General features: G+C 64.7%; 48 protein-coding genes (2 of these 48 running past the window's edge). 27 read left to right on the forward strand and 21 right to left on the reverse strand.

Annotation, left to right across the window (positions count from 1 at the left end; all coding sequences use genetic code 11):
* The 6 genes from ACRECS_RS00475 to ACRECS_RS00500 form a co-directional block, all read right to left on the reverse strand.
* Positions 1–604: the 5' portion of a polysaccharide deacetylase family protein gene (locus ACRECS_RS00475; RefSeq protein ID WP_431580986.1), read on the reverse strand. The gene continues 287 nt to the left of window position 1, outside the view; only the first 604 of its 891 coding nucleotides appear in the window; it begins with the start codon at positions 602–604; its stop codon lies beyond the left edge, outside the window.
* The gene (locus tag ACRECS_RS00480; protein ID WP_431580987.1) at positions 604–1,287 is read right to left on the reverse strand and encodes an isochorismatase family protein; all 684 of its coding nucleotides are present in this window, start codon (positions 1,285–1,287) and stop codon (positions 604–606) included. The genes ACRECS_RS00475 and ACRECS_RS00480 overlap by 1 nt, the downstream gene beginning before the upstream one ends.
* A 43-nt stretch (positions 1,288–1,330) precedes the next feature.
* The gene (locus ACRECS_RS00485) at positions 1,331–1,660 is read right to left on the reverse strand and encodes a hypothetical protein (protein ID WP_431580988.1); all 330 of its coding nucleotides are present in this window, start codon (positions 1,658–1,660) and stop codon (positions 1,331–1,333) included.
* A 1-nt stretch (position 1,661) separates the two neighbouring features.
* Positions 1,662–2,786, reverse strand: a complete 1,125-nt coding sequence (locus ACRECS_RS00490) for a class I SAM-dependent methyltransferase (RefSeq protein WP_431580989.1) — start codon at positions 2,784–2,786, stop codon at positions 1,662–1,664.
* A gap of 91 nt (positions 2,787–2,877) precedes the next feature.
* A complete protein-coding gene (locus ACRECS_RS00495; protein ID WP_431580990.1) occupies positions 2,878–3,807 on the reverse strand; it encodes a hypothetical protein in 930 nt (309 codons plus the stop codon).
* The gene (locus tag ACRECS_RS00500) at positions 3,807–4,583 is read right to left on the reverse strand and encodes a GntR family transcriptional regulator (RefSeq protein ID WP_431580991.1); all 777 of its coding nucleotides are present in this window, start codon (positions 4,581–4,583) and stop codon (positions 3,807–3,809) included. Before ACRECS_RS00500 ends, ACRECS_RS00495 begins: the two co-directional genes overlap by 1 nt.
* Before the next feature lie 78 nt (positions 4,584–4,661).
* Between ACRECS_RS00500 and ACRECS_RS00505 the strand changes: the two genes are divergently transcribed.
* Positions 4,662–5,063, forward strand: coding sequence for a GlcG/HbpS family heme-binding protein (locus ACRECS_RS00505; protein WP_431580992.1), 402 nt, complete (start codon positions 4,662–4,664; stop codon positions 5,061–5,063).
* Positions 5,064–5,080: 17 nt separating this feature from the next.
* Here the strand turns inward: ACRECS_RS00505 and ACRECS_RS00510 are convergent, their stop codons facing one another.
* The 7 genes from ACRECS_RS00510 to ACRECS_RS00540 form a co-directional block, all read right to left on the reverse strand.
* Entirely contained in the window at positions 5,081–5,938 is an 858-nt protein-coding gene (locus tag ACRECS_RS00510) for an SDR family NAD(P)-dependent oxidoreductase (RefSeq protein ID WP_431580993.1), read from the reverse strand.
* Position 5,939: 1 nt separating this feature from the next.
* The gene (locus ACRECS_RS00515) at positions 5,940–7,916 is read right to left on the reverse strand and encodes an FAD-dependent oxidoreductase (protein ID WP_431580994.1); all 1,977 of its coding nucleotides are present in this window, start codon (positions 7,914–7,916) and stop codon (positions 5,940–5,942) included.
* A gap of 8 nt (positions 7,917–7,924) precedes the next feature.
* Positions 7,925–8,221 (reverse strand): hypothetical protein, encoded by a 297-nt coding sequence (locus ACRECS_RS00520; protein WP_431580995.1) that lies wholly within the window; start codon positions 8,219–8,221, stop codon positions 7,925–7,927.
* Between the two features lie 74 nt (positions 8,222–8,295).
* Positions 8,296–10,602 (reverse strand): TonB-dependent receptor, encoded by a 2,307-nt coding sequence (locus ACRECS_RS00525; protein ID WP_431580996.1) that lies wholly within the window; start codon positions 10,600–10,602, stop codon positions 8,296–8,298.
* Between the two features lie 216 nt (positions 10,603–10,818).
* Positions 10,819–11,667 carry an alpha/beta fold hydrolase gene (locus ACRECS_RS00530; protein WP_431580997.1) on the reverse strand — a complete coding sequence of 283 codons (849 nt, stop codon included), beginning with the start codon at positions 11,665–11,667 and terminating at the stop codon, positions 10,819–10,821.
* A 28-nt stretch (positions 11,668–11,695) separates the two neighbouring features.
* Positions 11,696–13,036 (reverse strand): MFS transporter, encoded by a 1,341-nt coding sequence (locus ACRECS_RS00535; protein WP_431580998.1) that lies wholly within the window; start codon positions 13,034–13,036, stop codon positions 11,696–11,698.
* Positions 13,037–13,066: 30 nt separating this feature from the next.
* Complete coding sequence (locus ACRECS_RS00540; RefSeq protein WP_431580999.1) at positions 13,067–14,272, reverse strand: methyltransferase domain-containing protein; 1,206 nt, start codon at positions 14,270–14,272, stop codon at positions 13,067–13,069.
* 140 nt (positions 14,273–14,412) lie between these two features.
* Between ACRECS_RS00540 and ACRECS_RS00545 the strand changes: the two genes are divergently transcribed.
* The 8 genes from ACRECS_RS00545 to ACRECS_RS00580 all read left to right on the forward strand — a co-directional run bounded on the left by ACRECS_RS00545 (position 14,413) and on the right by ACRECS_RS00580 (position 22,610).
* Positions 14,413–15,606, forward strand: coding sequence for an FAD-dependent oxidoreductase (locus ACRECS_RS00545; RefSeq protein ID WP_431581118.1), 1,194 nt, complete (start codon positions 14,413–14,415; stop codon positions 15,604–15,606).
* On the forward strand, positions 15,603–16,349 hold the full coding sequence (locus tag ACRECS_RS00550; RefSeq protein ID WP_431581000.1) for a hypothetical protein: 747 nt from the start codon (positions 15,603–15,605) through the stop codon (positions 16,347–16,349). Before ACRECS_RS00545 ends, ACRECS_RS00550 begins: the two co-directional genes overlap by 4 nt.
* Positions 16,346–17,839, forward strand: coding sequence for an aldehyde dehydrogenase (locus ACRECS_RS00555; protein WP_431581001.1), 1,494 nt, complete (start codon positions 16,346–16,348; stop codon positions 17,837–17,839). Before ACRECS_RS00550 ends, ACRECS_RS00555 begins: the two co-directional genes overlap by 4 nt.
* A 12-nt stretch (positions 17,840–17,851) precedes the next feature.
* Positions 17,852–18,337: a nuclear transport factor 2 family protein gene (locus ACRECS_RS00560; protein WP_431581002.1), complete on the forward strand. Its 486-nt coding sequence runs from the start codon at positions 17,852–17,854 to the stop codon at positions 18,335–18,337.
* A 91-nt stretch (positions 18,338–18,428) separates the two neighbouring features.
* Positions 18,429–19,889 (forward strand): 3-isopropylmalate dehydratase large subunit, encoded by a 1,461-nt coding sequence (locus ACRECS_RS00565; protein WP_431581003.1) that lies wholly within the window; start codon positions 18,429–18,431, stop codon positions 19,887–19,889.
* On the forward strand, positions 19,889–20,509 hold the full coding sequence (gene leuD / locus ACRECS_RS00570; protein WP_431581004.1) for a 3-isopropylmalate dehydratase small subunit: 621 nt from the start codon (positions 19,889–19,891) through the stop codon (positions 20,507–20,509). The genes ACRECS_RS00565 and leuD overlap by 1 nt, the downstream gene beginning before the upstream one ends.
* Positions 20,506–21,429 (forward strand): hydroxymethylglutaryl-CoA lyase, encoded by a 924-nt coding sequence (locus ACRECS_RS00575; RefSeq protein ID WP_431581005.1) that lies wholly within the window; start codon positions 20,506–20,508, stop codon positions 21,427–21,429. The genes leuD and ACRECS_RS00575 overlap by 4 nt, the downstream gene beginning before the upstream one ends.
* Positions 21,426–22,610, forward strand: a complete 1,185-nt coding sequence (locus ACRECS_RS00580) for a CaiB/BaiF CoA transferase family protein (RefSeq protein WP_431581006.1) — start codon at positions 21,426–21,428, stop codon at positions 22,608–22,610. Before ACRECS_RS00575 ends, ACRECS_RS00580 begins: the two co-directional genes overlap by 4 nt.
* 50 nt (positions 22,611–22,660) lie before the next feature.
* On the opposite strand, the gene ACRECS_RS00585 is transcribed toward ACRECS_RS00580, so the two are convergent.
* Positions 22,661–24,643 carry a serine hydrolase domain-containing protein gene (locus ACRECS_RS00585; RefSeq protein WP_431581007.1) on the reverse strand — a complete coding sequence of 661 codons (1,983 nt, stop codon included), beginning with the start codon at positions 24,641–24,643 and terminating at the stop codon, positions 22,661–22,663.
* A 105-nt stretch (positions 24,644–24,748) separates the two neighbouring features.
* Positions 24,749–25,438 carry a helix-turn-helix domain-containing protein gene (locus tag ACRECS_RS00590; protein WP_431581008.1) on the reverse strand — a complete coding sequence of 230 codons (690 nt, stop codon included), beginning with the start codon at positions 25,436–25,438 and terminating at the stop codon, positions 24,749–24,751.
* Positions 25,439–25,951: 513 nt separating this feature from the next.
* Here ACRECS_RS00590 and ACRECS_RS00595 point away from each other — a divergent pair.
* From ACRECS_RS00595 to ACRECS_RS00615, 5 genes are all read left to right on the forward strand, one after another.
* Positions 25,952–26,959 carry a DUF3089 domain-containing protein gene (locus ACRECS_RS00595; protein WP_431581009.1) on the forward strand — a complete coding sequence of 336 codons (1,008 nt, stop codon included), beginning with the start codon at positions 25,952–25,954 and terminating at the stop codon, positions 26,957–26,959.
* A 114-nt stretch (positions 26,960–27,073) separates the two neighbouring features.
* The gene (locus ACRECS_RS00600; protein WP_431581010.1) at positions 27,074–27,508 is read left to right on the forward strand and encodes a hypothetical protein; all 435 of its coding nucleotides are present in this window, start codon (positions 27,074–27,076) and stop codon (positions 27,506–27,508) included.
* A gap of 113 nt (positions 27,509–27,621) precedes the next feature.
* On the forward strand, positions 27,622–29,922 hold the full coding sequence (locus ACRECS_RS00605) for a TonB-dependent receptor (RefSeq protein WP_431581011.1): 2,301 nt from the start codon (positions 27,622–27,624) through the stop codon (positions 29,920–29,922).
* Between the two features lie 14 nt (positions 29,923–29,936).
* Complete coding sequence (locus ACRECS_RS00610) at positions 29,937–32,462, forward strand: hypothetical protein (protein ID WP_431581012.1); 2,526 nt, start codon at positions 29,937–29,939, stop codon at positions 32,460–32,462.
* 14 nt (positions 32,463–32,476) lie between these two features.
* Complete coding sequence (locus ACRECS_RS00615; protein ID WP_431581013.1) at positions 32,477–33,940, forward strand: MFS transporter; 1,464 nt, start codon at positions 32,477–32,479, stop codon at positions 33,938–33,940.
* Between the two features lie 382 nt (positions 33,941–34,322).
* On the opposite strand, the gene ACRECS_RS00620 is transcribed toward ACRECS_RS00615, so the two are convergent.
* From ACRECS_RS00620 to ACRECS_RS00645, 6 genes are all read right to left on the reverse strand, one after another.
* Positions 34,323–34,862, reverse strand: a complete 540-nt coding sequence (locus tag ACRECS_RS00620; protein ID WP_431581014.1) for a hemerythrin domain-containing protein — start codon at positions 34,860–34,862, stop codon at positions 34,323–34,325.
* Between the two features lie 423 nt (positions 34,863–35,285).
* Positions 35,286–35,870 carry a nitroreductase family protein gene (locus ACRECS_RS00625; RefSeq protein WP_431581015.1) on the reverse strand — a complete coding sequence of 195 codons (585 nt, stop codon included), beginning with the start codon at positions 35,868–35,870 and terminating at the stop codon, positions 35,286–35,288.
* A gap of 504 nt (positions 35,871–36,374) precedes the next feature.
* A complete protein-coding gene (locus ACRECS_RS00630; protein ID WP_431581016.1) occupies positions 36,375–37,019 on the reverse strand; it encodes a TetR/AcrR family transcriptional regulator in 645 nt (214 codons plus the stop codon).
* Between the two features lie 127 nt (positions 37,020–37,146).
* Complete coding sequence (locus ACRECS_RS00635) at positions 37,147–38,190, reverse strand: SIS domain-containing protein (protein ID WP_431581017.1); 1,044 nt, start codon at positions 38,188–38,190, stop codon at positions 37,147–37,149.
* Between the two features lie 9 nt (positions 38,191–38,199).
* Entirely contained in the window at positions 38,200–39,477 is a 1,278-nt protein-coding gene (locus ACRECS_RS00640) for an MFS transporter (RefSeq protein ID WP_431581018.1), read from the reverse strand.
* Positions 39,474–40,433 (reverse strand): carbohydrate kinase family protein, encoded by a 960-nt coding sequence (locus ACRECS_RS00645; RefSeq protein ID WP_431581019.1) that lies wholly within the window; start codon positions 40,431–40,433, stop codon positions 39,474–39,476. The genes ACRECS_RS00640 and ACRECS_RS00645 overlap by 4 nt, the downstream gene beginning before the upstream one ends.
* A 92-nt stretch (positions 40,434–40,525) precedes the next feature.
* Between ACRECS_RS00645 and ACRECS_RS00650 the strand changes: the two genes are divergently transcribed.
* The 13 genes from ACRECS_RS00650 to ACRECS_RS00710 form a co-directional block, all read left to right on the forward strand.
* Positions 40,526–41,764, forward strand: coding sequence for an ROK family transcriptional regulator (locus ACRECS_RS00650; protein WP_431581020.1), 1,239 nt, complete (start codon positions 40,526–40,528; stop codon positions 41,762–41,764).
* Between the two features lie 106 nt (positions 41,765–41,870).
* On the forward strand, positions 41,871–44,519 hold the full coding sequence (locus ACRECS_RS00655) for a TonB-dependent receptor (RefSeq protein WP_431581021.1): 2,649 nt from the start codon (positions 41,871–41,873) through the stop codon (positions 44,517–44,519).
* On the forward strand, positions 44,519–46,333 hold the full coding sequence (locus ACRECS_RS00660; protein ID WP_431581022.1) for a glycoside hydrolase family 9 protein: 1,815 nt from the start codon (positions 44,519–44,521) through the stop codon (positions 46,331–46,333). Before ACRECS_RS00655 ends, ACRECS_RS00660 begins: the two co-directional genes overlap by 1 nt.
* 115 nt (positions 46,334–46,448) lie before the next feature.
* On the forward strand, positions 46,449–47,465 hold the full coding sequence (locus ACRECS_RS00665) for an LLM class flavin-dependent oxidoreductase (RefSeq protein ID WP_431581023.1): 1,017 nt from the start codon (positions 46,449–46,451) through the stop codon (positions 47,463–47,465).
* A 58-nt stretch (positions 47,466–47,523) separates the two neighbouring features.
* Complete coding sequence (locus ACRECS_RS00670) at positions 47,524–48,087, forward strand: helix-turn-helix domain-containing protein (RefSeq protein ID WP_431581024.1); 564 nt, start codon at positions 47,524–47,526, stop codon at positions 48,085–48,087.
* A 65-nt stretch (positions 48,088–48,152) separates the two neighbouring features.
* Positions 48,153–49,352 (forward strand): glycine C-acetyltransferase, encoded by a 1,200-nt coding sequence (locus tag ACRECS_RS00675; protein ID WP_431581025.1) that lies wholly within the window; start codon positions 48,153–48,155, stop codon positions 49,350–49,352.
* On the forward strand, positions 49,349–50,434 hold the full coding sequence (tdh, locus tag ACRECS_RS00680; RefSeq protein WP_431581026.1) for an L-threonine 3-dehydrogenase: 1,086 nt from the start codon (positions 49,349–49,351) through the stop codon (positions 50,432–50,434). Before ACRECS_RS00675 ends, tdh begins: the two co-directional genes overlap by 4 nt.
* 896 nt (positions 50,435–51,330) lie before the next feature.
* Positions 51,331–53,733, forward strand: a complete 2,403-nt coding sequence (locus ACRECS_RS00685; protein ID WP_431581027.1) for a phage tail sheath family protein — start codon at positions 51,331–51,333, stop codon at positions 53,731–53,733.
* Positions 53,734–53,745: 12 nt separating this feature from the next.
* Positions 53,746–54,246 (forward strand): phage tail protein, encoded by a 501-nt coding sequence (locus ACRECS_RS00690; RefSeq protein ID WP_431581028.1) that lies wholly within the window; start codon positions 53,746–53,748, stop codon positions 54,244–54,246.
* 8 nt (positions 54,247–54,254) lie between these two features.
* Entirely contained in the window at positions 54,255–55,001 is a 747-nt protein-coding gene (locus tag ACRECS_RS00695; RefSeq protein WP_431581029.1) for a hypothetical protein, read from the forward strand.
* Complete coding sequence (locus ACRECS_RS00700; RefSeq protein WP_431581030.1) at positions 54,998–55,975, forward strand: hypothetical protein; 978 nt, start codon at positions 54,998–55,000, stop codon at positions 55,973–55,975. Before ACRECS_RS00695 ends, ACRECS_RS00700 begins: the two co-directional genes overlap by 4 nt.
* A complete protein-coding gene (locus tag ACRECS_RS00705) occupies positions 55,976–57,376 on the forward strand; it encodes a DUF4255 domain-containing protein (RefSeq protein WP_431581031.1) in 1,401 nt (466 codons plus the stop codon).
* A protein-coding gene (locus ACRECS_RS00710; RefSeq protein WP_431581032.1) for an ATP-binding protein crosses the window boundary here: on the forward strand, positions 57,373–57,671 show its 5' portion. The gene runs 1,654 nt beyond the window's last position; only the first 299 of its 1,953 coding nucleotides appear in the window; it begins with the start codon at positions 57,373–57,375; its stop codon lies beyond the right edge, outside the window. The genes ACRECS_RS00705 and ACRECS_RS00710 overlap by 4 nt, the downstream gene beginning before the upstream one ends.

Here is a 57,671-nt window from a genome sequence, read left to right on the forward strand (position 1 = left end):
GGATCGAGGCGAGCCGCCCGCTCTTCACCTTGACCGGCTGCACCTGGTCGTCGTGATAAAGGTCGCAGGTATAATCCAGGCCATATTCGGCGATCAGGTCGAGCGTGCGCGGCGTATGCGTCAGCGCGGGTGCGAGCCAGCCGCGGATGCGCTGGCCGGTCGCGGCCTGCACGGTCGCGATCGAATCCTCGATGATCGCGCGCTCCTGCGCTTCGTCCATGCCGTAAGTATAGCGGGTGTTGTAGATGCCGTGACTGAAGAATTCCCAGCCGCGCTTCGCGCCGTCCTCGACCACCTCGGGATGATGCTGGCACAAAGCGACCGAGAGCGAGACTGAGCCGGGAAAGCCGTGCCGGCTCATCGCCTCTGCCATGCGCCAGTGCGATACGCGGTTGGAATGGTCACGGTGGCTATAGCCGACCACATCGGGATGCGGCCTGGTCCAGCTCTTGCGCAACGGATTGGCCGGCGGGTCGATCTCATAATATTCGAGATTGGGCGCGACCCAGACCGCGACGGTCTTGCCGCCCGGCCAGACGATCTTCGGCCGGTCGCGATAGCGCGAGAAATCATACAGGCCGGGATCGGCGGCACCCTCCTGCATCACCGCGCCTCCAGCCAGTCGATCACCGCCTGGACCGGTTCGACATCGGCATATTTGAGCTGCAGGTCAGTCAGATTGGCGAAGTGATAGCTGGCATGCTTGTCCGCGCAGGTCTCGATCGGCACGATCGTGCGATAGCCATGGCTGAGCGACTCCACTGCGGTCGCGCGGACGCAGCCCGAGGTCGATCCGCCGGTCACCACCACAGTGTCGACCTTGTGCCAGACCAGATAGCTGGCGAGCGGCGTTTCGAAAAAGGCCGACGGCATGCGCTTGGTGAACACCATATCGGCCGGATCGATTGCGCAGCGCGGGTCGAAGGCGTGGCGCTCGCTGTCATATTTGATGTTCTGCAGCGAATCCGGCGTGTTGGTGCGCGTGCCCCACACGCCGGCGTCCGCGGCATTGTCCATATAGGCGACATGGCTCCAGATCACCGGCATGCCCTTGGCGCGCGCCAGCGCCGAGATCCGGTTCACATAATCGATCTGCTGCGGGTCGGTTTCATAGGCAGTGGCGAACTTGTCGATCGCGGTATAGGCCTGCTGGAAATCGACATTCACGATCGCCAGTTTCTCGCCAAAGCCGAATTTGCGGCGCGCGGGATTGGCCATCACTTCCTCGAAGATGTCGCGCGCGGTCCGCCCGTCGTCGATCATCCGGGTTCCGATCACATCCGCCATTTGTCGTCCTTCGTCACGTCACGCCAGAAATACCCCGGGGGCCTCAGCCCCGCGCCGGCCGTCCATCGGTCGGCACGCGCGGATCGATCAGGATGCGCAGCACACGGGCGAGCAGCGCCTCCATCGCCTGCTGGCGCTCGTCCGCTTCCGCGCCGTCATAGCGAATGTCGCGCAGCGTCTCGGTGGTGATCCCGCCCTGCGCGGCGACGATCCGCTCCAGCCGGTCGATCCGGTCGTTCGACACCGACAGCTCGACCAGCAAGGCGAGCGCGATGTTGAGCACTTCCTCGACTTCACGGTCGTCAAGGCTTTGCGGCCGCGTGCCCCGCGCGGAATCAACCAGGGCGAGGATCGCATCAGCGGCCGTGACCATCTCAGCCCTGCTTCCGCGCAGTGATCGCATACCAGCGGATCGCCCCCTGCACCGCCGGCAGATTATGCTCGACGATCGAGTCGGGGTCGAACCCGGCGGCCTGCATATCGGCGATCAGATCGGCCGAGGCATAGGTTTGCCAATGCCGTTCATTGTTGAAATGCGTATCCCAGTCGCGCTCGACCTGATGCACGATCGTCGGCTCGAACCGGATCGAGACGTCCTGATGAATGACGATACCGCCCGGCCGCACCACGCGCGCGGCTTCGCGGATCATGCCCCCGCGCTTCTCCGCGCCGATCTCGTGCAGCAGATTGTGCGAGACGACGAGGTCGAAGCTGTCGTCCGCGAACGACAATGCCGACGCATCCATTTGATGAAAATTCACCGCGACGCCGAGCGATTCGGCCCGCGCATGGGCATAGCGCAGCATGCCCGCGCCGATATCGACTGCATGCACATCGGCATCGGGATAGGTCGCGGCATAGGCGGCCGACGCCGCGCCCGCCGAGCAGCCGAGATCGAGGATCCGCTGCGGCGTGAAACCCGGAAAATGCTCCCCGAGCAGGCGCACAGCAACGCCGGTTTTGCTGTCCGAGCGTCCCGCACCCTGACCGAACGAAAAGACATTGCCGCCGGTTTCGTACAGCGCGCCCGCGACCACATCGTCCGGGCCGCGGTCGAGCCCATAGCCGCCGGGCTGGAGATGAATGTCGATATCCGCCACTTCGGGTGAGGGATCATAGTCCGGATCGAGCGTGAGCGACCCTTTGCGCTCCGGCGCATCGATCAGCGCACGCGCCGCCGCGCTCATCCGATCGAGATCGCGATAGACCGGCTCGCCGACCGACACCCACAGCATCTCCTGCGCCGAGCGATTGGCCGCGCTCCACATCCGGTAACGCTGCGATTCGAACAGGGCGGCGCGAATTTCCTCGGGCGATTGCGGCTGGCGCCCCTGCCGCGCGGTAAAGGCCGGCGCGCCTTCGCTGTCGTAACGCGCGACATTGCCGGAGCGGACGCGGGCATTGAGCAGCTTGCGCAGCGACACGACCGCGCGCTGGCGGCTCAGTTCCTCGGGTGTCGCCTGTGGCAGCACCTCATGCTGGAGATCGCGGACCTTCACGACGCACTCCTTCGAAACAGTGACAGGGACCATGCTATGTCGTTAAGACCGGCAGAGCAATTGTTTTGTTCTAGCATTGATACAATTAACCTCAGCGTTCGATCAGCTCAATCAGCTCGCCGGCCGGGCCGATGACGGTACAGCTTCGCCCACCATCATAGCCCAGACCGTCACGAACCACTGGCGGCATGATCGCAATATCCTCGACCCGCGCGATGTCGTCGATCTCGAAACTCGCCATTGCATTGCCCATCGGCAGCATCCCCGGCGCAGTCGCGCGCGGTGTGGCCATGCGACCCGGCCCGGTGAGATAGCCGTCCAGCTCGATCAAGAAGCCATGTTCGGCCAAGCCGAGCGTGGTGAGCGGGAAGCTCTCTTCCGGCGCAAGCCCCTGGGCGCGCTGGATAATCCGCACCCGCGCATCGCGGATCGGGCGCTGACGCAGATCGAAGCGATCGACGTACCAGCGGTGCATCTCCGGAAAATCGGGACCGGCCACGACCAGGATGAAGGGCCGGTCAACCGCCGCACGCGGACTGGGCAGGATCGATGTGGTGCGGTCGCCCCCCTCCATCGTCAGATAGAGGCATTCGCCGGCCGGACCGATCAGCTGCATCGCCTCGATCGAGGGCATGAACTGGAGCGGGTTCGGCCCATCAATGATCTCGAACGGTGAGTCCCGTAGCCGCGCGGCGAGCGCATGGACATCGTCGACGATGATCTCGCACGCGTTCCAGCCGAAGCTGGTCAGCGGGCGATAATCCGCAATCGCATCGGTCTCGACGGCACGGATATGGACATCGTCCGCGCCGTCGCTGCTCAGGATCAGATAGCGCCGTCCCGCCATCCCCGCCGCCCCCCACCCAATGGCGAGATCAGGGGAGACCGCCCCACGCTCGCGCACCCGGTAGCCCAGCCATTCGACATAGCAATGCTCCAGCCGGTCGAGATCCGGAGCCCCCATCGTCGCCATGCGGAAGCGCGACAAGCGGGGCGTCGAGGTGGAGGTCCAGTCCGCCATCAGCCGAAATGCAGGTCCGTCTTGTTTTTGTGCAGGTCGAGGCGGATCTGATAGCGGTCGGGGCGATACTGGGCGAGGATGTGCTGCACCGGCCGCCCGTTGGTATCGATCACCGTACGGCTGATACGCAGGATCGGCGCGCCGATCTCGACCGACAGCGCGGCGGCCAGCGACGCATCGGCCAGCGTTGCCGAGATGGTCTGGGTCGCGCTGCCGATCTTGACCCCGGCCTGTTCGATCAGCGCCAGAATCGGCGTGGTGCGGAGAGCCGCTCGGGTGATGTGCTCACCCAGATCGGCCGGGACATAGCTGAGGAGATGGCCGAGCGGTTCGCCTTCGAGCCAGCGGACGCGCACGACCCGGATCAACGGTGTCCCCGCCGCCACTCCAAGAGCGTCGCTGATCGGTGCACGTGCCGGCGCCTCGTCGAGTTCGATCAGCTTGACCTGAGTCGATCGTCCAAAGGTCAGCAACGATTCGATCGCCTGGTCAATGCTGCCCTCGATCGGGCGCGCGGGCGGCTCGAAGATGACATGAGTGCCGACGCGGCGCTTGCGTGCGACGAGATTGGTGCTGGCGAGTTCGGCAAGCGCGCGCCGGGCAGTGATGCGCGAGACGCCGAAACTGGCCGCGAGTTCCTGTTCGGTCGGCATGCGCGACCCATTCGCGCGCTCGCCGCTGGTGATCTCCTCTCGCAGGCGTAGGAAAATCTGGTGATAGAGTGGCACTGCATGCAGGCGATCGATGCCACTGATTTCATCGTCGGTTTTTTTCAAAGGATTACGCTCCACGGTTTTACTCTGCCCTTGAAGCCGATAGTGCCCGATCGGCGCCACGACGGAAAGAAGCCTTTGATGAAAACCAAGCCAGTGCTCACCACCGCCGAATTGGACCCGATGCTCGCCGCCGCACTCGCCGAGGCCTCAAGGCGCGGTCTCACCATGTCAGTCGCGATCGTCGATGACGGCGGCTATCCGCTGCGTCTCGTACGGATGGACGGCGCCGGCGCGATGACGCCGTCGGTCGCACTGGCCAAGGCGCGCACCGCGGCGCTGATGCGTGGATCGACCCGCATCCTGGCCGAGCGGGTGGTGAACGAGCCGGCCTTGCTCCGGCTCACCGAATATCTGCCGATGGAAGGCGGACTGCCGATCGTCGCACAAGGTGTCTGCGTCGGCGGGGTCGGGATTTCGGGCGGTCGTCCGGACGACGACGAAGGCGTCGCACAAGCCGGACTCGACACGCTCAACGGCTGAGCCAGCGGACGCGATGCTCAATGCATCTCCTCGCCGCCCGACACGTTCATCGCTTCGCCGGTGATGTAGCGCGCCTGCCCCGAGCAGAGAAAGGCGCAGGCATTGGCGGTGTCGTCCACTTCGCCTACCCGGCCAAGCGGGATGCGCCCGCGCATCGCCGCCAGATACTCCTCGACGCTCTGCCCGCGCATCTTCGCCATATAGTCGTTCTGCCATTCACCCAGGCCAGTCGTGACATGGTTGGGGCAGACCGCGTTGACCGTGATCTGCTCGGGCCCAAGCTCCATCGCCGCCGATCGGGTAAGACCGACCAGCCCATGTTTCGAGGCAACATAGGAGGAGGTCAGCGCGGAACCGGATTTCGCCGCCCGGCTGGCGATCGACACGATCCGGCCCCGGCCCCAGCCCTGCTCGATGTCCTGCGATAGCATCTGCTTCGCGGCATGCTTCATCGCGAAGAAGGCGCCCCGCAGATTGACGTTGAGCACCGTATCCCAGCGATCCTGCGTCGCCTCGATCAACGGGCCGAACAGATAGCCGACCCCGGCATTGTTGACCAAAATGTCGAGCCGGCCAAAGCTGGCGACGGCGTGCGCGACCAGCCCCGCGACCTCATCCTCGACGCGCATATCGGCGGCAAAGGTCGAAACCTCCGCACCCATCGCCCGGATATCCTCGGCCACCGCCTGCATCTCGTCATCGCCGCCAATGCCGTGCGCGGGGGCCATGTCACCGGCGGTCCGGCCGAGATCATGAAGCACGATACGCGCGCCGTCGGAAGCGAGCTTGCGCGCGATCGCCTCGCCCAGACCTTTGCGGCGGCCCGCGCCGGTGATCACCGCCACCTTGCCCGCGATATCGGGATACATCGTCATGTCAGATCTCCATTCCAGCGCGGTAGCCTTCGGCCGTCGCGGTCAACACGGTGCGCGGCGCATAGGCGTCGCCGATGATCGTCACGGGCACGCCGGCGACACGCAGATCGGCGGCAAGCGCGTCATCGGGCCTCCGCGGCGTCGCATAGGTGAACAGCGCGACGTCGCGGATCAGCCCACGCTGCACATTATAGATATTGGCATAAGCGACCTCCCCTTCCTCGAACCGGGAGTCCGGCAGCGGCCGCGCCGAGGTGACGATCTCAACGCCCAGCCGGTAGAGCCGCTGATAGGCGCCCTGGCGCACGACCACCGCCGCATCGCTCGCGATCCGGTCGCGCGGGGTGAGCAGGACAACGCGATCGAATTTGGTGTGGAGCAATTCGGCGGCATCATAGGTGAAGGCAGTGTGGTCCTGATCGTAGATCACCGCCGTCCCGGGCTGGCGCGTGGCGAAGCCGGCCAGCATCGCGACTGCTTCGCGCAGATCGGGAAAGAGGCCCTCGCCGCGATAGATGTCGGGCAGGAACGCCGGCCAGGACGGGGTCGAGCCGGTCGCCAGAACGACATGGTCGGGCGCGATCGCCAGTATTTCCTGCGCATCGACATGGCGGCCAAGCCGAAAGCGCACGCCGCAGCGGTCAGCGCGCAGCCGCTGATAGTCGTAGATGCTGCTGAGATTCTCTCCACCCGGCAGCAAGGCATGCAGCCGTGTCTTGCCGCCCGCCTCGTCGCCTGCGCCGAACACCGTCACGTTATGTCCGCGCGCGGCCGCGACCCAGGCAGCTTCCATCCCTGCGATTCCCGCCCCGACGACAGCGACCCGCCGACGGACGGGAGCGAGGTCCGGCTGCCAGTCGGCCTCGTCCGGGGCACCGACGCGCGGATTATTGTCGCACAGCAATCCCCGGCCGCTGGTGATCATGTGCCAGCAGGTGTTGCACGAGACGCAGTAGCGGATCTCCGCCTCCCGTCCCGCGCGCGCCTTCGCGCCCCAGGCCGGATCGGTAACCAAAGGGCGGGCGAGCATGACGAGATCGGCAAGCCCGTCACGGACGATGCGCTCGCCCTCATTGGGATCGGTGATCAGCCCCAGCGCACCGATCGGCGTACCGGGGGCGGAGCGGCCAAGCGCCGCGATACGGTCGACATAGGGCGCGCGCGGCCCATGGAGATCGGGGAGATGCTCGCCCAGCGTGTCGCCATGCGCGCCCCAGCACCAGGTCAGATAATCCGGCACGCCAGTCGCCTGGACCAGCGCAGTGATCGCCGCCGCCTCGGCCAGATCCACGCCGCCGGGAACGCCATCCTCGCCGGGCAGCTTCACGCCGATCAGGAAGTCACGGCCGCATGCTGCGCGCAGACCCTCGACCAGTTCGGTCAGCAGCCGCACACGGTTGGCACGGTCGCCGCCATAGGCGTCCTCGCGGATGTTTGCCTGAGGCGACAGGAACTGGTGAAACAAATGACCGTGTCCGGCGGAAATCTCCACCCCGGCAAAGCCCGCACGGGCGAGGCGCAACGACGAAGCGATGAACTCGTCGATCATGCGCCGCACCTCATCGGTCGAAAGAGCATGAGGAATCGTCCAGCTCAGATCGTCCGGCAATGCCGACGCGCCGAAAGCATAGTCGTTGCGCCCACCACCGCGAAAGCCGCGGCCATTGTCCTGCACCTGGCCGAGCATGAGTCCGCCCGCCGCCTCCACCGCCGTCGCCCAGCGGGCGAAAGCCGCTTCATTCTCCGCGGTAAAGGCCATCGGCCGGGTCGGCAGCCTGTGCCAGTGCAGCATGGCCATGGGTTCGCTGACCAGCAGCGACGCGCCGCCCCGCGCGCGATTGACGTGATAATCGATCAATCGATCGGTCACCCCGCCGCGATCGGCGTAATGCGTTGACATCGACGCGTGAACGATGCGGTTGGGCAGCGTGCGCGTACCGATCCTGACCGGCGAGAACAGATGCGGATAGGCGGTCACGACGGGGCTCAGGCCGGCGCGTGCATCCTCAGCACGCGCTCGATAAAGCCCTTACGCCAGGCGGTGCGTTCAGCCTCGACCGCATCGTCGGTGCGATAGGCCTCGATATCGGCGCGGCTCACAGCGCCCTTCTCGTCGAGCAGTCGCTCAATCGTATCGACCCGGTCGCGCAACGCCGATGTCTCGGCCATCAGTTCGAGCAGGAACGTCATCATCTGATCGATCGACGGATCGTCGAAGAATTGCGGCCGCTTACCCTTGCTGACGCGTGGCAGGCTTACCTCGCCCGGGGGTGTCTTCGCCATACTGGCACCTTTTCGCGACTCAAAATCGAAGAGCGACAGGGATGCGCCCTGCCGCTCTTCCAGTACAACCCCGATCAGAAGTCCTTGCGCAGGCGCAACATCCAGCGCCCCGGTTCATTGAGATACGGGTAGATCAGGAACGAGGTCTTGATGGTCTTGTCCAGACAGTTGGTGCACTCCGCCGTCAGGGATGCGCCCAGTGCACTGCTGCGCAGCGAGAGGCCGAAATTGAACAGGCTGTGGGCATTCTGATAGCCGCGCGGATCGGCCGAGGTCGCGACCCAGGACCCGTCGGTATATTCCCACGCCGCGCTCGGCACGAGCGACACCGTGTCGTTGAGATGGAAGGTATAATTGGCACCGAGCGTCGACGAGAAGCGCGGCACACGAACCGGCTCGGCGATCTCACCGGTCGGCGTGACGATGCCGGCATTGCAGTTATTGGCGATGATGCCCGCCTTGCAGCGCGCGATCTGTGCATAGACCGCCGGGTTCAGATTCTCGTAGCGCGCTTTTTGGATGCCGAACGACCAATAGAGGTTCAGGCCCTTGACCGGCACCACATTGATTTCGCCTTCCAGACCGTAATTCTTGAGATCGGCGAAGTTGCGGGTGAGGTAGAGGATCGTGTTGGTGACCGGATCGAGATAGCCGGCAGGCAGCTGGAAATCACGATCGACATAGGAAAAGCCGGTCAGGTTCACGCGCAGGTGACGGTTGAAGAATTCCGAGCGGATCCCGGCTTCGTACGACCAGATGGTTTCGCGCGTGAACGGCACCGCCAGCGCGGCATAATTGGCGCGCGCATTCCAGCCACCGGACTTGAAGCCCTTGGTCGCGGAAACGAAGAGCATCACGTCCGGATCGATCTGATAGTTGATGGCAAATCGCGGGGTCCAGACACGGGCGCGCTGCGTGACCGGAATGCCCGCATTGGTGACGTCGATAGTCGAGAAAGGCTGATTGTTGGCACCCGAGCGCGGCAGGCTGTTCGGATTGGGTGCGAACTGGATGTCCTTGAATTCGTCGGTGTAGCGGATACCCGCGGTCAGCGTCAGCGGCTTGATCGGATGAAGGTCGAACTGGGCATAACCCGCATAGGCTTCAGTCCCGTTATTGACGGTACGGTCCTGAGTCACGGTCGGCGATCCGACCAGCGGCACATTGACGTTGGCGAAGATCGTCCGGTTCTTTTCGTTCAGATAATAAAAGCCGCCGACATAATCGAGCAGGCCATTGAACGCTTTGCCGGTGATCTTGATCTCCTGGGTGAATTGCTGGTGATAGCTGTCATTGGCCAGCACGGTCGTGGTGCCCGGGCTCGACGAGATATAGTCATAATCGTTGTAGATGACCGACGCGATGTTACGGCTGTCGGCGCTGTCGGTGACATATTCCTGATAGAGATGACGATAACCGGTGATGAAGTTGATCGTCGCCGCGCCCGCCTCGACCTGCAGGTTCGAGATGAACGAATAGGACCGGGCGGTATTGCCGAGCGTGTTGTCGGCAAGATCGGGCGAGACGATTCCGCCAAGCGGTTTATCGGTCCGAAGCTTGGTGAAGTCGATCCGCTTCTTGTCGCTGTCGCGATAGAAGTTCACCAGGTTCGAGCCATTGGCATAGGTATAGTCGGAGGACAGGTCCCAGGTCACGGAGTCGGACAGCAGGCCGCGGATCGCACCACGTACGCCCCAGCTGCGATCGCCGTTGAGCCGCTCACCAGTGGTCTGATTATAGACATAGCCGTCACCGTCGGTGAAATAGGCCGAGACCTTGGTGAGCAGCTTTTCCGCAATGATCGGGATGTCGACCGAGCCGCGCAGCTGGGTGCGATTATAACGGCCATAGCCGGCCTCGACGAAGCCCTTGAACTCCTCGCCCGGCTTCTTCATGACCACGTTGATCGCGCCGCCAGTGGTGTTGCGGCCGAACAATGTGCCCTGCGGGCCGCGCAGCACCTCGACGCGCTCGACATCGAAGAACGAGAAATTGTTCGCGCCCTGACGCGACAGATACACGTCATCGACATAGGTGCCGACCGGCACGTCGAAGGTCGCGATCGATTCCGTATTGCCCAGGCCGCGCAGCGTATAGGCATTGGCTGTGCCAAGCGCGGTATTGTTGTGCCCGATCAGATTGGGAACATAGGCGATCAGGTCGAGCGTGCGCGACACCTGGCGAAGGTCGAGTTCCTGCGCGGTGAAGGCGCTGACCGCGAGCGGCACCTTTTGCAGATTTTCCGAACGACGCTGCGCCGTCACGACGATGTCGGCCATCCCGCCAGTGTCGCCTGCGTCGGCCTGGGGCGTTTCCGGCGTCGCTGCCGGCGCTTGGGACGCGTCCGGCGCCGTCTGAGCAAGCGCCGCGGTCGAGCTCATCAACAGAGCCAGTCCGAAGGCCGTCCCGATCCTCTTCGAGTTACCAGTCATTTCGCGTCATTCCCTTTATGTCGATTGGGACGGCCTGTTCATTCCGAAGCCGTAAGTGACATTCCCACTGCGCAACCGGCCGCGTTGATGCGGCTCTCATTCTCCTTCGCCGACCCCGTTCCCTGCAGGGATCCGCCAAGCTAATTTCACGATTATGTACTAAGATTAGTGCAAATCAAGTGCTAGTTTTTGAGGCACTCCAAGATGGGTATTCAGGAAGGGCAGGATGGCCGCGCACCATGTTTCTGGACGTTCCAGCAACATGACGGCACCGCCGGGTAGTTCGATATAATCCCAGTCCGGCCGACACTCGGTCAACTGAAGGCCGGATGAGAAAACCGGATCGGTCAGTCCCGCGACAACCAGTGTAGGGCAAGCGATTCGCACCAGATCGGATGAGAAATCGTATCGCGCCGCAGCACGATGACCGTGCTCGCGCGTCGGCCCGTTGGCGAAATAGGTGAGTACCGAGACATGGAGTGTCTCGTCGCTCCAGTCGGGCTCGGCGATCCGACGCACCAGCGACCAGCGATCGAGCAAATGGCTGCCGTCCGGCGCGATCGTCTGCGTTTCGTCGATTGCCGCCAACCGCCGAGCGCGCTGCTCGGGCGTGTAGAGCGGCGCATTGTCCAGCGCGAGTGCTGCGACACGATCGGGGTAGGCGGCCGCCATCCTCCCCGCGACCAGTGCGCCACCATGCTGACCGATAATTACCGCCTGCGCCACGCCGAGCGTATCGAGCAGCGATGGCAGGAGCGTCGCGAAACCCTCGATCGTCGGATCGGCCAGCGGATCGGAGAGGCCATGCCCAGGCAGGTCCGGCGCGATCGCGCGGAGCCCCGCGGCAGCGATTAGCGGCATGACCTGGCGATACTGGATCGACGCCCAGGGCGCTTGGTGCACAAGCACCACCGCCGGCCCGCTGCCTTGTTCGCGATAATGAACCTGCCGGTCGCCACATTGGACATAGCCTCGCCGCTCGCCGGGAAGCGCACCGGTTGCCGGAATACTCATTGCGCGACCGGGTTAACGCATCGTGACATCAGGCCTTTGCCAGCGTGACGGCAAGCGGATCGAGCACATCGAGGGTCGCCTCAAGCTCGACCAGCGCGCGGCGATAATGTTTCAGGCCCAGGATCACGAACAGGATCGACGGGATTCCGACGCACACCACAAAGATCGACAGCACCACACCGATCGATTTCGGATCGCCCGAATAATCGGTTGCCCAGCCAATGATCGGCGGCCCGAGCAGCGGTCCGACCAGAGTGATGACGGTGTTGAAGATCGCCACCGACTGGCTGCGGATATCGCCCGGCGTCACCAACGACAGCGCCGACGGCCCGCCTGCGGTGGCGATCGACTTGCCGATAAAGGCGACGAACATCGCCGCCACGGCGAGCTGCGCAGTCGGCATTACCGGATAGAGCGCACTCATCGGCACCCCTATCACCAGCCCGAGCAGCAGCACGCGCATTGCTGCATCGGCATGCCGTTTGAGGAAATGGCGCGTCATCCAGACCGCGATCGCGGTGCCGATCGGTCCGGCAGTGAAATAGAACAGCCCGGTGACGGTGCCGATCGTGGCGATATCCCAGCCCCAGACACGCTGGAACAACGGCACGTTCCAGAAGGTCAGCGTGCTCATCGCAAAATTGCAAGTGGCACCGATGAACAGCGCGCCGAAGCCGCGCCAGCGTGCGAGAATATAGCGAAAGGCGCTGATTCTGGGCTGGCCGGTGTCGCTGATCCGCTCGCTATGCGCCGGCTCGCGCACCGTCAGCATCAGCCCGGCGAAGACAAAGCCCGGAATGCCGACCAGGAAGAACGCCATCTGCCACATCTCGAACGGCCCCACGCCGAGGAAATGCGTGTGGCCCATCGTCGTCAGCCAACCAACCAGATTGCCGCCGACAAGAAAGGCAAGGCCAGCGCCAAGATAGGGGCCGGCCATATAGACGCTGATCGCGCGGCCCCGGCGCGGCCGGTCGAAATAGTCACTGATCATCGAGACCGAGCAAGGGCTGACCACCGCTTCGCCCAGGCCAAGGCCGAGACGCAGCAGCAGCAGCAGCGCGAAACTTGTCGCGAAGCCGCTCGCGGTGGTCATCGCGCACCAGAAGACGATGCCGGCGATCAGGATCCATTTCCGGCTCGCCCGGTCGGCATACCAGCCAAGCGGAATACCCATCAGCACGTTGAACAGCGAAAAGGCCGGGCCGAGCAGCAGCCCGACCTGGAAATCGTTCAGATGAAGCGAGTGCTTGATCGGTTCGATGATGAGCGTGAGGATGTACCGGTCGAAATAGGACAGGATGAAGACCAGCAGCAACAAGCCGACGACATACCATTGATAAGCGATCGAATGCGTCCGCTGCTCCATCATCATTCCCTTTTGACGAATTTTGTCGATCTAGATCTTGCTGCCAAATACGTACCAGCCGCCCCGGCCGTGCATCGGCCGGCCCGGCTCATCCCAGGCAAATGCCGTGCCGCGCGCCGGAAAGGCACCCGTATCGGGGAGGATCAGCGCGAACGTCTCTGCCGGATCGAAGCCGGCCTCGATGCAAAGCGCGCGATGATCCTCGGCACGCCAGGCGGTATAGGCCGGTTCATTGTTGTTGAGCGTATCCCAGTTCCAGAAATAATCCTCATAGGCATCGACCAGATGCGAGGAGGGCAGTTCCTGATGGACGATCATCCCGCCCGGCGCGAGCAGCCGGCGGCATTCGGCGAGCACCAGCCGCGCCGCCTTCACCGGGATCTCATGGAAGAAAAAGCTCGAGACGATGAGATCGAAATGGCCGTCGGGATAGTTCAGCGCCTCGGCATTCTGCTGGCTGAAATGCAGTGCCACGCCTTCATGTTCGGCCAGTGCATGGCCGTAGCGAAGCAGCGGAGCGGAAACATCGACGCCGTGTGCCTCGACGCCCGGAAAAGCCTCGACATAAGGAAGCAGATTCTTGCCCGAGCTGGTGCCGATGTCGAGCATCCGCCGCGGCACGAGGCGGGGATGATCGGTCTTCAGCCAGCGCGAAATGACCCGCGCGACTCCACCCCAGCTGCGATGGTTCTGATTGGCGGTGAACACGCGCGACCCGAGGCTCGCCACCGCGCCCTGCGCGACATCGTCCTCGGCATATTCGCTGTGGAAGCAGCCGGGCATGAGGTGCACGTCGAGCGCATCGACATAGCGCGGCGCCACCAGCGCCGGGTCGAGCCGCAGCGATCCGCCCGCCGGGCTCAGCGCCGCGGCGTCGCGTGCGACCTCGATCATCGCCGGCAGCGCACGTTCGACCTGCGACTGGACCGACAGGAAGCACATCTCCTGGGCATTGTACCGCACGCTGCTGTAGAAACGGTACGATGCCGCGCTTTCCATCGCCCGGTCGATCTCGCGCCAATCGTCGAACCGCACCCCCTTCGCCTCGGCGGCGGGTCCGACCCGGTCCCGGAAATCGCGCTCCAGAGCACCCGCCATATCCTGAATCGCATGACGACGCAGCGCACTGCAGAATCGCTGCCGGCCGATCTCGTCATGAGTCGCGACGGCCAGTGCCTCGATATCGGGGATCGTGTCCGGCGCATTCGCGCCCGCCATCCCGGCCTGATTCGTCATCAATGACCTCCTGAAGCTCAGCGGATCGCTATCGACCATCCTGCCGGATCACACCATAATCGAAAAAAAAGACGTTGCACCTAATCGATTTGCCATACATCTAGTACAAATCATCTGCGGGGAGTAGCGCGGTGTCAAGGGTGGATCGAAACAAGGTTATCATCGCGGGAGCGGGGCCGGTGGGCCTCATCGCGGCGCTGTTGCTCGGTCGCCTCGGTATCCCCTTCATACTGGTCGAGGCCGAAGAGGTCCTGGCCGACGATCTGCGCGCCTCGACCTTTCATCCGCCGACGCTCGATATGCTCGACGACCTGGGTCTTGCCGCACCACTGATCGCCATGGGCCTGATCAGCCCGACCTGGCAGATCCGGATGCACGAAACCGGCGAACGCGCGGTCTTCGATCTCGCCGCGATCGCCGCCGACACGCGCCACCCATACCGCCTGCAATGCGAGCAATCGAAACTCTGCCGGCTGCTGCTCGATCACGTGCTGGCAGAAGGCAAGGGCGAGGTGCGGATGGGCACGCGGATCGAGCAGGTCGCGCAGGATGCGAACCAGGTCACCGTGCTGATCGGCCGGGACGACAAGGTCGAGGCGATCGAGGGCCGCTATCTGATCGGCGCCGACGGGTCGCGGAGCGCCGCGCGACGCAATATGGGGTTCGCCTTTGACGGCAAGACCTATCCCGAAACGACAATCCTCGGGACAACGACCTTTCCGTTCGAGGAATATTTGCCCGACCTGTCCAACGTCAATTATGTCTGGAAGAAGAAAGGCACGTTCAGTCTGCTGCGTCTCCCCCATGTTTGGCGCTGCAGCCTCTATCCCGATCCGGAAGAATCGATCGAGGACGGCCTCCAGCCGGAGAGCATCCAGCGCAAGCTACAGGCGATCGTACCGCGCGACTGCGACTATGAGGTACTGGAGGTCCGCGCCTATCGGATTCATATGCGCATCGTCGAAAATTATCGCTCCGGCAGGGTGCTGCTTGCCGGCGATGCCGCACATGTCAACTCACCATCCGGCGGCATGGGCATGAATGGCGGTATCCATGACGCGTTCGAACTGGTCGATACGCTCGCCCAGGTTTGGAACGGTGCCGAGGCATCGCTGCTTGACCGCTATACCCGCCGACGGCGGCCAGTCGCGCTGGCCGAGATACTCGGCCAGTCGGACCGCAACCGCGCCCGCATGCAGGAACGCGACATTGCGAAACGCCGCGAAATGCTCACCGACCTGCAGCGGATCGCCGACGACCCTGAGCGCGCGCGCGAGCATCTGTTGAGAAGCTCGATGATCGCCGGCCTGCGCCTCGCTGCGGCGATCGCATGAGTGCTGGCAATGATTATGGCCGCAACGGCGTTGTCGGGATCGGCACGCCGCAGGCCAATCCGACGGTTGAAGCGGAAATGGCGATCCTGCTGCCGCCGACGATCCTGCGCGTCACCACGCGGCTGACCAGCCGGGCCGAAGCGCCGGAGGACCGGCTGCGCGACTATATCGAGCGGCTTGAGCCGGCGCTGGAGAGCTTCGACACGCTCCGCCCGCACGTCTTCGGCTTCGCCTGCACCGCCGCTTCCTATCTCGTCGCGCCCGAACGTGAGGCAGCGATCGTCGCGGCGGCCGAGGCCCATTACGGCTATCCGGTCATCACCGCAGCAGCGGCTATCGCCCGGAAGCTGCGCGCGCTGGGCGCACACCGCATCGCACTTGTCTCGCCCTATCCCGCCGCGCTTGGCCAGGCCGCCGTCGCGCACTGGCGGGCGCAGGGCTTCGCACCCGTCGCGGTGGGGAATGCCGCCATCGCCGGTACCGACACGCGCGGCATCTACGCGCTCGGCAGCACGGACGCGCGGGCCTCGCTCGCCAACCTTGGCGTCGTTTCCGCCGATGTTATCCTGATCACCGGCACGGGCATGCCATCATTGCCGCTGATCGCCGACCCGCCGTCGGGCTCGCCGCCAATCCTTTCGTCCAATCTCGCTCTTGCCGAAGCTTTGCTCGCCCAGTTGGGCCAGCCTCTTCCCGACTGGCGCGCGCGCTGCCGTGCCGCAATCCAAGGATCCCTGTCATGATCTCCACCCCGATCCCCGGAACGATCCCCGCGGTCAGCGCCATCATCGACGGCGAAACCATCACCACGGCGCCCGGTGCGCCGATCGCTGTGATCGATCCCGCGACCGAGGAGGTCATCATCGAAATCGCTGAAGCGGACGACGCGCTGGTCGACCGCGCGGTCGATGCCGCACGCCGCGCCTTTGAAGGGCCATGGCGGCGCATGGACGTGGAGGCGCGCCAGGCGGCGCTGCGCGCCTGTGCCGACCGCATCGATGCCGCCACCGATGAGCTGGCCATATTGGAGACCGCCAATACCGGCATTCCGATCGGCCAGGTGCGCGACCGGCAGATTGCTCGTGCCGCCTATAATTTTCGCTTCTTCGCCGACTATATCGGCCAGTCCGCGTCCGAGCTGTACGAACAGGATCCCAATTACCTGACCTTTGTGCGTCGCGAACCGGTCGGCGTCGCCGCGCTGATCGCGCCGTGGAACGCGCCGATCGCGCTCGGATCGATGAAGATCGCCGCCGCCATCGCCTTCGGCAATGCCTGCATCATCAAGCCATCGGAACAGGCACCGCTCGGTATCGACCGGCTCGTCGAGCTGCTTCAGGAAATCCTGCCCACCGGTCTGGTCAACCTGGTCAATGGCCGCGGCGCCACGACCGGCGACCGGCTGGTCCGCCATGATCAGGTCGATCTCGTCTCCTTCACCGGCGGCACCGCCACCGGGCGTGCGATCATGGCCGCGGCCGGCCAGGGCCTGAAGCCGGCAACGATGGAACTTGGCGGCAAGTCCGCCAACATCGTCTTCGACAGTGCCGATTTCGACCAGGCGCTCGACGCGGCGTTGCTGAGCATCTTCACCACCAATGGCCAGCAATGCCTCGCCGGCTCGCGCATTCTCGTCCAGCGCGGCATTGCCGACCGCTTCATCGAAGCGTTCGTGGCCCGCGCCAGGGCGCTCCGGATCGGCCATCCGCTCGCACCCGATACTGAAATCGGTCCGCTCGCCTCCCGGCGGCATCTCGATCATGTGCTGAGTTTCGTGCCAACCTCCGATCGCGCCGGCGTACGAGTTCTGGCCGGTGGGCGCCGGGCGCCGGGGTTCGACCATGGCAATTACATCGAGCCGACCGTGGTCACCGTCGCCGATATCAATGACCGCATCTGCCAGGACGAGATTTTCGGCCCGTTCGCCGCGATCACGATCTTCGACACGGCGGAAGAGGCTTATGCCCTCGCCAACGGCACACGCTTCGGCCTGGTCAGCTATGTCTGGTCGCAGGATATCGCCACCATCATGGAGGCGCAGGACCAACTGTCGAGCGGCATCGTTTGGTGCAACACGCCAATGATGCGCGAATTGCGCGCGCCCTTTGGCGGCTATGGCGATTCAGGGGTCGGCGCCGAGGGCGGACGCGCCTGCGAGGCTTTCTACACCCGCCAGAAGACCGTCAGCATCCCGCGCCGTCCGCTTGGGCTGCGCAAGCTGGGCATGCAGTAAGGGAGAATGCCGATGTCGATCGAACCGGCAATCGCCGCCTGGCTGGACATCTATTTCGAGGCTTGGAACCGCTATGACGTGCCGGCGATGAAGGCCTGCTGGGACGAGGAGGATCAGCTGCCGATCTACCTCGCCGAGGAATGCGACCCGCATATCGGCTGGGAGGCTGTGCTCGGCTATTGGGGCATCGACCGGTCAAAGTCCGAACGGCTCGTGACGTGGAAGAATCTGACCGCGAAAGAAGCCGCCCCGGGGTTTGCGGTCATCCTCTTCGACGCTAACTGGAGCACCTACATCCCCGGGTCGCGACTCTATCCCCGGCCGTTCGGCGGCCCGGTGCGGATCACCGCGGCATTGCGGCTGAAGCCGGAGGGCTGGCGAATGTTTCACTATGTCGAGGCACCGCTCGCCTCGATCGTCCAGCTCCGCCGGGCGCATGAAGACGCAGTCGAGCCGGCACTCCATGCCCGCCTTGCCGCGAAGGGCATCAGCTATTGAAATATAGCCGAATTTTCGCTGCAGCCCGAAAAAGCCGCCTGGGGACATTGATGTTTCAATGGCCTGCGGTTAGGGCATTAGACATAACACTATGACAAATTCACGCACTCTTTTCGCCAAACTCTGGGATGCCCATGTCGTCGCGTCGCTGGGCATGGGCGAAGATCTGGTGGCGATCGACCGGGTGTTTCTGCACGAACGTACCGGGTCGGTCGCGCTGCGCTCGTTAGCCGCCAGCGGCCGCTGCGTTGCCGATCCGCGCCGGGTGTTCGCGGTGACCGATCATATCGTCGACACGCTGCCCGGCCGTACCGGCACGCGCGTGCCGGGCGGCGCGGCCTTTCTCGAGGCGACCCGCGAGGAAACCCGCAAGGCGGGCATCCGCCTGTTCGATGTCGAGGACCCCGATCAGGGCATCGTCCATGTCATTTCGCCCGAACTCGCCATCGTCCTGCCTGGCGCGACATTGGTCTGTCCCGACAGCCATAGCTGCAGCCAGGGCGCACTGGGCGCGCTCGCCTGGGGCATCGGCTCGACCGAGGCCGAGCATGCGATGGCGACCGGGACGCTGCGCGTGCGCCGTCCGGGAACGATGCGCGTCACCTTCTCGGGCCGGCTGAGGCCAGGCGTGACCGCCAAGGATATGGCGCTGGCGTTGATCGCAACGCACGGTGCCGGCGGTGGCAAGGGGCGCGCGATCGAGTTCGCCGGCGAGGCGGTGGCCGCGCTCGATCTAGAGGGGCGGCTTACCCTGTGCAACATGGCGGCCGAGTTCGGCGCGATGACTGCCTTCGTCGCCCCCGACGACATCGTCTTCGACTATCTGAAGGACCGCCGCTATGCCCCGCGCGGTCCGGCCTGGGACGCAGCGCTCGCCGCCTGGCGCCAGCTCGTCACCGATCCGGGTGCGGTGTTCGACCGCGAGATCGTGATGGACGCAAATAGCATAGCGCCAATGATGAGCTGGGGCGTGAGCCCGCAGGATTCAGTGCCGATCGATTCACCGATCCCGACACCACCCGATGCCTCGATCGGCGCCAGAGCATTCGACTATATGGCGCTCACCCCGGGCCAGCCGCTGCTCGGCACGCCGATCGATGCGGCCTTTATCGGCAGCTGCACCAACAGCCGGCTTGCCGATCTGCGCCGCGTCGCCGCGATCGTGCGCGGCCGCCATGTCGCGGAGGGCGTGACCGCGATCATCGTCCCCGGCTCCTCCGCCGTGCGCCGCGCCGCGGAAGCGGAAGGGATCGACCGGATATTCATCGATGCGGGATTCGACTGGCGCATGAGCGGCTGTTCGCTGTGCTTTTACGCCGGGGGCGATGGCTTCGCGCCAGGCGCGCGCGTCGTCTCCTCCACCAACCGCAATTTCGAGGGGCGGCAAGGCCCGGGTGTCCGCACGCATATCGCCAGTCCGGAAACGGTCGCGGCCAGTGCGCTTGCCGGCGCGATCGCCGATCCGCGCGACTGGCCGCCGCTGCCTGTGCTGGATGATGCCGGAGCGGATAATCATGCGCCTGCCTTCGCCGCCGGGGCAGGGGTGCGCTGATGTCCGCCTTCGCCCCTGTCCCGCTGGTATCCGGCATGGCCGCACCCCTGCTGCGCGCCAATGTCGACACCGATGCGATCATCCCGTCGCGCGAGATCAAGAGCGTGGGCAAGACCGGGCTCGCCGAAGGCCTGTTCGCAGGCTGGCGTTATCTCGAGCCGGGGAGCCGTGTTCCCGATCCGGATTTCATCCTTAACCATCCGGCCTTTGCCCAAGCCCCGATCCTGCTCGCGGGCGAGAATTTCGGCTGCGGATCGAGCCGCGAGCATGCCGTGTGGGCGCTGCATGAATATGGCTTCCGCGCCGTGATCGCACCAAGCTTTGCACCGATCTTTCGCGGCAATTGCGTCACCAACGGCATCATTCCGGTCACCCTCGACGCCGCCGCGATCCTCGCCATCGCCGCGACGGGACGCCCGGTTGCAATCGATCTGCTTGCCCAGACCGTGACATCGGGAGAAATCAGCGCGTCGTTCGCCATCGATGCCGAGGCGAAGGCGATGCTCGCCCAGGGGCTCGACGCGATCGACCTCACCACGCGACACGCCGCGGCAATCACCGCGTTCCATGCTGCCGACCGCATTGCGCGACCCTGGATCTACCTGGAAGCCATATCATGACAGCCATATTGATCAGCGAAGTCGGCCCTCGCGACGGGCTGCAATCGATCGACCGCATCATGCCGCTCGAGGCGAAAAAAGCCTGGATCGCCGCCGAGGCCGCCGCCGGCGTGCGCGAGATCGAGGTGGGCAGCTTCGTGCCGGGCAGCCTGTTGCCGCAAATGGCGGACACTGCCGCATTGGTCGCCTTCGCCGCCACGATCCCCGGCCTTTCCGTCGCGGTGCTCGTGCCCAACCTCAAGGGAGCCGAACTGGCGATCAAAGCGGGTGCGCGGAAACTCTCCATCCCCTTCTCGATGTCCGAAACGCATAGCCTGAAGAATGTGCGCAAGGATCACGCCGAGATGGTGGCGGAGATCGCGGCAATCGCGCAGCGGGTCGCGCAAGAGGAAGACCCGCCTCATTTCGAGGTTGGCCTGTCGACCGCGTTCGGCTGCACGATCGAAGGCCATGTGCCGGAAGACACCGTCGTCCGCCTTGCAGAAGCATCGATCGCCGCCGGCGCCGCCGAGGTCGGCCTCTCCGACACGACCGGTTATGCCGGTCCAGCACAGGTCAGGCGACTGGTGCGCAAAGTGAAGGCGGCGGTGGGCGACGCGCGGCTCAACAGCCTTCACCTCCACAATACCCGCGGGCTCGGCCTCGCCAATGCACTGACCGGGCTGGAGGAAGGGATCACCACGCTGGATGCGTCGCTCGGCGGCCTGGGCGGATGCCCGTTCGCACCGGGCGCTTCGGGCAATATCGTGACAGAGGATCTGGCGTTCATGCTGGCTGCCATGGGCTATGAGACCGGCATCGACCTGGACGCGTTGATGCGGGTCCGCGCGATCCTTGCGGACGCCTTGCCGGGAGAGCCATTATATGGCTTCACCCCGGATGCAGGGCTGCCGCTCGGACTTGATCGGCGGACGGCATGAGTGGGCCAATGCCGCTTGCCGGCCTGAGGGTCATCGAGTTCACGCATATGGTCATGGGCCCGGCGGCCGGTGCGATCCTGGCCGGCCTGGGCGCCGAAGTGATTCGGGTCGAACCGCCCGGCGGCGACCCTACAAGGGGCCTGATCGGCTCAGGCGCCGGCTATTTCCCCATGTACAATCGCCACAAGGCAAGCCTGTGCCTCAATCTGAAATCACCTGAGGGACTGGCGGCGGCGAAGCGGCTCGTCGCCAGCGCCGACATCTTGATCGAGAATTTCCGTCCCGGTGCGCTTGACCGGCTCGGTCTCGATTACGATACGCTGGCGGCGGACAATCCCGGCCTGGTCTATTGCTCGCTCAAGGGCTTCCTGCCCGGACCCTATGAAGGGCGCACTGCGCTGGACGAGGTCGCACAGATGATGGGCGGGCTCGCTTATATGACCGGCCCGCCCGGCCGCCCCTTGCGCGCAGGGTCGAGCGTGATCGACGTGACCGGCGGCATGTTCGGAGTGATCGCGACGCTGGCGGCGATCGAGGAGCGGCATCGCACTGGTCGCGGCCAGAAGGTTCAGGCATCGCTGTTCGAGACCACCGTCTATCTCGTCGGCCAGCATATGGCGCAAAAGGCAGTGACTGGCGACGCAGCGGCGCCAATGCCGGCGCGCATTTCGGCCTGGGCGATCTACGATATTTTCGAGACCAGGGACCATCCGATCTTCATCGGCGTGGTCAGCGATACGCTATGGGAGAAATTCTGCGCCCTGTTCGGTCTGGACGAGCTCTGGGCGGACAAGAGCCTGCGCCACAATAATGACCGCGTCCATGCCCGCGACCGGATTCTGCCGGTGATCCGCACATTGGTGACGCGCTTCACACGCGACGAGATCATCGCGAAATTGGAAGGAACCGGGCTACCCTTCGCGCCGATCGGCCGGCCGGAAGACATGGCGGCGGACCGCCATCTCAATGACTCCGGCGGGCTGGAGCCGGTGATATTGGCCAACGGCACCACGGCGGCGCTGCCCACGCTCCCTGTCGAAATGGCGGGTGCCCGTCCGGGCGGACCGACCACCCTGTCGCAACCAGGTGTCGATATGGTGCGGGTGTTTTCGGAACTCGGATACTCAGCCGAGGAAATTGCGGATCTGCTCGACCGAACGGGCCATCCCGGAACCCGATGACGATGCGGCCTTCCGCCGGCTCCCGTGAAGGAAGCCGGCGGAGGATCATCTTAATAGTTCAGATTGAAATTGATCAGACTTCCCATCCAGGCGAACCATGGGATGCCGATCAGGGCTCCAGCAAGAAGGACGCTGCGCGCCCTGGCGCCCCGCGTCCGACCGCCTGTGCGGAACGTGAGCCACACATTCCACAACCCGATCACGGCACCGGCCAGCGGCAGGATCGCAGCGACCTGCATCATGCGGATCCAACCGTCCATGCCACCATTGTACACGTCCAGCTTGTTCTGCAGAATCGGCGCCAGAGTGGTGTACCAACCCAGCAGATAGACGATGTCCCCAGCGGCGGCGGCGCGCGCCAGGGTCTGCACCAGTGCCGCACGGCCCGTCGCCGTCGCCGGCAGCTTGTAGGTCCGCCTTAGCCAGGCACGCACCGGCCAGATGAACAGGGTGGCGAACAGCACGAGCAACGAAAGCCCGGCAACGATCTGGTTGAGGAGTGCATTTCGCGCGAGCGAGACCGCCTGGAGCACCGCAGTAGGGTTGCTGCTGTCGGCAATCGTGCGGCGCCCATCGGCGGTCGTCACCTGAAGCTGTCGCGTGCCTCCCAATTCTCGCCACAAACCGGGCGCGATTTCGCGGAACTTGCGATCCTCAATCGAGGCTAGGCTGATGGTGCCGTCATCATTGGCGGTCACCACGTCCTGCTGCAACAGATAGAACAGGCCGAGGAAACCGGACTCGATGCGCCGGGAGCTTTCATAACGTCCGGCAATCGCCCGCGCATGTTCGGCTGCCGACGCGATCGCGGGCGGATCCTTGGCCTGTGCCGCCGGGAAATAGCGATCCATGAACAGATCGAACAGACGGTCACGCGCGCCGTAAACTGCGCCATTTTCACCGCGGCTGTTGAAGTTGACGAAAATGCCGACTCCGCTTTCTGGCAGCAGGTTCATGTCGGTATGGAAAACCACCGTATCGCCGCCATGTCCGATGACCAGCTGCCCATTGCGATGGCCATGAAAGAAGCCGTGCGCCAGGGCATCGAAGCCGGGCTGCGCCGGCACCGCTGGGGTGTGCATCAGCCGGGCGGTCTCAGGCCGCAGGATCTGGGCATTATCGAAACGCCCGTCCTGCAGATGAGCGATCATGAAATTCGCCATGTCCGCGCCGGTCGCACTGACACTGCCGGCAGGCGCGGTGGTGACGAGCTCGAACGCGTTCGGCGGCACATTGTCCTGCATATAGCCCTTGGACGCATCGGCCGCGAAGCGCGCCGGCAATGGCTGACGAAACGTGGTGTGCGCCATGTGCAGCGGTGCGAAGATATGGCGCTCGACATAAGTGTCGAACGGCTCGCCCGAGACGCGCTCTACAATATAGCCCGCAAGCGACGTGCCGTAGTTGGAATAGGCAGGGACGGCGCCGGCCGGAAAGAGACGCGGACGCAGATGTTCCTTGAGATAGGTCTCGTTGGTCTGGAGTCGCTTCGGGTCCGACTCCAGGACATCCCTCAGCCCTTCCTCGAATCCGCCCCGGTGCCGCATCAGGTCATTCATGGTGATCGCACGACCGGCGCGCGCAGGAATCTTGAAGTCGAGATAGCGGTTCACATCGGCGTTAAGGTCGATCTTGCCCTGCTCCACAAGTTGCATCACCGCCGTCCAGGTGAACAGTTTCGATGTCGAGCCGATGCGCACCGTGGTCCGATCCGGATCCATCGGCCTCTTGGTCGCGACATCGGCATAGCCATAGCCCTTTTTGACGAGGATCTGGCCGTCCTTGACCACCACGACCTGCACACCGGCGATCTTGCCCTGTTTGATCGTCGCCGGGACGAAACCGTCGAGCCAGGTGGCGACATCAGGCGCAGTAAGCTGAGGGGTGGTCGATGCCGGCTCGACAGGGGTGGCGGATGCGGCGACAGCGGGTTGTGGGAGGGAAGGCGGGGGCGGCACCGGACGTTGCGAAATCGCCGGCCAGGCTGTGGCTGCGGCGATGACCATGGCGGCAAGCGCCAACCTCTTTCTCATAACCCACTCCCCATTATGTGTAATAGCGTACTAATACACACATTGGGAACATGCAACCAGAATTTTTCACATATTAAAAATCTTCTCCGATCAGGACCGTATCTCCTATGCCGCGCTTGGTGTGGCCGGCATCATCTCGGCTTCTTCCGGGCGTGCCGGATCGGGGCTGCCATGCAGCAGCTTCATCGCGCGTGAATGCATCTCGTGATCCGATACCTCATCCTGCCGGGCGTGTTCGGGATGCGAATAGACGCACAACATGCGCGCCGGCCCGTCGACGCTGACATAGCGGTGTTCGAGCGAGGCATCGAAATAGACGCTGTCCCCGGCCTCCATGATGACGGGCGAATAGCCTTCGCAATGGAGCTTGACCCGACCGCTCATCACATAGGCGAATTCCTCGCCACCATGCGGCTCCGCATCCGATCCATCGCCCCCGGCATTGACCTCGATCAGACATGGGAAATAATGTTTGCTCGCGATTTCGGTCGCCAGGAAATGGTGGAGATTGCCGCCACAGTCGATGGTCGGCGCGGTGCCGGCACGATTGACGACACGCCGGCCGCCCTTGCGCAGAGCCGGTTCCGGCGGTGCGAAAAGATCACCGATCGGCACCTCAAGCCCTTTGGCGAGTTGGGCCAGCTTGCCATGCGTCAGCGTGGTCTGGCCATTCTCCACCTTCCACAGCATTGAGGTCGACAATCCTCCGCGCCGTGCCGTCTCGGCAATCGACCAGCCGCGGCGCTTGCGCAGCCGCATCAGGCAGTCGCCCAGCACGGAAACGTCATCCTTCATCACAGCACATCCTTCGCGGCCCATCATCGCCTCCTCCCTGCAGGAGGGATATTTCCGCCCCTACATCATGCGCCTGAATTGGAATTGAATATATTCAAACGCCCCTCATCGCTCCTTCCATTGGAAGCGCCAGGGAGCCCCTTCTATCAACCCGAAAAATGCAACTTGCTGGCCGATCAGTTAGTAATTGAATTGTACTTGAGATAATGCATTATCCCGGCGCTCATAAGCCACCGGCGGAACCTCGCCGGACAAGAAATCGGACCTCGAGGCCGATCGGTACAGAGCGGGAAAGGATGTTTTATGTTGAGGCTAACCAAGGCCCCCTCCTGGGCTCGGCACATTGCCGGGGCCGTTGTTTTTCTGGCCGCCGCCACTGGACTCGGCTCGGCTAGTGCTCAGACGCTACCCCAGTCCAGCCCAGACAATGTCGCCAAATATGCCGATACCGAGCGATGGGTATGCCTGCCCGGACAGCTCGACGCTTGCTCACGGGATTTGAATGCTGTCGAGTTGTTCGCGAACGGGTCGTCGGCGCCGGTTCCACCTCAGACGCCGGCCACCTCAAGCTCGGTCGACTGTTTCTATGTTTATCCGTCGGTCAGTCTGAGCCTCATTCCAGGCAACCCAGATCCCTATCATACGGACACAAGTGCCATCGAGGCGGCCGCCGCCGCTCAGGCCGCGTCGTTCGGCAGCCAGTGCCGCGTCTTCGCACCGCAATATCGGCAGGCGACGATCGCCGCCTATATCCTGCCCGAGTTCGTCCGGCAGATGTATATCCAGGTCGCGGCATCCGACGTCCTCGCCGCCTTCGATTATTATCTGGCCAACTATAATCAGGGCCGCAAGATCGTCCTGATCGGCCATTCGCAGGGCAGCGAGACGCTGATCAAGCTCCTGCAGAGCCGGTTCGATACCTCGCCCGAACTGCGCGGCAAACTCCTTCTCGGTATCCTCGCCGGCATTCCGGTCAATGTGCCGACCGGCCAGAAGGTGGGCGGGACGTTCAGTGCGGTTCCGGTGTGCACCCTGCCCGGGGAAACTGGCTGTTTCATCGCCTTTGGCAGCTATGCCGAAGGAGCCAACCCCGGCACGGATACGCGCATCCCGACGCCCGCAGGCCAGGAGCGCGTGTGCGTCAATCCCGCCACGCTCGACGATCCGACGCTCTCTGCTGATGCGCGCCGGAACGGACGTGCGTTGCTGCAAGGGACACTCCTGATGCCGGCGGCGAACTCATCGGGCTTTGTGCGCAGCGACGCGCAGACCGTGTCCTTCACCCGCCTGAGCGGCGCATTCAGCGGTGCGTGCGTCACTGCAACTGATCCGCGCATGCGTTTCTTCTCGATCCGGGAGGAAATGACGGCCAGCGATCCGCGGCACGGCATCGTCAAGCTGACGCCCAATTTGCTGGACCAGGTCGGGCAATTGCTGATCGGCGATGTCGGGCTGCACATCCTCGATATGCAGTTTCCGATGCAGGACATGGTCTCCCTGGTCGCGGCGCGGCGCCCTTAGCGCTCTCCCTGCGCCACAACTCTTCGGGCGGCATGTTTTCAGCGGCAGATCAGGCCCGTTTTTGAACGCCGCCCGAAGCACCGGGCCAGTACTTTATCAGAGGCAGGACATCGCATGCAGATCGGAAGCGCATTGCCGCGCGTCGCACTCGCCACCTTCGCCGCACCAGTGGTGTTCGCGCTGTACTGGTGGGGTGGTCGCACGGCGCAACCCTCCCAGGATGACATCGTCGTGGTGCAAGCTACCGCCAGCCCGGCGGCATTGCCCGTCAGCCCGCGAACGCCGGCCGGGACCGACAGTGCAGCACTCGCCCTGGTCGAGCAGCAGATCCTGGAGGCGATCAATGAACCGGGAACGAGCCTCAGCGACCTGCGCATCGTCGACCAGGAACGGCAGATCGCCTGCGGGGAACGCACCATCCGGGGCTCCGCAGCCCAGCGCCGCTTCGTGTGGCTGAGCCAGGTGCATCAGGTCGTGACGGACGATGGCGGCCAGGATTTCGCCATCCTGGTTCATGTCTGCACCCCGCCGCCATCTGCCTCAAGTTAAAGAAACTGGCTGGACGACCAGTAAATATGTGATAGAGGCCCCGCATGATCCGCGAAAAGCGGTCGTCCAGGCGCCTTGTGGAGCGCCGACATGGAGGGAGAGGCGTTTTTCCGATGCTGAAATTTTCGATCATGAGCTCGACCTATGCCATCAGCGTGGCGCTGCTGGCGGCGCCGGCCCTCGCGCAGACCGTCAGCCCGGCCGAGGGCGATCAGCCCGCGTCCGAACAGGCGGAGGATACTGGCCTGGGCGACATCGTGGTCACCGCGCAGCGTCGAACCGAAACCCTGTTGAAGGTCCCGGCATCGGTCGAGGTGCTCAGCGGCGATCGGCTGCAGGCGGCGCACATCAACAATCTCGCCAACATCCAGGAAGTGTCGCCGAGCCTGATCGTCACTCAGTCCTCAAGCCCGAGCACCGGCGTCTTCACCGTGCGCGGGATCGGCACGGCGGTTACCGATCGCGGGTTCGAACAATCGGTCGGCGTCTATATCGACGGCGTGTTTCGCGGCCGACCCGGTACCGCGCTGCAGGATCTGTTGAATATCGAGCGCGTCGAGGTGCTGCGCGGGCCGCAGAGCACCTTGTTCGGGCGCAACAATTCGGCCGGTGCGATCAATATCTCGACTGCGCTGCCCAATGCGAATGCGTTCGGCGTGTATGCCGAGGGCACATACGGCAATTACGACACGATCCAGGCGCGGCTGTCAGTCAATCTGCCGCTGGTCACTGACAAGCTCGCGCTGAGCATCGCCATGGCCGAGAATTATAACAAGGGTTTTGTCGAGGCGCCGAACCTGCCGCAGGGCCGGACCAATGGCCGCGACCGGCAGAGCATCCGCGCGCAGCTCTACTGGACCCCGACCGACCAGACCCGCGTGCGGCTGATCGGAGACTATTCGCAGCTCGACGACAGTTGCTGCTCCTATCTGCCGCTGTTCGTTTCCGATGCCGCGGCGAACGCGCCCTTCGTGTTCAACGTGCGCGGCGGGTTCATCGGCTATACCGCACCGACACCGGGCACCCGCGGCGTGTCGCCGAGCAACCCGGCGAGCCCGGGGACCTTCTATCGCCCGTTCGATCGCCGGACGACGCAGGACTCTCCCTCAGGCGAGAAGACAACAGACAAGGGCGTGTCGCTGCAGGTCGACCAGGATTTCGGCAACCTCACTTTGACCGCGATCGGCGCACATCGCCGCTTCCAGTCGAATGTCAGCCTCGACATTGACGGGGTCGATTCCGCGGTCGCCAATGTCCGGTCCAGTCCGTCGACCAATATTCGCGAGACTTCGGCCGAGGTGCGGCTGCAGAATGCGGCGGGCAGCCCGGTGGAGTTCGTGGTCGGCGGCTATTATTTCAATCAGAAGATCATCGATCGCAACCTGCTGCAGATCCGAGTCAAGCCGGCCGCCACCACCGTCACCTTCTATAATTCGACCGGCACCGGCACGGCGGAGAGCGGCGCGGTGTTTGGCCAGGCGACCTATAATGTGACCAGCTCGCTGCGCGTCACTGGCGGCCTGCGCTACCTCAAGGAAAAGAAGACCGGCGTGGTCACCGTCGCACCCGGCTCCTTCTCATTCCCCGGCACCGCCGAGCGGAACGACGATGCGCTGATGGGATCCGCGACGATTGCCTTCCAGCCGGTGCCGGAGGCCAATCTCTATCTGCGCTATGCCCGCGGCTACAAGTCCGGCGCGATCAACCTGCTGCTGACCTCGCCGACCAACAGCGCCGACCCGTCGGTCGATCCCGAGACGACCGACGCGTTCGAAGCGGGGGCGAAGTTCCGGCTGTTCGGCGATCGGCTCAGCACCAATATCGCGGTCTATACCCAGACGGTGAACGACCAGCAGGTACAGGCGTTCAACAGCCAGACCTCGTCGTTCGTCACGCTGAATGCCGCCAAGGTCCGCGCGCGCGGCGTCGAGGCGGAATTGCTCTACCGGCCGGTCAAGCCGCTGACCTTCAATGCCAGCCTGAGCTATCTCGATGCGAAATATCTCAGCTTCCCCGGCGCGCCGCCACCGGCCGGTGGGACTGTCCCGAGCCAGGACCTGACCGGCCGGACGCCGCCCAATGCGCCACGCTGGACCCTGGTCGGCGGCGTCAGCCTCGATCAGCCGCTGAGCGACAAGGTCCGCCTGCTCGGCAACGTCAATCTGCGCCACGCGACCAGCTATTACACTGACTTGCCGCTGACCGAGGCCTTCCGCAACGGCAATACCGACTTTCTCAGCGCCAGTGTCGAACTCGCGCTGCGCAACGGCTTCGGCATCCAATTCTGGGGGCGCAACCTGACCAGGCAGAACAGCTATCTCAGCGGCATCGGCACGCCGCTCGGCAGTGGGAGCCTGGCGGTGTTCGTCAATGAACCGCGGACTTACGGCCTGACATTGCGGTTCCGGCATTGATCGGCGATCGCGGCATGACCTTGTTCCGCGCACCGTTCATCTGGACACCGCAGCAGCCGATCGCCGAGAATTGGTTGCTTGCCACGCGGGACCTGCCGGCACGGGATGACGGCAAGAACCGCTGGTTCCTGTTCCGCGCCGAAGTCGAGCTCGACGCACCACCGGCCACGGCCCCGACCCATATCACGGTCGACGGACGCTATATCCTCTACGTCAACGGCGAAGAGCAAGGACGAGGCCCGGTGCGGTGCAGCCCGCTCGCGCAGCGTTACGATACTCACGACATCGCGCCCGCGCTCCGCCCGGGGCGCAATGTCGTGGCGGTGCTGGTCCATACCTATGGCGTCGACACCGCTTTTTACGAAGGGGTGCGCGGGCTGTGGCAGCCAGTGTTCGGCGACGGCGGGCTATGGGTCGAAGGACCGGTCATCGACACCAGCCAGCCCTGGCGCTGCATCCAGTCGATCGCCTGGGTCCAGGATGTGGCGCAGGCCAATCACAGCCTGGGCTTCATCGAGGCGCTCGATGCCAATGAACTGCCGGCCGATTGGGCGGCATTGGGTTTTGACGATACGGGCTGGGACCTTGCCCGCCCGCTGATTGCCGGCGGCGGCGGCCCGGAGTCGCTGTACCAGGGCATGACCATCCGACCCTTTCCCATCCTGTTGCCGCGCGGGATCCCCAAGCTGCGCGAATTCCCGACCCATGCGCAGCGCATCCGCTGGATCAGGGGCCAGCGCCCCCGGCCCGATCTGCCGCTGCACAAGCGGCTCTATGAGGAAACGCTTGTGCCCGCGCCGCGCGACGCCGCGCACCGGGTCGAGGATCTGCTGGGCGATGGCGAGGCATCGACCATGATCCGCACCACCGACAGCATCGACACCACCTTCACGCTCGATTTCGGCCGGATCTTCTCGGGCCATCCCTTTTTCGAGATCGAGGCGCAGGGCGGGGAAGTGATCGAGATCGCCTGTGCCGAACGGCTGCCGGGCGAATGGTTCGGCGATGTTGTCGAGGACGCGCGGATCGAGCCCCGGCCCTATATCGGCACCGACGCCCATCTGTGCAGCTACACTGCCCGCCCCGGGCGGCAACGCTTCCAGCGCTTCGAATGGTGCGCCGTCCGCTATATGCATGTCGTGGTGCGCAACGCGCCCGCCGGCCTTGCCATCCGCCGGCTGGGCGCGATCGAGACGCATTACCCGGTCGAGGAGCAGGGCCGCTTCTCCTGCTCCGACCCGGTGCTGACCCGGCTCTGGGCCGCCGGCGCCTATACGCTCAAGCAATGCATGCACGACGCCTGGGAGGATTGCCCGAGCCGCGAGCAGCGCCAATGGCTCGGCGATGTGACGGTCGAGAACCTCGCGGCACATGCCGCATTTGGCAGTTCGGCATCCGCACTGACCGCCAAATATCTGATCCAGGCAGCGGAGAGCCAGCGGCCCGACGGCCTGACCCAGATGTTCGCACCCGGTGACCATGGCCATAATGCGCGGCTGATCCCGGATTGGACGCTGCAATGGATTCTCTGCGCCGCCGATTATTGGCAACTCACCGGTGACCTGGCGACGATCGAGCAGATCTGGCCGTCGATCCGCAAGGCGCTTGGCTGGTTCGAGCGGGTCGCCGGATCGCACGGACTGGTGGTCGACATGCCCTATTGGCATTTCATGGACTGGGCCGGGCTTGGCCGCGAGCATCAGGCGCTGGCGCTCAACGCGCAGCTGGCCGGCGCCTATCGTGCCGCCGCGACGATCAGTGCTGCGCTGGAGGATCAGCGCGTCGCCCGCCTCTATCTCTGCCGGGCGCGCACCATCGCGACCAGGCTCGATGCCGGGCATTGGGACCAGCGGCGCGGCACCTGGGTCGATATGGTCGATCCGCGGAGCGGCGCGCAGATCAAGCGAACCTCGCAGCATGGCATCGCCGCGCTTGCCTTATGGGGCGATGCCGTGCCCGAGCGGATCGCGCGCGCGCTCGATTGGGCGACCGACCCGAACCGCGAAACCGTGACGCCGGCACCGCCGGTCGTCCCCCATGGCACCCCGCTCGACGAGGAACATGGGGTGGTGGTGGCCAACACCTTCTACAGCCATTTCGTCAATGAAGCGCTGGCCCGGCATGGCCGCGGCGGCACCGCGCTCGACAATATCCGGCGGCGATTTGGGCCGATGATCGAGGCCGGTTCCTCCACCTTATGGGAGGCGATCACGCCCTGGGCGAGCCTGTGCCACGGCTTTTCCGCCTCGCCGACGCATTTTCTGTCCCGTCATGTGCTCGGCGTCGCCCCGGCTGAGCCCGGCTTTGCCCGCGCCCGCGTGACGCCCAATCTGTTCGATCTCGAGAGCGCCGAGGGCGTGGTACCGGCCGGTGCGGCGGGGATTGCGGTCGAGTTGCGCCGCGAGCCGGACGGCTTCAGCGCCGTGATCCGGGCGGGCTCCATTCCCTTCGACGTGACGCCGCCGCGTGGGTTCAGGCTGCAGTCGCTCAACGATCGTGACGGCGCTACCCATGCGCTGTTCGCCAGGCTGAACAAATGATGCGGAGACACGCGATGGGCAGTATGGCCAGCCAGACCGACGCAGCAGCGGCACGCGCGCACCGGCTGCCGCTCAGGCACAGGCTCGGCTTTGCCGTCGGCGGGCTGGTCGACGGCACCGCCCTGCACCCGCTCAACATCTTCCTGCTCTTCTATCTGACCAGCGTTGCCGGGATGGCCCCCGGCCTGGCCGGTGCGGCAATCGCGGCGGGCCTGGTGGTGGACGCGGTCGCCGACCCGCTGATCGGATCGATCTCCGATCATTGCCGGTCGCGGCTCGGCCGCCGGTTGCCGTTCATGCTCGGGTCGCTGCTGCCGATCGCGCTGAGCCTGATCCTGCTCTTCTCGCTGCCCGCCTCGCTCGGCGGCATCGCCCTGTTCGCCTGGGTCGCGCTCCTCTCGGTGGCGCTGCGCGTCTCCGTGTCGCTGTTCCTGTTGCCCGTGACCGCGCTCGGCGCCGAGCTCACCGACGATTATCGCGAGCGTTCCACATTGATGACGCTGCGCTGGTTCTTCTTCATGTCGGGCGGCATGGCCGGGCTGCTGCTCGGCTTTGGCCTGTTCTTCGCCGGACCCGACGGGCTGATGGCGCGCGGGCAGTACACGCCCTTCGCGATCACGCTGTCGCTGATCATCATCGGCGGCGGGCTGGTGGCGTGCCGCACGGCGCTGGCGACGCGCGGCCGGGAACATCCGCCCACCGCCGAGGCGCATTCCATCGCGGCTTTTTTCCGGGAACTCGCCGAGTGCCTGCGTAACCCGTCGTTCCGCATCGTGCTGGCGACCAACATCCTCTTCTTCGTCGGTTTCGGGGTCAACAGTGTGCTCGGGATTCACGCCAATACCCTGTTCTGGAGACTGACCGGCGGGCAGACCCAGGCCGTCACCATGGCATTGTTCTTCGGCCTGTTCCTCGGAGCCCCGCTTGGCGGTGTGCTGCTCGCGCGGCTGGAGAAGCGCACGGTGCTGGCGCTGGGTATTTCGGTGCTGCTGGCATGCCAGTCCGCCCCGGTGCTGCTGCGGCTAGCCGGGCTGCTCCCGTTCGAGGGCGGCACGCTCGCGACCGCCCTGACGCTGTTCGCGCTGATGATGGGCATGTTCATGGGCGCGGCCGGGATCGCGATGAACGCGATGGGACCGGACGTCGCCGACCAGCACGACGTATTGTTCGGCACCCGGCGCGAAGGCCTGTTCGCGGCGGGCAATGCCTTTGCCAACAAGGCCGCATCGGCCGGCGGGACGCTGGTCGCCGGCCTGCTGCTCGGTTTCATCGCCTTGCCGAAGGGCAGTCATTTGAGTGCGGGCGATGTGCCGGAGCGCAGCCTGCACCTGCTCGGCCTGGTCTATGGTCCCGGCGCCGCGTTGTTTTCGCTGCTGGCGGTGATCACGATCCTGCAATACCGCATCGACCGCGCGGCCCATGCCCGCAACATCGCCGTGCTGAACGACCGGCGACGGGCCCTGGACGCGGCGGCTTGATCGTCACAGACCGATGACGGTTTCCGGTGTGGGTCCGGGCCCGATCGATGGTCGGCCGGGCGGGAACGATGCGAGTCGCGCATCCCTGAATCGCTGTTTTTCCGCTGTTCCTGGCAAATAAAAAAAGCCACCCCTGTTATGTTGGATTTGGAGCGCGAATTTCCGCCGAAAGCTGCCGTTCACCCAGCAATGATTGATCGTCTGCAATTGGGTGGAAGGCCGTCAATACCATCGATCATGCGTTCAGCGCCGAACTTATGGGAGAAACGCATCCCCAGGCCATCGCGGTCATCGGAGCAGGTTCAATCGGCCACCCGAACGAAAAGGCCGCCCCTTGCGGGACGGCCCATGCATCAGCGGTACGAAACCTTATCGCCCTATATCAGGCGTCCGCGCCGACATAGCGCGACCATTCCTCCTGATATCGCTGCGTGATCATTGCCTGATCTGCCGCCGGCGCCTTTTCCGACAGCTCGATGAACCACGTCCCCTCTTCCTCGTACATGTGGTGCGCGACCGCGCCGCGGATGTGTTCGAGCTTGTCGTCGAAATCCTGGCTCATCGGATCGAGCTTCTCGAGCATGGCCATCTGCATCTTCACCATCACCTGCTCGTTATAGCCCATCGTGGCATGGCCTTTCTCGCCCCCCTCGCCGAGGCCGGGATAGATCACAGCTTCCTCGGCGATCGCATGGCCCGTCAGGATCACGCCAAGATGCTTAAGCGCTGCGGTGCGCGAAGCTGCGTCACTCGCCGCCTTGGTCGCGGCGAACGCATCCTCGAGCAGCACATGGTGATCAAGGATCATGGAGAACCATCCGCCCGGCACCGCAACGGCCTGCGCGTTGGTGCGCGCTTCCAGCCGCGCCTCGTCGCTTTCCGGGGGCGTGACGGCGGCGATCACTTGGTCGAGCACAGACATGGGATTCTCCTATTGGCGAAAAAAGATTTGTTTTTCAAATAGTAGAACCATCGCTCTGCAGGTAATGTTCCTCGCTCCAGACGCTGTGACAGGTATATTTCGCTAACATACGGCAAGATCGCACCCCTCAGGCACGATCAGAGGTCGAACGGAGTCGTGACGCTCTGGCAATGCACGAGAGCGCGGCCCCAGACCTTATTCGACAACCGGCGACGAGAGTGCAGCCTGAAGGCAATGCAGCTCTATGCCGAAAAGTCAGGGTTAAGATGTCAGCTTTCCCGGCCCTGAGACTGAAGCCGCCGATCCGCTGTCGGCCATTTTGCGACAATGGGCGCTTGGCTCGCTCGTCGATGAACTTGGTCGTCGCGACTTTTGGGCAGGTTTCGGGCCGCCCCGACGGCTATCGTCTTGAACGCGGGATGCTCACCCCGATTTGAGGGCGGGCGCCGCGCCGTCCTTACTCCAAATGATGCGCGGTTCGAAATCGATCGGGCGCTGGGAGGTTTGCGCCGGATAGCCGATGGTGAACGCGGCCAGCGGTTCGAAGCCGTCCGCTATACCGAGCTCGGCCTGCACCCCTTTGTCGGCGAGCCACAGGTTCGGCGAGCCGACCCAGCAGGTGCCGAGGCCGCGGGCATGGGCCGCGACCGTGAGCAACTGGCCAGCGCGGGTGCATTCCTCGAGCGCCAGCGGATTGCCGATCCGGCCCGTAATCAGGATTACCGTCGGTGCATTATAAAAGACTGAGAAAGCGGGATCGTCGGCCCAGCGATAGCCGTCGCGATCGGCGCGGTTGTCGCGCGCAAAGCGCAGCGCGCGCTCACCATAGCCCGCGACCCGCTCACGACCTTCGATCACATTGAACACCCAAGGTTCGGGGCGGCTCATCGGCGTCCATGGGGCATGGGCCGCATCGCAAACGATTTCGGCGATCAGCGCCCGATCGACGGGGCGGGACAGATAGTCGCGCACCGAGCGGCGCGTCCGAATAGCCTCGATGGCTTCCATAATATTTCCTTCGCGCCGTTGGTGGGTTCGGAGAGCCTGACGGGGTCATTTCGCCATGGCACTCACCCTCGACCGATCTTCAGGAAACTTCAGCTTCGCGCCAAGGGCGCCCCCGCGGTTCCGCTCTATCCAGTTCGCCATTTTAGCCGAGCACCTGAGGCGGCGGTTCGCGTAACGTTACACGCTTCGGTGTCCGGTCTGATATTCCAGCACGAAGATCTTAACGCCTTATATTGGTCGTGAGTAGCCATAGCGCGTGGTCCCGCGAAACGTCCGCTTCTGCGGTTTTCGTGCCAAAAGCTGAAGTTCCGTAATCGGCCCAATTCCCGTCATCCACAGAGCATCTCGTTTACACCGAGAAGTGCTACGGTTCGAATGTCTGCTTTCGCCATGGTTCCGCTGAAAGCCGCCTGCCCACAAACAGGCATTCCAAAAATGCGCACGGAACGGCCTTTCTACCACTCCCGGATGCCCAGCCGAAGCGTCGCTCTGTGAACTCAAGCCCTACCCACCCACACGCTCCCGCTCGGCATTCACATGCCCGAACAACTCCATCAGATACGCCACGCTCGCCTCGGTCTCGGCATCCTCGCCCTGCACCAGCTGCGTGATGGCGAGCCCGCGAAACGCCGCGACGAACACGCGCATGGCCACGGCGAGATTGGCCGGGGGCTCAATGCCCAGTTCGGCATAATAGCCCCTGAGCCCGCTCAGCACGCGGTGCTCGATATTGCTTTCGGCGGTGCGCAGCTTCGTGCTGAGATCGGGATCGGCGCGTGCCGCCAGCAGAATCTCGTCGACGGCGATGCCCGGCTCCCGCAACATGCCCGACAGGACATGGCGCGGCAGTTCCTTCAGATAGGCCTCGGTCCCGATCCGCTGGCGCGTCTCCTCGATCAGCCGCCGTTCCTCGAGATGGACCGCATCGCGCACCGCCACCATCAGGTCGGTCTTGCTGGCGAAATGATATGAAATGATACCGCGGCTGACCCCGGCCTCCTTCGCCACCACGGCGATGGTCACCGCGCTATAGCCCATGCGGTACAGGCAGCTGATCGTCGCGTCGAGAATGCGCCGCCGCGTATCGGCAGTTCGGTCCTCCTGCTTGCGGCGGACGGGCTTGGGAGCGGCAGAGGACGAGGAGGGCATGCGTTTCGCTTGGAGCCTGATGATGAGAGGGCCGATCAATCACCGGCACGTAAGCACACCGATCATCCAGATGCCAATAGTTAGGCGGCCCGGCGCCTGGCCGCGCGGTCCCGTCAGACGCTCTGGATCAGACGGTCTGAGTCACTTTCGCCAGATAGGGCGGCGTATCGGGATCAAGGCCGCGCGCAAGGGCGAGGCGATTGGCCATGGCGTAGAAACTTTCCAGCGCCAGGATCGGCTCGATCGCCGGATGGTCCGGCAATGCGGGCAGCACCCCCGGTTCCACGCTGTCCGCGACCAACACCTGTGCGCTGCGCGTCGCCAGTTCGGCCGCCACTTGGCGCACCGACGCCCCGCTCTCGTCCGAGGTCGCCAGCGCGATCACCGGAAAGCCGCGCTTCACGATCGCCATCGGGCCATGCCGCACCTCGGCGGCGCTGAATGCCTCGGCATGGAGCGCGCAGGTCTCCTTCAGCTTCAGGGCCATTTCCTGCGCCACGCCGAACCCGCATCCGCGGCCGATCACGAACAGCGACCCGGCAGCGGCGAGCGCGGCGACGCCGGGCGACCAGTCGAGCGCAAAGGCGCGGTCGAGTTGCCCGGGCAAGCGGTCGAGCGCGTCGGACAGCGCAGCATCACCGGTCCAGGCGGCGACGATCGCCGCCAGCCCGGCCATCGAGACGATGCAGGTCTTGGTCGCGGCGACCGACCGTTCGGGGCCGGCGTGCAGCGGCAAAAGCATGTCGGCGATCAGCGCCAGCGGCGAGGTGATGTCGTTGACCAGGGCCACGACCAGCGCGCCCGCCTCCTGCTGCGCCTGCACGCTGGCGAGCAGATCGGGGCTGCGGCCGGATTGCGAGATGGCGATCACCACCGCGCCGCGCACATTGTCGAACCGCGCCTGATAAAGTGAGGCGATCGACGGCGCCAATGACGTGACCGGCACGCGCGCGCGCGATTCGAGCAGATATTTGCCATAGGTCGCGGCGTGATCGGACGAGCCGCGCGCGCAGGTCATCACCACGGTCGGCGGTGCGCGGCGCAACTGATCGCCCAGCGCGGCGAGCCGGGTGCGATTGGCGTCGAGGAAGCGGGCGACGGCGGCACCGGCCTCTGCCGCCTCGCGGTGCATCAGCGTCGCGGACGCGGCGGCGGAGGGGAGCGATTCCATAATATCCTCTCAGCCCTGCGCCGCAGCTTTTTTGGTGCGCGAGATGGTGGCGTTGTCGACCAGCGGGCGGGCGCGCAGGCCGACCCAGAAGATATAGGCCAGGGTGACGATGGTCAGCAGCATGGCGCTGCGCAGCCCGACATGATCGCCGATCAGGCCGATCACCAGCGGGCCGATCGCGCCACCGACGATCCCTGAACACAGGATGCCGGAAAAGGCGCCGTGATGCTCCTTCACCGAATTGAGCGCGAGCGCGAACACGGTCGAGAACATCACCGACAGGAAAAAGCCCGAGGCGGCGAAGGCCAGGATCGAGACCTGCGCCGTGCCGAACAACGCCGCCAGCACCGTGGCGATCGCGGCCAGCGCAAAGGCGCGCAGGATCCGCCGGGCATCGAACAGCTTGAGCAGGCCGAGCCCGACCGCACAGCCCAGCGCCATCAGGCCCCAGAAGCGCCCGACCGCCGCCGCGCCGTCACTGAGCGGCGAATAGCCGTGATAGGTGGCGAGGAACTGGCTCATCCAGTTGGCGAGACCCTGTTCGGTCGCGACATAGGCGGCGATCCCGGCAAAGAAGAACCAGGTGGTGCGCTGACGCGCGAGCAGCTTATAGCTGCCCCAGCCGCCGGCGCGTTCATCGGCCGCCAGTTCCACTTTCGGCATCGGCATGATCGCGGTCAGCAACAGCGCGACCAGGAACAATGCGGCGAACAGCCAGTAGAAGAGCAGCCAGGCGAGGTTGGCCGGCGCCAGCGCGAACAGGCCCTGCCCCGGCGTCGCCGCGGCGTGCGCCATCAGCACGGAAAAGGCATAGGGGCTGACGAAGGACGCCAGGCCGAAGACCAGCTGCGCCAGCACCGAGTAGAAAGCGAAATGGCTGTCGCCGCCGGCGGTGCGCATCAGCGGATTGATCACCACCTGAAGCATCGCCATGCCGATGCCGATCACGAACAGGGCGAGCAGCGCCATGGCATAGCCGGGGAACAGCGCGAGCAGCATCGCGCCGGCCAGGTTGATGGTCAGCGCGACCAGCATGCTGGTCTTCGCGCCGGCGCGCTCGATCAGCAGCCCGGCGGGGATCGACGCGATCGCATAGGCCAGGAAAAAGGCGAAGGGCAGCACCCCGGCCCAGCCCAGGCTCAGCTTGAAATCGGCAATCACCGTCGGCAACATCGGGCCGATGATGTTGGTGACGAACGAGATCACGAACCAGATTACCAGGATGAAGATAACGATCGCGCCGTCGCGCCCGGCACGGCGTGCCGCTGGGCCGCTGCCCGGCGTCACCGCGCGGCACTCGCGACGGCGGCGGTCCGCTCGGGCGCGATGATATTGGCCAGCATCCCCGGCGCGATCGCCTCGCGCGGGAAATGCGCGATGATGGTGGAGGCGCCGACGCATCCCGCGCTCAGCGCCGCCTCAAGCGGCAGGCCGTTCTGGAGCGCCGCGAGGAAGGCGGCGTTGAAGCTGTCGCCCGCGCCGACCGTGTCGAATGCCGACACTGCCGGGGCGGTGCCGCGGAACAGGTGCCCGTCCTGCGCCGCCACCGCACCGCGCGCGCCCATCTTGGCGACGGCGATGCCGCCCGGCGCCATGCGGCCGGCGAGATCGGTCAGGGCATGGTCGATATCGGCATGCCCGCTCAATCCGGGAATTTCGATTTCATTGAGCAGCAGCACATCGCAATGCGGCAGCCACGCCGTCACTTCAGCGCGAATCTCCGGCGTCCAGCCTTCGGTCGGCCAGCCCGTATCGACCGCGACCCGATAGCCTTGCTGCCGCAGCACCCGCAGCGTCTCGCCATAAGCGGCGCGCAATCGCGGCATCAGGAACAGCCCGGTCAACAGTGCAATGTCCCCGGGCCGGGCCGGGTCGATCACCGGCAGCAACCCGGCCCAGTCGATCGATTCAAGATGGCCGCGCGTGGTCAGGAAACTTCGTTCGCCGTCGCTCTGGATAAAGGCCACGCTCAACGTCGTCGCCGTCCCGGTAAAGGTGAGCCGTGTTTCGATCCCGTCGAGCTTGTCGACGATCCAGCGGCCGAGATCGTCATTACCGACCGCGCCCACCAACTGGCAGACATGGCCGAGATGCCGCGCCGCGAGTGCGGCATTGGCGGCCGAGAAGCCGGCGCGCATTTCCATCCGGTCGACCAGTGCCTCGGTTCCGGGGGAGGGCCAGCGATCGACCGGCCCCATGATGAGATCCAGACCAATGTCGCCGATGATGAGCAGCTTTGTCACATTCCTCCTGCGGGACGCTATTGCCGGGTATCGCAGGGATGCTACGCCGTCAGCTGCAGGGCGTCAACAAACAGCTACTGGATGGAAATAATATGACGGCCAAAGGGGATGCGGCATCAGGCCTGGGCGCAACGCAGCAAGCGGGCGCAGCCTATAATCGCCGCGTCGTGCTCGACCTGATTCGTCGCGAGGGCCAGGCGTCGCGTAAGCTGATCGGCAATCGCGTCGGCCTCAGCCCCCAGGCGGTGGCCAATATCACGCTGGAGCTGGAGGAGCTTGGCCTGATCGTTTCGCGCCGCGTGACCGGGCGCAAGATCCGCGGACAGCCGCCGATCAATTTCGCGATCAATCCGGAAGGCGGCGACGCAATCGGCTTCAGCCTTGAATCGCAGCGTATGTCGGCTGCCCTGGTCAATCTGGTCGGCGATGTACTGACGCGCGAGGAACAGCAAATCGACATGCGCGATCCCGGCCGCGTCATTGACGCGATGATCGGCATGGCCGGACGGCTGTCGGCGTTCGCACGCGACCCTGCCCGGGTGTGGGGGATCGGCGTCGCCCTGCCGGGACCGTTCGATGTACCGGGGATGAGCTTTGTCGGCCCGACCGCGTTCGAGGGCTGGCAGGACCTCGCCCCGCTCGACGGGCTGCAGCAGGCGACCGGCCTGCCGGTCTTCTACAATACCGACAGCGTCGCGGGGGCGCTGGGCGAGCTACTGTTCGGCGTGGCGCAGCCGCTGGGCAGCTTTTTCTACCTCCATCTTGGCATTGGCCTTGGCGGGACGTTGCTGGTCGAGCGCAGCGTCTATCGCGGCGCCGCGGGCAATGCGACGGAGATCGGCCATACGCCGATCGTGCGTCACGGCCGTGCCTGTTATTGCGGCGCGCAAGGCTGTCTCGAGCGCTATCTCTCGCTCCATGCGCTGTCCGAATATATGCACGGTGCCACGGCGCCCGAGCTCGGCAGCGCCGCGATTGCCGATCTGATCGCCGCCGATGATTCGCATCTCGACGCCTGGTGCGAGGCGGCCGGCCCCTATCTGCGCGACGCGATCGGCATGATCGAAAACCTGCTGGATCCGGAGGCCATCGTCCTGGGTGGCACGGCCCCGCGGCGATTGCTCGAAAAGCTGCTCGCCCGGGCGCTGCCGCTGCGCCCCTCGGTCCGGCAGGGCAGCGCGACTCGCATCCTCCTCTCCAATCAGGACGGCGCCAGCGCGCTGATGGGCGCGGCGGTGTTGCCGATCTACGAGCTCCTCTCCCCCCGGCTGCACAGCACCGCCGCGTCTGTCGTCAACCACCCTGCGCAAATCGCCCTTTCCGCCGATTAATATAACATCCAGTGGAGATATTATTGACAAGGAGCCGATTTCCAATAGTCTCCGCCCGGTAAGTCGCAGTGCGGCAATTGCTCGCGACCGAAATAGGGGACATGGAATGACGCGGATTCGGACCGGCTCACACGCGCTTCTGGCGACGATTTCGGCGATCGCTTTCACCGCACCGCTGGCCGCGCAACAGACGCCGCCGGCCGAAACCCAGGACAGCGCCACCAGCACCAGCGATGCGAATCAGGTCGGGGACATCATCGTCACTGCCTCCAAGCGCGAGACCACCCTGCTGCGCACGCCGGTGGCGGTCACGGCACTGGGCCAGGCATCGCTTGACGCCAAGGGCATCCTCTCGGTGCGCGACCTGAAGGGCAATGTGCCCAATCTGCAGATCGGCACCGGCGCTGACTCAGGCAGCGCGATTGCGCTGCGCGGCGTGGTCTCCACCGACACCACCGAAGTGGCCGAAAGCGCCGTCGCGCTGCATCTCGACGGCGTCTATATGCCGCGGTCGCAAAGCGCCCTGTCGCTGATGTACGATGTCGACCGGGTCGAAGTGCTGCGCGGTCCGCAGGGCACGCTGTTCGGGATGAACTCGCCGGGCGGTGCGATCAACATCATCCCGTCCAAGCCTGAATTCGGCGAATGGTCGGGCAAGGCCGAAGTCGCGATGGGCAATTATAATTCGCGCGAGCTTCGCGGCGTCATCAATCTCGGCCTGACCGATCGCTTCGCCATTCGCATCTCCGGCATGTACAACCGGCATGACGGCTATCTCGACCTGCAGGAACAGGATTTCACGGATCTGGCCTATCCGTCGAGCGGGATCGTCAAGGACGGCATTCCCGACGTCGACCAGCGCCGCAACCGCAAGGTCAGGCCGAAGGACTGGTACAACAATGCCAATGAATATGGCGTACGCGCCATCGCCCGCTGGCAGCCGGTCGACGGGTGGGAGATCACCGGTACCGCACAGCATTATGTCGATATCGGCGCGGGCGATATCGACTTTGTCGACTGCAAGCAGGCGGCCGGCACCGTCAATGCGTGCGACCATCCGCTGCGCTACGCCAAGGTCAATGTGCCTGGGTCGAAGCGGATGGTGATTGACGATTTCCTGGTCAAGGTGACCGGCGACCTGACCGACACGATCAGCATCGAATATCGCGGCGGTTACCAGGACGAGCGGCGGCGACAGATCACCGATCTCGACGGCGGCGCGCATCCGGCGACGCAGTGGTCGTCGATCGGCGCACCGGCCACGCCGGAAGCGGCGCTGACGCAATATTATCCGGTGTGGGACGAGACCACGATCACCAATTACAGCCGCTATCGCAGCCTGACCAATGAACTGCAGATCAAGTCGCGCGGCAGCGGCCCGCTGCAATATGTCTTCGGCGCGTTCGTGCTGCACGAGAACAAGCGGATCCGCTACGACGACGAGATTGCGGAGAGCAAAACCTATAATGACACCGGTGATCCGGCGAGCCCGGACAATTTCTATATCGACGGCCTGCCCAACACCTTCGTGTATAATCAGGCGAAGCGCACCACAACATCCCGGGCGCTGTTCGGCCAGGTCGACTGGCGGGTCATTCCCAAGATCGGGCTGACCGCCGGGTATCGCTACAGCTGGGACAAGAAGGCCGATATCGGCGGCGTCACCTATGGCTATGACGGTGCGGTCGGCGATCAGATCGGCTGGTATAACGGCCTGTACACGCCGCCCTTCGCCGGTGGGCCGCCGGGCATACGGGCGCACCAGTCGAACAATCTCGGCAACAATATGGGATCAGGCGTCCCGCCCGGCGTCGCCTTGCCGGCGGTCGGTCCACCGTCCAACGAACGGCGCCAGTGGCGCAACGGCAGCCTGCACCTCGGCGCGCAATATTATGCCGATGCGGCGACGATGCTCTATGCCTCAGTTTCGACCGGCTACAAGATGGGCGGCTTTTACGAGCAGTTCGACACCTGCAACCATGGCTGCCTCGAACTGCTGCAATATGATCCCGAAAAGGTCATCTCGTACGAGGTCGGCTACAAGGGCAAGCTGTTCGACAACCATCTGCAGCTGTCGCTGACCGCGTTCCTGACCAATTATCGCAACATGCAGCAGACCGGCGAGGAAGTGGTCGGGATTGACCAGGCGCCCGACAGCAACACGTTCGGCCGTCCGATCTCCACTTATACCACGGTCAACCTCACCAATGCGCAGATCAAGGGCATCGAGGCGGAGTTCACCGCCACCCCGTGGCGCGGCGGCACGTTGAGCGGGTTCGCCACCTATCTCCACGCACGGGTCACCAAGAGCGGCCTGTATGTCGACGGCTATGCCCGGGCGGAGCGCGCGATCTATGGCCAGACCGACTTCGATGCCGACGGCACCACCAGCCTGCTCGGCAAAACGCTGCCCTATGCACCGGCCTTCTCGGCCTCGCTCAATTACCGGCACGATATCGATGTGGCGGGCGGCTATCGCCTGTCGCCCTATGCCTCGGTGCGCTATCAGACCAAGATGTGGCTCGACATCCTGAATTATTCCGGGGCGCATCTCGCGCAATATCAGGTGGCCTATGCCAAGATCGACGCCAATATGCGGCTGACCGCGCCCAATGACCGCTTCTTCGTCGAAGTGTTTGGCGAGAACCTGACCGACGTCGCAACCAAGAGCTTCGACAACCAGGCCTATGGCCGCGTCCGCGCTTATTATGACGCGCCGCGCACCTGGGGCATTCGTGCGGGAACCAAGTTTTGATGCGCAGCACCGCATTGTTCGCCCTGGCCATCGCGCTCGTTCCGGCGAGCACGATCGCCGCTGGCCCGGCGGCCCGGACTTATCCAACGCCGCGAGCGCCGGAGCCGAAGATCGATATCCATGTCAATCGCGTGGCGATCGACAGCAACAGCTCGAAATCGGCAATCATCGAGATCGACCAGCCCAAGGCGGAGGCCAGCTTCACCGTGCTGCGCGACGGGCGCGCCGTGCTCACCAGGGCGCTGAAGCCGCTACCCGCCTTCGATGCCTGGGGTTATAACCGGCATTATTATCTCGCCGATTTCAGCACACTGACCGAACCGGGCGAGTATATGCTGCGCGTCAATCTCGGCCCGTACAAGCAGGAGACGTCGGCGATCCGGGTCGGCCCCAATGCCCAGTTCGAGACGCTGGCCGGCGCGGTACTCGATTATTTCAAACAGAGCCGCTGGCCCGATGAAGGCGATGGCCGCCGCCGGTTGTTCGGCAGTGGCCGCTTCGTCGATGTGCGGGGCGGCTGGCAGGATGCCGGCGGCGACACCGGCAAATATCTGTCGCACCTGTCCTATGCCAATTACTTCAACCCGCAACAGGCCGGGTTCGCCGCCTGGGCACTGGCGCGCGCGCATGAGGCCGCGCCCGGGCGTTTCGCCGCCGCGGGGCTTGATGCCAAGCTGATCGACGAGAGTTTCTGGGGCGCGGACTTTCTGCACCGCCTGCTGTCGCCCGAGGGCTTTTTCTACATGACGGTGTTCGACGGCTGGGGTCATGTCGGCGCCGAGCGCCAGGTGGTCGGCTATGTCGGCGAGCGCGGCGAGTTCACCAAGGATTACCAGGCCGGCATGCGCGAAGGAGCCGGCGTCGCGATCGCCGCACTTGCCCGCGCCGCGCGGTTGGCGCGCGAGACCAAGCGCCACGGCGCATTCGACGCGGACACCTATCTCGCCGATGCGCGGCGCGGCTTTGCGCATCTTGAGGCCAATAATCTGCGTTATCTCGACGATCATCGCGAGAATATCATCGACGACTATTGCGCACTGCTCGCCGCGGTCGAATTGTTCAAGACGACGCGCGAGGACGCCTATCTCAAGGCCGCGAGCGCACGCGCGACGCATCTCGCCGACCGGCTGACGGAACAGGGCTGGTGGCGCAGCGACGATGGTACTCGCCCCTTCTATCATGCGGCCGATGCCGGCCTGCCGATCCTGGCGCTGAGCGAGTATCTGGGCGTTGCGCCCGACACGCAAAAGGAGCGGATCAAGGCGGTGATCGCGCGCGCGATCGATGCCCAGCAGGTGCTCGACCATGAGGTCGAGAATGTCTTCGACTATCCCCGGCAGATATTCCGCACCTCGATCAACAACCAGTCGGGCCCGATCACGGCGGGCTTCTTCATGCCGCACGCCAATGAAACCGGCTATTGGTGGCAGGGCGAAGATGCCCGGCTCGCCTCGCTTGCTGCAGCCACGACGCTTGGCGCGCGCGCCATCGGACGGACCGGCGAGACCTTCGGCATCGCACCGGAGCTGGCGACATCAGTGCAGCACCGGTTCGACTGGATCCTTGGCCGCAACCCCTATGATGTCAGCATGGTCTATGGCTTTGGCGGGCGGAACCCAAATTTTTCCGGCAGCGGGGGTCATATGCTGGTCGGCGGCATTTCCAACGGCATCACCGGGGGCGTCGGTGCGGACGATGGCGCCGGCATCGATTTCGCGGCCGGCCCGGATTCGGAGAATTGGCGCTGGAACGAGCAATGGATCCCGCACGACGCCTGGATGCTGCTCGCGCTGTCCGTCACTGCGACTGAGTAGATCCGCAAGCAGGTGAGCACCGGCCCAAAACCGAAACCGTGCAATTCCGATTAGCGGATTGCGGTTGAGGCGCCCGGTCCTCAGTTTCCATGATGACACCATCTGGAAACTTCCCATGAAGAAAATCGGCTTTCTCTCGTTCGGGCATTGGTCCGCATCATCCCAGTCGGCAACGCGGTCGGCCAGCGACGTGCTGCTGCAATCGATCGAGCTCGCCGTCGCGGCCGAGGAGCTTGGCGCGGACGGGGCGTATTTCCGCGTCCATCATTTCGCGCAGCAGCTTGCCTCACCTTTCCCGCTGCTGGCGGCAGTCGGCGCAAGGACGAAGCGTATCGAGATCGGCACCGGCGTGATCGACATGCGCTACGAAAACCCCTTCTATATGATCGAGGATGCGAGTTCGGCCGATCTGATCAGCGGCGGGCGGCTGCAGCTGGGGATCAGCCGCGGCTCGCCCGAACAGGTGATCGATGGCTGGCGGCACTTCGGCTTCGCACCGGCCGAGGGCGAGAGCGAAGCGGATATGGGGCGCCGCCATGCGGAAGTGTTCCTCGACCTGCTCAAGGGCGAGGGCTTCGCCCAGCCCAACCCGAATCCGATGTTCCCCAACCCGCCCGGGCTGTTGCGGCTCGAGCCGCATTCGGCGGGGCTTCGCGATCGCATCTGGTGGGGCTCGGCGTCCAACGCCACCGCGCTATGGGCGGCGCAGAGGGGCATGAACCTGCAAAGCTCGACGCTCAAGGCCGACGAGAGCGGCGAGCCGTTCCATGTCCAGCAGGCCAAGCAGATCCGGGCCTATCGCGACGCATGGGCCGAGGCCGGCCATGCGCGCGCACCGCGCGTGTCGGTCTCACGCTCGATCTTCGCGCTGATGAACGATCGCGATCGTGCCTATTTCGGGCGCGGCGACAGCAGCGACCAGATCGGGATCATCGACAAGATGCGCGCCGTGTTCGGCCGATCCTATGCCGCCGAACCCGACCGGCTGATCGAGGAGCTGAGAGCGGATGAAGCGATTGCGGAAGCGGATACGCTGCTGCTCACGGTCCCGAACCAGCTGGGGGTCGATTATAACGCGCATGTGATCGATGCCATATTGACGCACGTGGCACCGGCGCTCGGCTGGCGCTGATTACCACAGACGCGGCGCGGCGCTTGACCTCGCCGCGTTTGACGGTGACGTATCGGCAATGTCAGATTTTGGTTCTCCGCAAATTGGGCCGGCGCTTCAGCACAGCCGCAAAAAGGCCGGCATGACGCTCGACGTGCTGGCGCATGCGTCGGGCGTGTCGCGGTCGATGCTGTCGCAGATCGAGCGTGGCCAGACCAACCCGACGGTCGCAACCGTCTGGGCCCTGGCCCAGGCGCTGAAGATCGACGTGTCGGAACTGATCGGCGGCGCGCGGCCGGAACGGCGCCCCTATATCGAAATGGCGTCGCCCTCCTTCACGCCCGAGATTCGGACCGAGGATGGGAGCTGCGTGCTGCGCATTCTGAGCCCGGCCGACCGGGCGGACAGTCTCGAATGGTATGAGCTCAGATTTGCCGCCGGCGGCAAGCTGACATCGGCGCCGCATGCCCATGGCACGCGCGAGCACCTCACCGTGCTGGATGGCGAGTTGCACGTCACGCTCGACGGCGCCGAGCAGATCGTCGGCACTGGCGCCACCGCGCGTTATCCGGCCGATATCTCACATGAAATCAATAATATAGGACCAGAACCCGCACGCGCGCTGCTCGTCGTAATCGGATAGAATTCTTATATACTGGACTCCGTGTCCGTTATATTGCATTTATGCTGTGTTCAAAGGGGCCCAGCATGGATCAGCCATTTTACGACCGCATCAGCGACTCGCTGCAAGGCATTGAAGCCGATGGGCTGCTGAAATCGGAGCGTGTGCTGGCGGGACCGCAACAGGCCATGGTGTCGGTGCGGGGCCAGCATGTCCTTAATCTCTGCGCCAATAATTATCTCGGGCTGGCGGCCGATCCCCGGGTGGTCGCAGCATCGGTGGAGGCGACCAACCGCTGGGGCGCCGGGCTGGCGTCGGTCCGGTTCATCTGCGGCACACAGGAGATCCACAAGACGCTGGAAGCGACCACCGCCGACTATCTCGGCTTTGAAGATTCGATCCTGTTCGCCGCTGCGTTCGACGCCAATGGCGCAGTGTTCGAGCCGCTGCTCGGGGCGGAAGATGCAATCGTGTCCGACAGCCTCAATCATGCCTCGCTGATCGACGGCATCCGCCTGTCCAAGGCGCGGCGCTATCGTTTCGCCAACAACGACATGGCGGATCTCGAGCGCGTGCTGGTGCAGGCCAGAGCGGAAGGCGCCCGCACCATCCTGATCGTCACCGACGGGGTCTTTTCGATGGACGGGACGATCGCCGATCTCGGCGCGATCGCCGACCTGGCCGAACAGCATGGCGCGCTCACTCTGGTCGATGACTGCCATGCCACCGGGCTGCTTGGCCCGGGCGGGCGAGGCAGCCTTGCCTATCGCGGTGTCGAAGGGCGGATCGACATTCTCACCGGCACGTTCGGCAAGGCGCTGAGCGGGTCGATGGGCGGATTCGTCGCGGCGCGGCGCCCGGTGATCGACCTGTTGCGCCAGCGCGCGCGACCGTATCTTTTCTCCAACGCGCTCGCACCGGGAATTTGCGGCGCAGCGCTCGCGGCGATCGAGATTGCGCGCGGCACCGAGGGCGATGCGCTGCGTGAGCGGCTCGAGCGCAACAAGCAGCGTTTCCGCACCGGGCTTCAGGCGCTCGGCTTCGACTTGCTGCCCGGCGACCATCCGATCGTGCCAGTCATGCTGTACGACGCACCCAAGGCCAAGCGCATGGCGGACGAACTGCTGTCGCTGGGCATTTACGTCACGGCCTTTTCCTTCCCGGTCGTGCCGCACGGCCTGGCGCGCATCCGCACGCAGATGTCGGCCCATTTCACCGACGACCAGATCGATCACGCAATCAATGCCTTTGCCCAGGCGGGCCGCAAGCTGGAGATCATTCAATGAATACCGCCGTCCTCGCTCGCCCCGAAACGACCGTGAAGACGATGAAAGGCCTCGCCAAGCTGGAGGCGAAGGAAGGCGTGTGGGCGACGCGCGCGCCGATCCCGGCGCCCGGCCCCGACGATGTGCTGATCAAGGTCGCGCGGACCGCGATCTGCGGCACCGATGTGCATATCCATGCCTGGGACGACTGGGCGGCGCGCACCGTGCCGGTGCCGATGATCTTCGGCCATGAATTCTCCGGCGAGATCATCGAGATCGGCGCGGCGGTCACGCGCGACCTGCGCATCGGCCAGCGCGTGTCCGGCGAAGGCCATATCATCGACATCAATTGCGCCGCGTCGCGCGCGGGCAAATTCCATCTCGATCCCGGCACGCAGGGGATCGGCGTGAACCGCCAGGGCGCCTTTGCCGAATATCTCTGCCTGCCGGCGTTCAATGTCGTGCCCCTGCCCGACCAGGTCTCGTTCGATGTCGGCGCGATCCTCGATCCGTTCGGCAATGCGGTGCATACCGCGCAGCAATTCGACCTGCTCGGCGAAGATGTGCTGGTCACCGGCGCGGGGCCGATCGGTATCATGGCCGCTGCGGTCGCGCGCCGGGCGGGCGCGCGGTCCGTGGTGCTGACCGACGTCAATGACTATCGGCTGGCACTGGCGACACGGCTGGCAGATGTCCGGCCGGTCAATGTCGGCCGCGAGGATCTGCGCGACGTCATGCATGAGCAGGGCGTGCCGGAAGGGTTCGGCGTCGTGCTGGAAATGTCAGGCGTCGAAAGCGCGATCCGGCAGGCCGTCGCTCATGTGGCGATGGGCGGCAATATCGCCATGCTCGGCCTGCCCAGCCGCGACATGCAGGTCAGCTGGTCGGACATCATCCTGAAGGCCGTCACGGTTCGCGGTGTTTACGGACGCGAGATGTTCGAAACCTGGCGCAAGATGTTCGGCCTGATCGAGGGCGGCCTCGACCTTGAGCCGCTGATCACGCACCGCCTCCCGGTCGATGACTTCGCCGCGGGTTTCGACCTGATGCGCAAGGGCCTTTCGGGGAAGGTCGTGCTCGACTGGAGCGATGCGAGCGCCTGATCACGCATGGTCAGTCCGGCTCGATCCCGGCTGTTCCTGGCTGTTCCTGGCTGTTAATTCAGTGAATTGTTTTTTCTGGTTGTCAAACCGGCTTTGATCGTCCGATTTTCGGCTTGTTCTTAATAGCTTGCCCCATGCTGGCTGTTATTGGGAACAGCCAGTTAACAGCCAGCATAACAGCCACCGAACAGCCAGGTATCAGCCAGCGAACAGCGAACGACATTGGCTGTTCCGGCCGGAACAGCCAGCGCAGACTCGTCCAATAATATCCAGTCATGAGAAAGAGCGTGCCGGGGGCCTGAACAGCCACCCGTCGGGGATCGCATTGCCATGACCTGCGCCGGGATTGAATCGGGAGCATGATCGACGGATCATCAAAACCGGTCGGCCATGGTTGCCGCAAGCCTCATGATCCCCGCTCGCCGCTGGACCCGTCGCACAAGTGAAGTGATCCGGCAGCCATCGACCGCGCTCAATATTCGCCCAAGAAAGATCCAAAATAGATCCATCGCAGCAATACACGATGAGTCCAGATCGCCGTCATGATCATTTGTTTGCTACATGGCACAAATCAGATCCGACAAAACTCGGTCAAATAGTACGTAAATGCGGCATTATGCATCTATCCCACGGCAATCCTTGGTGTGCTTTAAGACTATAGACCCAGCACGATGGAGATCATGTCGCTGCAAAAAGAATCACTTGATATTCCATTCGCACGGTGACTAAACATAATCAAAGCATAGCAGGGTCGATTACTCGTCTGTGACGTGAGTCGCATCTCCAGCGGACTTCGTTCCGTTGGGTGTGATCGCGATCCCTTGTGGTCGACCACGCCATTTGCGCGAGCTCTTACTGGCGCCCGATTGTCGGGCAGATCGCACAGGAGCAAGGCTATGCCGGCACGACTGACCTATCCCGGTGTCTATGTTGAGGAACAATCCTCAGGCGTCAGAACGATTACGGGGGTCGCGACATCGACGACGCTGTTTATCGGCCAGTCCCGCAAGGGCGTTCTGGAACAGCCGACGCCGATCCGCGGGCTCAACCAGTTCGAACAGATATTCGGCACCGACACCGGCTATGGCGAGCTGGTCAGCCAGGTGCGACAATTCTTCCTGAACGGCGGCGGCGAGGCGATCGTCGCCCGCGTCGCCGGGCCGGGCGTGCAGCAGGCCAGCGTGACGTTGCGCAACGCGAACGCCGCACCGGTGCTGCAGCTGACCGCCAAGAGCGCGGGCACGCTGGGCGCCGAGCTGCGCGCGGCGATCGACTATGACACGGTCACCCCCGAGCTCACGTTCAACATCGAGCTCTTCCGGCGGTCTGTCGACACCAACGGCAAGGTGATCATTTCCGACAATGAATTCTTCGGCGATCTCACCATGGACCCGAAGAGCCCGCGTTATGCGGTCGATTTCCTCAAGAAGAATTCCGAACTGGTCGATGCCAAGCTGCCCGGTGGCGCCCTGGCCGCGACCGGCAACGGCTTCTCGCAAAGCGCCATCATCCTTTCCACGACCGACGCGACTGCTGTCGCGACGCTCAACACGGCGCTCACGACCGGCACGGCACTCGTCGTCGCGGTCGATGGTGGCGCGGCGGTGACGGTCAATCTGCCCGCGCCGGTGGGTGTGCTGGCAACCTGGCTGACCGATGTCGGCGCGGCGATCGGCGCGGCGCTGATCGCCAACGGACAACCGGGCGGCGTGACCGCGACGCTCGAGACGTTCGGCGCCGCACGCGCGCTGTGCCTCACCTCGAACGGCAGCAATGGCGGTACATCCGACAGCGTCCTGATCACCGCGGCATCGGCATCCGACGGGAGCCGGGCGCTTGAGCTCGGCAGCGCCAATGGCGGGATCGAGATCGGCCGTTATTCACGCTATCGCCCGCAACCCACCGGCTATGTGACCGCGCTGCACGCGGTGGGCGGGACATTCCCGACATCGTCAAACCTGAGCCGCCTGGTCGCGTTTGCCGAGGCGACAAGGGCCAATCTCACCACCTGGAGGTTCGACGACGGCACCGGCACGGCGGCGTATACCTCGCTTGTCGCGCCGCCTTTCTCCGGCCCCGGTACCACTTTCCTGCTAGGCAGCGCCAGTTCGGCAGGGGTCGGATCGCTGCGCAATGTGGCAACCCATCTCGATACGCTGGTGGCATCACTCGCAAGCCGGATCGAGAAGAACTGGTCCGCGCGTCGCGTCGGGTACAGCATCGTGCTGACGCCCAATTTCGGTACATCGAACACGGGCACGGCGGCAGCGCTGAGCAGCCCGGCGCCAAGCACGTTCGACATGGGCGCGGCCGCAAACATCGCCGCATCCGCCCGGTCAGCCAATGCCCAGGCTTATGCGCTCGGCGGCTCGGGCACCGGCAACTTCCAGGCGCCCGGTGCGCCGGGCAATAATGGCGGCGTGCCGCTGCTCGCCAGCTACGAGCCGATCTTCGACCGCGTCGCGCGCGAGGTCGACATCTTCAACCTGCTCTGCCTGCCGCGCGCCGATGGCCAGACCGATATCATCCGCGGCACGCTGTGGGGCGCGGCCAGCGCCTTTTGCGACCGCGAGCGCGCATTCCTGATCGTCGATCCGCCTGACGACTGGACCAATGTCGACAAGGTCGCGGCGGGCATTCCCGACCTGCGCATCGGCGTGGTGAAGGATCATGCCGCGGTCTATTGGCCAAAGGTCAAGGTCGCGTCGGTGACCCTGCCGATCGACCCATGCGGAACGGTCGCCGGGGTGATGGCGCGCACCGACACACGGCGCGGCGTCTGGAAAGCACCGGCCGGGCTTGAGGCGACCCTGCTCGGCACGCGCGGGCTCGACCAGCTCATTTCGGATCCCGACAACGGCGTCACCAACCCGGTTGCGGTCAACACGCTGCGGACCTTTGCCGGCGGCAGCGTCGTGTGGGGCGCGCGCACCATGGCGGGCTTCGATAATTCGGGCGAGGATGATTATCGCTACGTCCCGGTCCGGCGGCTGGCGCTGTTCCTGGAAGAGAGCCTCTACCGCGGTCTTCAGTTCGCGGTCTTCGAACCGAACGACGAACCGCTCTGGTCAAGCATCCGGCTCGCCGCCGGCGCCTTTATGCAGAACCTGTACCGGCAAGGCGCATTCCAGGGCAGCAAGGCGTCCGAAGCCTATGATGTCCGCTGCGACAGCACGACGACAACGCAGAACGACATCAATCTCGGCCGCGTCAACGTCACCGTCGCCTTCGCGCCGCTTCGCCCGGCGGAATTCGTGGTGCTCACCGTCCGGCAGCTCGCCGGTCAGGTCCAGGTTTGAGGAGGTAGCGAGATGGCCGAGTTTTCCGTCAATACCAACCGTTTCGACCCTTACCGGACCTTCATGTTCCAGGTCATGGTCGATGGCAGCATCGTCGCCGGGGTCAGCAAGGTCGGTGCGCTGACCCGCACGACCGAAGTCGTTACCCATCGGCCCGGCAATACGCTGAGCCACCAGTATGTCAGTCCCGGCCTGACCAAGCACGAACCGATCGTGCTGGAGCGCGGTGTGACCTTCGACCCGGCGTTCCATGAATGGGCCAATGAAGTCTATAATCCCGAGGGCCTTGGCGGCGTCAGCCTGCGGCATTTCCGCAAGGATATCGTCGTCACGCTGATGAACCTGCAGGGCGTCGCGGTGCGATCGTACAAAGTGTTCCGCTGCTGGCCGTCGGCCTATACCGCGCTGCCCGAACTGTCCGCTAACGACAATGCGATCGCGATCCAGTCGCTCACATTGCAGAATGAAGGATGGGAACTCGACGAAGCCATCGTCGAAACCGCCGAGTTCTAGACCGGGTCATGGCGGTGTCCGTGGATCTGGCGTTCGGTGCGCGTGGCGCACACCGGATCATGTTCGCGGCGCTGACCGGCGCCGACGAGCGCGCCGGTGCGGATGCCGGGGCGATGCTCGCGCGGCTGGCACTGGAGGAGGATGGCGCCGTGTCGGGCGACGCGCTGCGCGAGCTCCCGGTCGGCGACCGCGACCGGGCGCTCGCCGCATTATATGGCGCGCTCTACGGTGACGACATCATCGCCGATGCCGTCTGCATTGCCTGTGCGGCACGGTACGAGATCCGTTTCGACCTGGCCGAGCTCGCCGCGAGCCGCCGCCCCGACGGCAGCGCGTCGGGCGAGCCGCCAGCGATTGCGCTGGGCAGGAGCAAGGTCCGGCTACCGCGCTGGAGCGACATCACCGGATCGCCCGCGACGCTGCTCGCACGACTGACGCTATCGGGCCCGGTGCCCGCAGCGGAACCGGCGGCGCGCGCGATCGAGGCTGCCGATCCGTCGCTTGAACTCGATCTCGCCGCGACCTGCCCCGAATGCCGGGCGGCACAGATGGTGCCCTTTTCAATGACGGCATTCATCGAAGCAGCACTGCGGCGCGACCGCGCTTTTCTGGTCCGCGAAGTCCATCTTCTCGCCTCCACCTATCGCTGGAGCCATGCCGAGATCCTGTCGCTCACGCGCGCCGAACGGCAAAGCTATGCGCGGCTGCTGATCGGCGAACGCGAGACTGCCCAGCCGCTGCGACGCGTATCATGAATTATATCCAGCGCCTGTTCGATGCGGCGGCCCCGTCGGCCCCCCGCGCCATGGCGGTACCGGTCGCTGCGGCGGGCGGCGGATCGCCGATCATCACCGCCGACCAGCGGCTCGGCCTGTTTCCCGATCTGGTCGATCCGTTCGCGGTGCCAACCGGTGACGCGCCGGTTCGCGCACCCGACAGCCGCGTTTCCGAGCCGGCCGTGCGGGAGCGGGCCGATGACCGGCCAGGCATTGCCGCGACCGATCGCGGACCAGCCGCGACATCGGGACAGGCCGAGTCCCGGATCGAGCCGGTCGCGCGGGTACCCACTGCGCCGCCGCCGACCAATGGCGACGCCATGCCGCGACCGGTCAGCGCGCTGCAGCGGCTCGCCGAAAGCGCGCCGCTCGACGCCCCGCTGCGTCACGCTGCGCCAACGGTCGAGCCGGAAAGCAGGTTTACCCCCGCAGCCGCGCCGATCGCTGCGCCGGATGGCGACCGGGTCCGTGCCGCGCCCACCGCGCATCCCGGTCTCGATACGCCCCCGGCCCGGTCCGGTGAAGCGGCGCGACCGGCATCTGCTGCGCCACCGCTGGCGACGCCGTTTCGCGTTACGCCCGACCAGTTCCAGCCGCACGGTGTGGAGAAGGCCGCGCCGCTTCGCCTGGTCGCCGATCCGCCTCCCGCATCCGCCCCGCCGGTCGCTGCGGCACCATCCGGGCAGGACCTGCCGCCCGTCCTGCCGCAACCGATCGCACCCGTTGCGCGTGACGCGGAATCGCCGGTCGCACGCTTCCCCGACGCGCTGCCGCCGCCACCGGCACAAGCCCCGGCGCCGGCACCGCCCGAGCGGGTCATCGAACGGATCCGCGAGGTGTCGGTCGCACCGGCCGCACCGGCCCCGCCAATGACGGCGGCGGGCCAGTCAGTGATCGGTTCGCTGACTCAGCGCGCAGCGCAGGGCTGGCAGCCGCGGCAGGAGGGCTTCTAGGTGCCGCTCCTCGATCTCTCGCAGACCACGCTCGCTCTCAAGAAACTGCTTGAGGTCAACATTCCGCTGCTTGAGCCGGGCCTGCTGGGATCGCTCACCATTTCGACGCTGCCGCCCGAACGGACCACCGGCGCTGACCATGTGCTGAGCCTGTATTGCTACCATATCAGCCCCGACCCGGCGAACCGCGTCCGCATGCGCCAGGCCTCCGGCCAGCGCCCGATCGCGACCTCACCGCTGACGCTGATCCTCAATTACATCCTGACCGCACACACCTTTACCGGCAGCGACTATAACGCGCTGACCGAGCAGCGCCTGCTCGGCTATGCGATGAAGACGTTGCACGATTATCCGGTGATCGACGATGCCACGAGGGTCGGCGGCCAGATCATCATGCCCGACGAAATCCGCGGCCTCGACAACCGGTTCTCGGTCACCCAGCTCCATCTGACGGCCGGCGAGGCGCTGAATTACTGGGCGAGCGAGACCCAGACCACCGCCAAGCCGTCCTGTTACTACGAGGTCAATTCGGCCGAAATCCAGGCCGAACCGCCCGACCGGCTGCCCGGCATCGTGCTGCGCCTTGGCGCGCATGTCTTTCCCAAATCCGCGCCGGTGCTGGCGGAGAGCCAGTCGCAGGTACCGTTCACCAATCCCGCATCGGCGGGCGGCGGCGCGGTGTCGCTGACCGCAAGCCCCGCGCGGATCGGCCCGGTCACCGGCGCGCCGCCGCCGGCCAATATCCTGCGGCTGGTCGGCACTGGCCTGGCCGGCGGCGACGAGCGGCGGTTGCTGCTGGCCCATCCATTCTGGGCGCGCAATTTTCCCGGCGGCACGGTGCCGCTCGACATGGCGCTGAACGGTGCGCTGGGCTGGGCTCAGACGATCGACAGCGGCGAGGTCGCGATCACCTGCGGCAATATCCTGCGCGCCGATCCGCCGGACGGCGGCGCGACGGTCAATTTCGAGCTTTATCCCGGCTTTTATGCCGGGAGCTGGGAAACCGCGCGGACCTTCACGCGCGACGGCGCGACCGAGTGGGTGCGCGAACGCTCGAACACCGTCGCGGTGATGGTCTATCCGCGGATCATCGGCTCGACGCGCAACAACATCACCGGCGCGGTCAAGCTCAACCTTGGCGGCGCCTGGCTGCTGACGCGCGGCCGGCCGATTCCGATCGATCCGACGCTCGCGCCGGAACTGGCCATCGACCTGTCGGTCGATGCCCGCGCCTATCGGCTTGTCACCGGTGCGGTGCCGACCGTGCCGGGCACCTTCACCATTGCCGCGCACGACCTGACCTATCTGCCGCATCCCGAACAGGATGTGCCGGGCGACCATTCGATCCGGCTGATCGTCGACGGCGCCGACGCCCAGCCATTCTGGGTGGCGATACCATGACCGCCGCCAAGCCCGGACTCGCGCGAGCCATCGCGCGGGACGAAGAGGGCGAGGCAATCGTCGCGCTCATTTCGGCGCGGCTCGACCGGTTGCGCCCCGATGCCGACCAGGCCGAAACGATGAAAGCGATCGTCGAGGCCGACCGCGTCTATGCCGCGCTGCCCGATGGTGGCGCGCTGGCCCGGATACTGGCGCTGTTCGGCGCCACCGAAGCCGATCGTGCGGTGATGCTGACCTGCATCGCGCCCGAATTCGATCCGCGCCTGCTCAACCGCTATCACGAGTTGATCGGCCG

This window comes from Sphingomonas sp., assembly GCF_050725575.1.
Classification (GTDB): domain Bacteria; phylum Pseudomonadota; class Alphaproteobacteria; order Sphingomonadales; family Sphingomonadaceae; genus Sphingomonas.

Bases quoted from the DNA above. Each gene is read 5' to 3' on its own strand.
- ACRECS_RS00480 (WP_431580987.1), bottom strand. From the start codon at position 1,287: ATGGCGGATGTGATCGGAACCCGGATGATCGACGACGGGCGGACCGCG.
- ACRECS_RS00485 (WP_431580988.1), bottom strand. From the start codon at position 1,660: ATGGTCACGGCCGCTGATGCGATCCTCGCCCTGGTTGATTCCGCGCGG.
- ACRECS_RS00495 (WP_431580990.1), bottom strand. From the start codon at position 3,807: ATGGCGGACTGGACCTCCACCTCGACGCCCCGCTTGTCGCGCTTCCGC.
- ACRECS_RS00505 (WP_431580992.1), top strand. From the start codon at position 4,662: ATGAAAACCAAGCCAGTGCTCACCACCGCCGAATTGGACCCGATGCTC.
- ACRECS_RS00510 (WP_431580993.1), bottom strand. From the start codon at position 5,938: ATGACGATGTATCCCGATATCGCGGGCAAGGTGGCGGTGATCACCGGC.
- ACRECS_RS00520 (WP_431580995.1), bottom strand. From the start codon at position 8,221: ATGGCGAAGACACCCCCGGGCGAGGTAAGCCTGCCACGCGTCAGCAAG.
- ACRECS_RS00525 (WP_431580996.1), bottom strand. From the start codon at position 10,602: ATGAGCTCGACCGCGGCGCTTGCTCAGACGGCGCCGGACGCGTCCCAA.
- ACRECS_RS00530 (WP_431580997.1), bottom strand. From the start codon at position 11,667: ATGAGTATTCCGGCAACCGGTGCGCTTCCCGGCGAGCGGCGAGGCTAT.
- ACRECS_RS00535 (WP_431580998.1), bottom strand. From the start codon at position 13,036: ATGGAGCAGCGGACGCATTCGATCGCTTATCAATGGTATGTCGTCGGC.
- ACRECS_RS00540 (WP_431580999.1), bottom strand. From the start codon at position 14,272: ATGACGAATCAGGCCGGGATGGCGGGCGCGAATGCGCCGGACACGATC.
- ACRECS_RS00550 (WP_431581000.1), top strand. From the start codon at position 15,603: ATGAGTGCTGGCAATGATTATGGCCGCAACGGCGTTGTCGGGATCGGC.
- ACRECS_RS00555 (WP_431581001.1), top strand. From the start codon at position 16,346: ATGATCTCCACCCCGATCCCCGGAACGATCCCCGCGGTCAGCGCCATC.
- ACRECS_RS00560 (WP_431581002.1), top strand. From the start codon at position 17,852: ATGTCGATCGAACCGGCAATCGCCGCCTGGCTGGACATCTATTTCGAG.
- ACRECS_RS00565 (WP_431581003.1), top strand. From the start codon at position 18,429: ATGACAAATTCACGCACTCTTTTCGCCAAACTCTGGGATGCCCATGTC.
- leuD (WP_431581004.1), top strand. From the start codon at position 19,889: ATGTCCGCCTTCGCCCCTGTCCCGCTGGTATCCGGCATGGCCGCACCC.
- ACRECS_RS00575 (WP_431581005.1), top strand. From the start codon at position 20,506: ATGACAGCCATATTGATCAGCGAAGTCGGCCCTCGCGACGGGCTGCAA.
- ACRECS_RS00580 (WP_431581006.1), top strand. From the start codon at position 21,426: ATGAGTGGGCCAATGCCGCTTGCCGGCCTGAGGGTCATCGAGTTCACG.
- ACRECS_RS00585 (WP_431581007.1), bottom strand. From the start codon at position 24,643: ATGAGAAAGAGGTTGGCGCTTGCCGCCATGGTCATCGCCGCAGCCACA.
- ACRECS_RS00590 (WP_431581008.1), bottom strand. From the start codon at position 25,438: ATGAAGGATGACGTTTCCGTGCTGGGCGACTGCCTGATGCGGCTGCGC.
- ACRECS_RS00600 (WP_431581010.1), top strand. From the start codon at position 27,074: ATGCAGATCGGAAGCGCATTGCCGCGCGTCGCACTCGCCACCTTCGCC.
- ACRECS_RS00605 (WP_431581011.1), top strand. From the start codon at position 27,622: ATGCTGAAATTTTCGATCATGAGCTCGACCTATGCCATCAGCGTGGCG.
- ACRECS_RS00610 (WP_431581012.1), top strand. From the start codon at position 29,937: ATGACCTTGTTCCGCGCACCGTTCATCTGGACACCGCAGCAGCCGATC.
- ACRECS_RS00615 (WP_431581013.1), top strand. From the start codon at position 32,477: ATGGGCAGTATGGCCAGCCAGACCGACGCAGCAGCGGCACGCGCGCAC.
- ACRECS_RS00620 (WP_431581014.1), bottom strand. From the start codon at position 34,862: ATGTCTGTGCTCGACCAAGTGATCGCCGCCGTCACGCCCCCGGAAAGC.
- ACRECS_RS00625 (WP_431581015.1), bottom strand. From the start codon at position 35,870: ATGGAAGCCATCGAGGCTATTCGGACGCGCCGCTCGGTGCGCGACTAT.
- ACRECS_RS00630 (WP_431581016.1), bottom strand. From the start codon at position 37,019: ATGCCCTCCTCGTCCTCTGCCGCTCCCAAGCCCGTCCGCCGCAAGCAG.
- ACRECS_RS00635 (WP_431581017.1), bottom strand. From the start codon at position 38,190: ATGGAATCGCTCCCCTCCGCCGCCGCGTCCGCGACGCTGATGCACCGC.
- ACRECS_RS00650 (WP_431581020.1), top strand. From the start codon at position 40,526: ATGACGGCCAAAGGGGATGCGGCATCAGGCCTGGGCGCAACGCAGCAA.
- ACRECS_RS00655 (WP_431581021.1), top strand. From the start codon at position 41,871: ATGACGCGGATTCGGACCGGCTCACACGCGCTTCTGGCGACGATTTCG.
- ACRECS_RS00660 (WP_431581022.1), top strand. From the start codon at position 44,519: ATGCGCAGCACCGCATTGTTCGCCCTGGCCATCGCGCTCGTTCCGGCG.
- ACRECS_RS00665 (WP_431581023.1), top strand. From the start codon at position 46,449: ATGAAGAAAATCGGCTTTCTCTCGTTCGGGCATTGGTCCGCATCATCC.
- ACRECS_RS00670 (WP_431581024.1), top strand. From the start codon at position 47,524: ATGTCAGATTTTGGTTCTCCGCAAATTGGGCCGGCGCTTCAGCACAGC.
- ACRECS_RS00675 (WP_431581025.1), top strand. From the start codon at position 48,153: ATGGATCAGCCATTTTACGACCGCATCAGCGACTCGCTGCAAGGCATT.
- tdh (WP_431581026.1), top strand. From the start codon at position 49,349: ATGAATACCGCCGTCCTCGCTCGCCCCGAAACGACCGTGAAGACGATG.
- ACRECS_RS00685 (WP_431581027.1), top strand. From the start codon at position 51,331: ATGCCGGCACGACTGACCTATCCCGGTGTCTATGTTGAGGAACAATCC.
- ACRECS_RS00690 (WP_431581028.1), top strand. From the start codon at position 53,746: ATGGCCGAGTTTTCCGTCAATACCAACCGTTTCGACCCTTACCGGACC.
- ACRECS_RS00695 (WP_431581029.1), top strand. From the start codon at position 54,255: ATGGCGGTGTCCGTGGATCTGGCGTTCGGTGCGCGTGGCGCACACCGG.
- ACRECS_RS00700 (WP_431581030.1), top strand. From the start codon at position 54,998: ATGAATTATATCCAGCGCCTGTTCGATGCGGCGGCCCCGTCGGCCCCC.